The following is a 57,671-nucleotide window of genomic DNA, read 5'->3' as shown; positions in this document are numbered from 1 at the left end:
GGGTCGTGAACGTGAGCTGCGTGCCGTCGGGCGAGAGGGTGCCCACGATGCCCGTCGCGTCGCCGATCGTGATCGTCGACCCGGGGGTGAAGCCGGTGCCCGTGAGCGTCACCGAGGTGCCGCCCGCGGCCGGTCCGGCGTCGGGCGCGATGGCCGTCAGCACGGGCGAGCCGACAGGAGGCGCCAGGTACGTGAACGTGAGCGGCGCGCTCGTGCCCGCCAGGTTGGTCACGGTCACCGGAGCGTCGCCCGCGGCGCCCGGAGGCGTCGTGAAGGTGAGCGTCGTGCCGCCGACCCCGATCGCGTCGGGGACGATGCCGGTGGTGCCGCCGACCGAGACCGTCGATCCGGGCAGGAAGCCCGAGCCGGTGATCGTGACCGGGGTGCCGCCGCCGGCCGGGCCGGTCTCGGGCGTCAGCGACGTCAGGACAGGTGCTCCCGCCGGGGCCGCCTCGTAGGTGAACGTCAGCGGCGCGGAGGTGCCGCCGTCGGTCGTCACCGTGACCGGCACGTCGCCGGCAGCGCCGGGCGGGGTCGTGAAGGTCAGCTCGGTGCCGTCGTCGGAGACGTCGTCCGGCACGATGCCGGCCGTGCCGCCGATCGAGACGGTGGCGCCGGGCGTGAAGCCGGTGCCGGTGATCGTCACCGGGGTGCCGCCGCCGACCGGGCCCGAGTCCGGCGTCAGCGTCGTCAGCACGGGTGCGGTGACGGGCGCGGCGACGTAGGTGAAGCCGAGCGGCGCGCTGGTGCCCGCGTCGTTCGTCACCGTGACCGTCACGGGACCGGCGACGTTCGCCGGGGTCGTGAAGGTCAGCGACGTGCCGTCGTCGGCGATGTCGTCGGGCACGATGCCCGCGGACGCACCGATCGACACGGTCGACCCGGCCGCGAAGCCGGTGCCGGTGATCGTCACCGGGGTGCCGCCTCCGACCGGTCCCTCCACGGGGTCGATCGTCGCGAGCACGGGGGCGCCGGCGGGGGCCGCCACGTAGGTGAAGCCGAGCGGCGCGCTGGTGCCCGCGTCGTTCGTCACCGTGACCGTCACCGGCCCCTCGGCGTTGGCCGGGGTCGTGAAGGTCAACGAGGTGCCGTCGGCGGCGATGTCGTCGGGCACGAGGCCCGTCGTGTCGCCGATCGTGACGGTGGAGCCGGCCGTGAAGCCGGTGCCGGTGATCGTCACCGGCGTGCCGCCGCCGACCGGGCCCTGGTCAGGGTCGATCGTCGTGAGCACGGGGGCGTCGGCCGGGGCCGGCAGGTACGTGAACGGCAGCGCGGCGCTCGTGCCGGCGGCGTTCGTGACGGTGATGCTCACGGGGCCCGCGGCGTTCGCCGGGGTCGTGAAGACCAGCTCGGTGCCGTCCGTCGAGATCGAGTCGGGCACGAGGCCGACCGTGTCGCCGATCGAGACCGTCGAGCCGGGCGTGAAGGCCGAGCCGGCGACGGTGACGACCGTGCCGCCTCCGACCGGTCCCTCGGCCGGGGTGGCCGAGATGAGCACCGGCGCGTCGGCCGGGGCAGGCAGGTAGGTGAAGCCGAGCGGCGCGCTCGTCCCCGCCAGGTTCGTCACCGTGACGGTCACGGGCCCCGCGGCGTTCGCCGGGGTCGTGAAGGTCAGGGTCGTGCCGGTCAGGTCGATCGAGTCGGGCACGAGGCCCGTCGTGTCGCCGATGCTGACCGTCGAACCGGGCAGGAAGCCCGAGCCGGTGAGCGTCACGACGGTGCGGCCGGCGACCGGCCCCTCGACAGGGTCGATCGTCGCGAGCACCGGAGCACCCGCAGGAGGCGCGGTGTACGTGAACGGCAGCGGTGCGGACGTGCCCCCCTCGGTCGTCACCGTGACGGTGACCTCGCCCGCGGCGTTGGCCGGGGTCGTGAAGGTCAGCTCCGTGCCGTCGTCGGAGACGGCGTCGGGCACGAGGCCCGTCGTGTCGCCGATGGTCACGGTCGAGCCGGGGGTGAAGCCGGTGCCGGTCACGGTGACGGGCGTGCCGCCCCCGGCCGGTCCCTGGGCAGGGTCGATCGTCGCGAGCACGGGCGCCGTCGGAGGTGCGGGCAGGTAGGTGAACTCGAGCGGGGCGGAGGTGCCGCCCGCGTTCGTCACCGTGACGGGCACGGTGCCGGCGACGTGCGCCGGGGCCGTGTACGTGAGCGAGGTGCCGTCGGCAGCGATCACCGTGGGCGTGATCGGTGCCGAGCCGTCGACCGAGACCGTCGAGCCGACCTCGAAGCCGGTGCCGGTGATCGTGACGGCGGTGCCGCCTCCTGCCGGCCCCTCGTCGGGGTCGATCGTGGCGAGCACGGGAGCGGCGAGGGGGGCGGGCTCGTAGGTGAAGTCGAGCGGGGCGGAGGTGCCGCCGTCGTTCGTCACCGTGACGGGCACCGTGCCGGCGACGTGCGCCGGCGAGGTGTACGTCAGCGACGTGCCGTCGGTCGCGATCGTGTCGGGCGTGATCGGGGCGGAGCCGTCGACCGAGACCGTCGAGCCGGCGGTGAAGCCGGTGCCGGTGATCGTGACGGGGGTGCCGCCTCCTGCCGGACCGACCTCGGGCTCGATGTCGATCAGCACCGGCGCGGTGGCCGGGGCGGGCGTGTAGGTGAAGTCCAGGGGCGAGGACGTGCCGCCGGCGTTCGTCACCGTGACGGCGATGGTGCCCTCGACGTGCGCGGGCGTCGTGAACGTCAACGACGTGCCGTCGTCGGCGAGCGCGTCGGGCGTGATCGGGGCCGAGCCGTCGACCGAGACCGTGGAGCCGGCGGTGAAGCCGGTGCCGGTGATGGTGACGGAGGTGCCGCCTCCCACCGGGCCCTCGTCAGGCGTGATCGTGTCCAGGACGGGAGCGGCGAGCGGAGGCGCGAGGTACGTGAACGTCTGGGGCGCCGAGGTGCCCGTGCCGTTCGTGACCGTCACCGGCACCGGGCCGGGGGCGTGCGCGGGCGTCGTGAACGTCAGCGAGGTGCCGTCCGTCGCGATCGTGTCGGGCGTGATCGGCTCGGACCCGTCGACGGAGACCGTCGAGCCGGCGGAGAAGCCGGTGCCGGTGATCGTGACGGGGGTGCCGCCTCCTGCCAGGCCCTCGTCCGGCGTGATGCCGGCCAGGACGGGCGCGCCCGCGGGCGCGGGCAGGTAGGTGAACGTCTGCGGGGCGCTGGTGCCCCCGCGCGTCGTCACCGTGACGGGCACGTCGCCGAGGGCGTGCGCCGGCGTCGTGAACGTCAGCGAGGTGCCGTCCGCGGCGATGCTGTCGGGCGTGATCGGCGCGGAGCCGTCGACCGAGACGGTCGAGTCGGCGAGGAACCCGGAACCGGCGACGGTCACCGTGGTGCCGCCTCCGACGGGGCCCTGCGCGGGGGTGAGGCCCGTGATCGCGGGCACCGGGATGTAGGTGAAGGTCTGCGGGCCGGAGGTGCCGACCGCGGTGGTGACGGTGACGGGCACCGGTCCTGCCGCGTGGGCGGGCGTGGCGAAGGTGAGCGAGGTGCCGTCGTCCGAGACCGCCGTGGGCGTGATCGGCGCGCCGCCGTCGACGCTCACGCGCGAGTCCGCGGTGAAGGCCGAGCCGGTGAGCGTGACGGCGGTGCCGCCCGCGACCGGGCCCTCGACGGGCGTGATGCCGGTGAGCGTCGGGGCCGCGAGCGGGCCGGCGTTCGGGCCGACCGAGGCGGAGGCGAGCTCCACTGCGGTGCCTGCCTGGAGGACGCCGAGCAGGCCGACGCGGAGGGCGCTCTGCGTGAAGGTGCCGCCGGCGGTCGTCTTGTTGTTCGCCCGCAGCGACACGACGCCGGTGAGGGCGCTCGCGAGCGGGGTGACCACGGTGCCGCCGAGGCCCGAGATGACGGTGTTCACCGGCGCCACGACGGTGCCGATCACCGTGTTGAGGACCGGCGAGAGCACGGCGAGCGAGACGGGCACCCGCGCGCCGAGCACGTTGACGGTCGCCGTGACGCCGTTGAGGCCGCTGGTGATCTGCGTCACCAGGGACTGCAGCGCGACCGTGACGGCCGGGAGCAGCTGCGTCGTGAGCGCGGTCGTGATGTAGGGCGTCAGTTCGGTGCCGGCCGGCAGCGTGTTGATGTTCACGCCCTGCGTCGCGAGGACGGTCGGGACGTCGATCGTGATCGCGCCCGTCTGCAGGTTCGCGGTGATCGACCCGTCGGCGCTCGTCACGGTCGTGAGCGAGTTGCCGAGGGTGGTCAGGTTCGGCAGGCCCGTGACCTGGACGGTCGGCCCGAGGAGGCCGGTCAGGGTGCCGGGGATCGCGTCGACGGTGGGCTGCAGGCCCGTGAGGGTCGAGCGGAGGCCGTTGATCGTCGTCGCGAGGACCGGGCTGGTGAGGCTGAGGTCGAGGTCGGCGATCTGGTACGCGCCGGTCTGGGCCCCGTTCGGCCCGGCGGTCTGAGCCGCGGTGGCCGAGAGCGCGCCCGTCGTGACGCGGAGGTTGGCGAGGGCCTGCGTGTTCACCAGACGGCTGAGGTTGAAGCTGGCGTTCGCCTGCGGCACCCCGGCCTGGCCGCCGACGCCGATCGCGCCTCCGTTGGTCACGGCACCGGAGGCGGCGGTCGAGCTGCCGTTCGCGTTCGCCTGCGCGTACTGGTTGACGGCGCCGACGGTGAGGAGGCCGTTCGGGCCGAGCAGCTGGATGCCGCTGCCGAGGTCGGCGCGGGCCGCGTTCAGCACCGTCACGTCGAGGGGCGTCGACTGCGTCACCGGGGCCGGCTGGCCCGTGTTCGTCGCCGCGGCGGGCTGCAGCAGCAGAACGTTCGCGAGGTCGAGCCCGAGGGCGGTGCCGTCGAGGAACCTGCCCTCCGCGATCGAGGCCGCCGGTGCGGCCGTGGCCGGGGCCGCGGCGAGCACGCTGCCGCCGATGCCGAGCAGGGCGGCCGTGAGCACGGCCACGCCCTGCTTCGCCCTGGAGTGGTGACGGTGCGCGGTCGGTCGCCCTTTTTCGGCGCGCGCGAGTGCTTCAGTCCTCATGGACTCGCTCCTGATCCTCATGGCAGCGGTGGTTGGCGCCTGCGCCGTCGGTTGGTGAGACCGAGGCAGCAGACTCGCTACCCGCCCGACGATAGGGCACGTCGGCGAGGATCGCTCGACCTATTTCGCCGCATGTCCCCCGATCCGACCTGGCGACCCCCGGAATGGGGGTCCGCGAAAGGGCGCGCGGGCGGCTCGGGTGACCGGCCGTGGGCGCTGCGCGACGGGCCTCCCCGGTCACCGCCGTAGCGTGGTCCCGTGCACCCCCTCGACGACCTGCGGCACGCGACGGTCACCGTCGTGGGGGCAGGCCAGGCCGGGCTGTCCGCGGCGCACCACCTGCGCCTCCGGGGGTTCGTCGCGGCCGAGGGCAGTGCAGTCTCCGGCTCCGGCTCCGGCTCCCGCTCTGGCTCTGGCTCTGGCCCTGGCCCTGGCCCTGGCTCTGCGGACACTGCGCCGACGTTCGTCGTCGTCGACGCCGGCGAGGCACCGGGAGGCGCGTGGCAGCACCGCTGGGAGTCGCTGCGGATGGCCACCGTCAACGGCATCTTCGACCTGCCGGGCATGGCGCTGCCGCCCGTCGACGAGTCCGAGCCGAGCCGGGTCGCCGTGCCGCGCTACTTCACCGCCTACGAGGAGGCGGAGCAGCTGCGGGTGCACCGTCCCGTGCAGGTGACGAGGGTCGACGCCGTCGACGACGACCCCGCGGGCCTGCTGCGGGTCGAGAGCGACGCCGGGACGTGGACGACGTCCGCGCTGGTGAACGCGACGGGCACCTGGGACGAGCCGGTGCTGCCGGACGTGCCCGGCGCCTCCTCGTTCACAGGTCGTCAGCTGCACACACGCGAGTACGTCTCGGCGGCCGAGTTCGCGGGGAGGCGCGTCGCCGTCGTCGGCGGCGGCATCTCGGCGGTGCAGCTGCTCGACGAGATCAGCCGGGTCGCGACGACGCTCTGGTACACGCGGCGTGAGCCGGTGTTCCTCGACCACGACTTCACCTCGGGGTCGGACGGCGTCGACGTCGAGCGCCGGGTCGCCGAGGACGCTGCGGCCGGCCGCCTCCCGGGCAGCATCGTGTCGTACACCGGGCTGATCTGGACCGGCTACGCCCGCGAGGCCGCGCGGCGCGGCGTGCTCGAGAGGCGTCCGATGTTCACCGCGATGGGGCCGCGGCACGTGGTCGAGGCCGACGGCTCGACGACGAGCGTCGACGCCGTGCTGTGGGCGACGGGGTTCCGGCCGAGCGTCGGGCACCTCGACGGGCTCGACCTGCGCGGGCCGCTCGGCGGCGTCCCGCTCGTCGGCACCCGGGCCGCCCGCGACCGGCGGGTGCACCTGATCGGCTTCGGGCCCTCGCAGTCGACCGTGGGCGCGAACCGCGCCGGCCGCGCCGCGGTCCGCGAGCTCGCGCGCGACCTGCTCGGCCGCGACGGCTGACGCCGCCCGCCGCCCGCCGCCCGCCGCGCCCGCCGCGCCCGCCGCGCGCGAAGGCGGTCGGGACGACCTCCTCCTGAGGTCCGTCGGGAGAGGGAGGACTCGACGCGAGCACCTGCCTAGCCTGGAGCGATGGACGAGGAGCGACCCGAGACAGAGGCCGGCGCGAAGGCCGCGGCGGAGGAGAAGAAGCGCAGCGACAACATCGGGATCGGGGTGGTGTTCGGCCTGCTCGGCCTCACGCTGTTCCTCGCGCTCGACACGCCGTGGGCGGGACTGCCGATGCTCGTCGTCGGCATCGTGTTCGTCGCTCAGGGACTCAGGGGCGGCAGGCGACGCCCCACGAACGACTGACGAAGCACGAGCGACTCGAGGCCTGAGACGCGAGACCTGAGCGACGCGGGGCCTGAGCGACGCGAGGCCAGGACCCCGGGCCGCGACGGGGGTCAGCCCTGCCGCAACCGGAACCGCTCGGGCGCGGGAGTCCCCGTCGCGACGCCCGCGAGCAGCGCGCCGAAGACGGCGCCGAACTTGAAGCCGTGCCCCGAGAAGCCCGTCGCGACGGTGACGGAGCCGATGCGGTCGAGCACCGGGTCCTCCGTCGGCGTCGTGTCGTAGAGGCAGCTGATCGGCGCGAGCGTGTCGACGTCGACGCCGGGCACCCACGCGGCGACGTAGTCGCGCAGCACGGCCTGCCCCTCCGCGCCGGGCGAGGTCAGACGGGCGTCAGGGTGCACCTCGCGGCCGGTGCCGTGGGTCCCTACCTTGACGCCTTCGCCCGGGGTGAGCAGCCCGTAGATCGTGCTGACCCGGGCCCGCAGCGCCGGGTCGGTCGGGTGGTGGACGAAGCTCGGCCAGGCGTCGTCGGGCAGCTCCGTCGCGAAGTGGGCGGGCTCCTCCTGCGTGACCCTGACCTCGGGCAGCGATGCTCCCGCGCGCCTCACGAGGTCCGCGGCCAGGTAGCGCGCCCAGGAGCCGACCGCGAGCACGACGCTGGTCGAGACGACCGTCGAGGAGGCGCCTCCTGCGCCCTCGAGTCGGAGCACGACGTCGTCCCCCATCGTCTCGATCGCGGCCACGGCGGTGTCGAAGCGGAGCTCGGCGCCCGCGGCTGAGGCGCTGTCGAGCAGCGCCTCGACGGCGTCGGCCGAGCGGACCCGGCCCGCCTGCGGGTGGAACAACACGCTCGTGTCGAAGCGGAGCCCCGGCCAGCGTGCGCCGGCCTCGTCGGGCGTGAGCCGCTCGTGGACGACGCCGCCGCGCTCGAGCGCCGCCTGGATCTCGTCGAGCGCGACCGGGTCGCCGTGGTCGAGCGCCCCCGTGAAGTCGAGCAGGGTGCGACCCGTCTCGGCCTCGAGCGCCTGCCAGGCGGTGATCGCGTCGCCCGTCAGCGCGACCCAGTCGTCGGCGGTGTAGCCGCGACGGAAGATCCGGCTCGCGCCGTGCGACGACCCGTGGTCGTGGCCCCGGCCGAACTGCTCGACGAGCAGGACGCTCGCGCCGCCGCCGTCGCCTGCCCGTGCCAGCGCCCGCGCGGTCGCCGCCCCCATCACGCCCCCGCCGACGACGACGTGGTCGAAGCGCTCGGGGGCAGGTGCGGCCGGCTCGGCGAGTCTGGCAGCCTCGGCATGCTCGGCGGAGTCGGCTTCGGAGGCTGCGGCGGCGGGCTCAGTGCCGTCAGTCGTGGTCACGGGGCTCCTCGTGGTCGGATGGGCGAGATCGACGATGCCGGGCTCGGCACGTGCGGCGACCGGGTCGCGGTCGAACAGGACGTGCGTCACGATCACGGCTGCCGCGCTGAGCCCGCCCGTCCAGAGGGCGACCGACAGGTCCGACGGGACCGCCGCCTCCGGGTCCCGGAAGAGCTGCAGCTGTGCCGAGCAGACGACGAACGCGCTGAAGGCCAGGACGCCGGCGGGCAGCGCCGCCCTCAGGCCCGACCCGGGCAGGCCGTTCCGGAACGCCGCGTCGAGCAGCCACAGGATGCCGAACGCGGGCACCCCGGCCACCGCCGCACCACCGAGCGGACCCGTCAGGAGGGAGACGAGCACCGGCACGACGAGCGCCCACGGAGTCGCGACCGCGACGGCGGCGCCGACGACCAGCGCGTGGACCGCCGCCATGGCGACCGGCTTCGTGCTCCCCACGGCGACCTCCCCTGCCGACCCCCAGCGTAGCGACGCGCTCCAGGCCCGCGGCCCGCGCTCCGGCCGAGCTACACCCCTGATCCAGCGCTACACCCCTGGAACAGAGGGTGCAGCGCTGGTCCGGGGGTGTAGCTCGCGAGGCGACCCCCCGCGCACCCGCACCGGCACGACGAGCGGCGCCCCGGTCGACGGGTCGGGCACGATCGTGACCGGGTGCCCGTACACCTGCGACACCCGCTCGGCCGTGAGCACCTCGGTCGGGGTGCCCGCCGCGACGACGCGGCCCCGCTCGAGCAGCACGAGACGGTCGGCCCAGGCCGCCGCGAGGCTGAGGTCGTGCAGCACCACGACGACGGAGGCGCCCGCCGAGGCGAGGTCGCGGAGGGTGCCGAGCAGCTGCTCCTGGTGGCCGAGGTCGAGGGCGGCGGTGGGCTCGTCGAGCAGCAGCACCGGCGTCCGCTGCGCCAGCAGCCGGGCGAACGAGGCCCGGGCGCGCTCGCCGCCCGAGAGCGACGGGAACCGGCGGTCGCTCAGCGCCGTCGTGTCCGTCGCGGCGAGCGCCTCGTCGACGACGGCGTCGTCGCGGTCCGCCTCCGGGCTGCGCGACCACGGGGCACGGCCGAGCGCGACGACCTCCGCGACCGTGAACGGGAACGCGACGTGCGCCTCCTGCGTCATGACCCCGCGACGACGTGCCCGCTCACCGGAGTTGAAGGAGCCGAGGAGGCGCTCGTCCAGCTCCACGGTGCCGCGAGCGGCCGCGACGTCGCCGGCCACACAGCCGAGCAGGGTCGACTTGCCCGCGCCGTTCGGGCCGAGCAGGGCCACGACCTCGCCGGGACGGACGTCGAGGTCGACGCCGTCGAGGATCGTCGTGCCCTCGAGCTCGACCCCGAGGCCGCGGACGCGGAGGGCGGCGGCGGGGATCTCGCGCTCGCCCTCCGCACCACGGACGGTCGCACCACGGCCGGTCGCGCCTCGACGGCCGGTCGCACCACGGCCGGTCGCGGTACGGCCGGTCGTGCCTCCGCCGGTCGCGCCTCCGCCGATCGCGCCTCCATCCGTCGCGCCTCCGCCGGTCGCACCTCCGCGGCTCATGCCCAGCCCCCAGCCCGACGCCGCGTGCGCCGCAGCAGCCAGAAGAAGAACGGCCCGCCGACCAGCGAGGTGAGCAGCCCGAGCGGCAGGTCGGCGTTCGGCACGACGACGCGCGCGGCGGTGTCGGCGACGAGCACGAGCAGCGCTCCGGCGACCGTGCTCGTGGCGAGCAGCCCGCCGTGCGACGGGCCGACGACCATCCGCAGCAGGTGCGGCACCACGAGCCCGACGAACGCGATGATGCCCGTGAACGCCACGCCGGCCCCGACGAGCAGGGCGACGAGCACGATGGCGACGATCCGGAGACGCTCGACGTCGACGCCCAGGTGCGACGCGCTCCGCTCGCCGAGGGCCAGCAGGTCGAGCTCGCGAACGAGCAGGGCGGCACCGCCGACACCCACCACGACGATCGGGAGGGCGACCGCGACGTCGGTCCAGAGCGCCCCGTTGATGCTGCCCATCTGCCAGAAGACGATCTGCTCCCGCGCCTGCGTGTCGGCGAGGAACGTCAGCAGCGCGATGCCCGCCCCCGCGACCGCGTTGACGGCGATGCCGGTGAGCACGAGCGTGACGACCTCGGTCTTCCCTCCCGAGCGCGAGAGGCCGTAGACGAGCAGCGTCGTCACGAGACCGCAGGCGAAGGCCGCCGTCGGCGTCACCCAGAGACCGGCCGACACCCAGCCGAGCACGACCGTCGAGGAGGCGCCGAGCGCGGCCCCGGAGCTGACCCCGATCACCGCGGGCTCGGCCAGCGGGTTGGCGAAGACGGCCTGCATCAGCGTGCCGGCGGCGGCGAGCGCGGCGCCCACCACGAGAGCGAGGGCCACCCGCGGCAGCCGGATGCCGGTGACCACCTGGTCGACGAAGCGGGCGTCGGGGTCGCTGGGGGCGCCTCCTGCGCCCCAGGCCCTCAGCACCGCGCCGACGACGTCGCGCGGCGCGACCGGGTACTGGCCGATGCCCGCCGAGAGCACGGCCACGACGAGCACGAGCGCGAGCAGCACGACGAGGGTGAGGGCGACCAGGCGGCGGTGCCGGGTGCGGTGGCCGGTGCGGTGGGCCGTGCGCGGGTCGGCGCGGGGGTCTGCGCGCGGGTCTGCGTGGTGGTCGATGCGGAGGGACACGCGGTAAGGATAGCCTTACCTACATGCTGCCCCTCGACTTCCCGTGCTCGCCGCTGTCGCCGGCCCCCACCTCGGCGCCCACGGCGCCCCGCAGCTCGAGGCACGCTGGGCGGAGGCGGGCGGGCGTCGCGACCGCACTCGCCCTCGGCATCGCCCTCGTCACGACCGGCTGCACGTCGGGCGACGCAGCGAGCGGTGACGGGATCACCGGCGTCGGCACCGGCACCGGCACAGCAGCCACCCCGCTCGACGAGCTCGACGTGCCCGCCGACCTGCGCACGCTCGAGGGCCCGTCGACCGCGGTGCTCGCCTCGGACGAGGTCGTGCCGCTCGTCGACCCCGGCACCGCGAGCCTCCCCGCCCAGGTGACGTCTCGCGACCTGACCGGCGACACGCCCCAGGTCGTCACCGACACGTCGCGACTGCTCGCCCTCGACATCTCGGGCGCGCTCGCGGCCACGGTCACGGGACTGGGGCTCGGCGACCTGCTCGTCGGACGCGACGTCTCGACGACCTTCGACAGCGCCGCCGACCTGCCCGTCGTCACGAAGGAGGGCCACTCGATCAACGCCGAGGCCGTGCTGGCGCTCGAGCCGACACTGGTGATCACCGACGGCAGCATCGGGCCGACGGACGTCGTGCAGCAGCTCCGCCAGTCGGGGGTGACCGTCGTCTACGTCGAGAACGAGCCGTCGCCGGCCGGGGCGGGCGACCTGGCACGCTCGGTCGGGGCCGCCCTCGGGGTGCCCGCGGCCGGCGAGGCGCTGGCCGACGAAGTGGACGCCCGCACGAAGGAGGTGCAGGCCCAGATCGCCGGGCTCGCCCCCGCCGCCGAGGCGGACCGGCTGCGCATCGCGTTCCTCTACCTGCGCGGCAGTGCGGGCATCTACTACCTGCTCGGCGAGGGGACGGGCGCCGACGCGCTGGTCGACGGGCTCGGCGGGGTCGACGTCGCGGCCGAGATCGGGTGGGTCGGCGCCAGGCCGATGACCGACGAGGCGCTCGTCGCGGCCGACCCCGACGTGTTCCTCGTGATGACGGGCGGACTCGAGAGCGCCGGCGGCGTCGACGGGCTGCTCGCGGCGAAGCCCGCCGTCGCGCTGACGGCGGCCGGCGAGCACCGGCGGTTCGTCGACATGGCCGACGGGCAGGTGCTCAGCTTCGGCCCCCGCACGCCGGAGGTGCTCGCGGCGCTGGCCCGCGCGGTCTACGCGCCCGGCCAGTGAGCCGCGCCCGGGCAGTCGGACGGGACCGAACGTCACGGTCCGGTAACGACGGAGGGCAATAGTTAGGTAAGCCTTGCCTTAATGAGGCTCACCTAAATACGGTGCAGGAGTCCCCGGCGGTCGAGTCCGACCTGCCCCTCCGACATCTCTGGAGCCCCTCTGTGACACCACTCCCGCGCGCCTCGGCGCGCCGCCACCTGTCCCTCCTCGTCGCCGCGTCGCTCGTGGCCGGCGCCGGCCTCGCCGGCCTCGCGGCCCCGGTCGAGCCCGCGGCCGCAGCACCGGTCGACGCGACCGCCGGCTCCCTCAGCTGGGGGATCGACGCCGACTACCGGATGGCCTTCGCGAACTACCGCACGGCCACGGCCCCCGCCTCGTTCGTCGACGACCTCGCGACCTTCCCGCTCTCGGGCGGCACGTGGGACGACGCGTCCCAGCAGGGCGAGCTCGCCTTCTCGGGCACCGCGCGCATCGGCTACGTGCTCGGCAGCGACGCCCAGGTCGGCACGGCCCAGGGCAACTACGTGCACCTCGGCTCCCCCACGGTCTCGATCTCCGGGGGCGTCGCCACGATCTCCGGCACCACCGCCGGCTCGTCGCACGACCTGAACCCGGCCCTGCCGACGGCGGCGAAGGCGACGCGCACGTTCGCGACGGTCGATCTCTCGGCCGTCCAGGCCGTCAGCACGCCGACCTCGGTTACCTGGACCGCCGCCCCCGCCGCGATCACCGCCCAGGGCGCCCAGGTGCTCGCGCTGCTCGAGGGCTCCGACGCCTCGCAGACGCCGCAGGTGCGTGCGACCGGCTCGTCGCTCGACCCCGTCACGATCACGGTCGACCGCACGCTCGCCGCCGAGCCGGAGCCCGAGCCCACCCCCGAGCCCGAGCCGACCCCCGACCCCGAGCCGACGCCTGACCCGACCGCGGACCCCGACCCCGTCACGACGCTCGACACGACCACGAAGGTCGCGGCGACGACCCCGGCCCCGGTCGTCGCGCCTGCCCCCTCGACCTTCACCGCGACGGTCGCCTCCGACGGCACGTCGACGCCCACCGGCGCCGTCGCCTTCAGCGCGACCCCGGCCGGTTCCACGACACCGGTCGACCTCGGCACCGCGCCCCTCGTCGACGGCGTCGCCACCCTGACGACGCCCCTCGCCCCCGGCGGCCACGCGATCTCGGCCGCCTACGCGGGCGGCACCTCCGGCAGCACCGCGTTCCGCGCCTCCTCGGCTCCGCTGATGGGCACCGGCCAGGGCGCGACCGCTGCGGCCAACTGGTCCGTCGTCGACGCGGCGCAGCCCACGGCCTGCACGCCGGGCAGCACGGCCGTCGCCACCTCCGACGATGTCACCGCCCGCTGGGGCTGGTCGGCCTACAGCTCCGGCTGGACCAAAACCGCAGGAGGCGGCATCTCGCTCGCCGAGGACGGCCAGACCTTCGCGCTCACCGGCGGCACCGCCACGGGCGACGCGGACTGCGTCGTCGTCGAGTTCACCGGCACGATGAGGGTCGCGGCCTACGCGAGCTTCTTCCCGCCCGCCGGCCAGTGGGTCGAGCTCGTCGACCCGTCGCTCGCGATCGCGTCCGACGGCACCGGCACCTGGAGCGCCGGCGTCCGCACCGGCGTCGGCACGGAGAGCGCCTCCGCACCGACCGAGACCGTCGTCGCGGCCGTGGCAGGGGCCTCGTTCCCCGACCTCGCCGCCGACGGAGAGCTCACCGCTCCCCTGGCCTATGAGGGTACGACCGCGCAGGGCACCTGGAGCCGCGACTTCGACGACGCCTGGTCGAACGCCTTCGTGCTGCAGGTCCCGAGCGCCGTGCGCGCCTTCTACTACACGTCCGGCACCACGGCCGCGAACGCGACCAAGCCGCCGTCGCCCGTCTCGCTCGCCTGGGGCGCCGCACCCGTGACGACGCCCGAGCCCGGGACGCCCGACCCCGAGGTCCTCGGCCCCGGCACCGAGCCCGAGGCCGGGCAGGGCAACCTCGCCTGGGGCTTCAAGGACTCCTGGCGCGGCTACCTCGCGAACATCGCGGCCGGCACGACGGCGGTCTCCGGAGGCGCCACCGTCGCCCCCGACGGACGCTTCGTCTTCGACCAGGTCGACGGCGGCGACTTCGACCCCGCCACGGGGCTCGGCACGATCCGCTACACGGGCGCCGTGCTCTTCACGAGCGCCTCGCACGGCTTCAGCATCGGCTTCGCCGACCCCTGGGTGACGACGACCGCCGACGGCGGCTCGGTGCTCACCGCCCGCACCTCGACGAGCGACACGGCCGGCCTCGGCTCGACCGAGCGGATCGAGCTCGTCCGCCTGGCACAGAGCACGGCGGTCCCGAGCGCGGCGAACCAGAGCACCGCGACCGGCGCTCCCGCCGTGAGCCTGCTCGCCGCGCTCGACGCCGCCGCGGCGCCGACCGCCCGCTGGGACTCGGTCGCCGGCACCTTCAGCGACACCCTGTCGCCCGCGGGCTGGGCGCAATACCGCGGCCAGGCCGCCGACCCCGTCTCGTTCGGCTTCCGCACCGCGGTCGCCGAGCCCGGCGGCGACACGCCGATCGTCGCCCCGCTGCCCGGAGGAGGCGCGGGCACGGGCTCCGGGAACGGCGTCGTCCCGACCGGCACCGGCACGCCGACCGGCGCGGCCGCCGAGCAGGACCGCTGCGTCGCCCGCGCGGTCAGCGGCGCGACCCTCAGCTGGGGCGTCAAGGAGAGCTACCGCTCGTACATCACGGGACCGATCGCGAAGGGCGCGGTGTCCCTCGACGGCGTGACCACCGCCTCCGGCGGGGCCTATGCCTGGTCGGGCGGCTCGGGCTCGGTCAACACCGAGGCCGGCCGCGGCTCGGTGAGCTGGGACGGCGGAGTCCACTTCACCGGCCACGGAGGCTCGCTCGACATGACGATCTCCGCACCGCGCGTGCAGCTCGTCTCGGGCAGCCAGGCGACCCTCGTCGTCGACATGACGAGCAAGCCGCTCGCCGGCGGGGCCGCCGTCACGACGAGGGGCCTCGCCCTGGCGACCCTCGCCCTCGGCCAGGGCTCGCGCACGGCCACGGTCAGCGCCCTCGGCTGGTCGGGCGTGCCCGCCACCCTCACCGCGGCTGGCGCGGTCGCGTTCGGCGACTTCTACCAGGCGGGCGAGGCGCTCGACCCGGTGTCGTTCTCGCTGCCGCTCGGCGCGACCGTCGCGTGCGACGGCAGCACCGCCCCGGCCGGGTCCGCCCTCGCGTTCACGGGCGGGGACCAGGGCCTCGGCGGCCTGCTGCTCGGCTCGCTGCTGCTGCTCACCGGGCTCGGGGCGGTGGCCGTGCGCCGTCGTCGCACCGGTGCGCTCGGTGCGCTCGAGGTCGCCCGTGCCTGAGGCTCGTGCCACAGGCGCCGCTCGGGCAGCGGGCGCCGCTCGGCGCCGCACCGCCGCGGTGGTCGTCGGGGCTCTCGCCCTGGCGGCCGCCGCGGCGGTGCTGCCGGCCCCCTCGGGGGCCGTGGCCGGTGCCGCCGCCGCGACCGGCGCCTCCTCGTGCACCGTCTCGGGGGCGACCCTGAGCTGGGGCGTGAAGGAGTCGTTCCGCTCGTACATCAGCGGCTCGATCGCCAAGGGCGCCTGGACGCCCGAAGGAGGCGCGACCTACGCGACACCGTCGTTCGGCTGGGCCTCCGGGGCCGGCCAGCTCGGCGACGGCCCGGCGGGCGACGTCACGACCGGTGACGTCGCCTTCGTCGGCAGCGTCCGCTTCACCGGCCACCAGGGCGTGCTCGACACGACGATCGCCGACCCGGTGCTGCGCTTCACGTCGCCCACCTCGGCCCAGCTGCTGCTCGACGTGGCCGGAACGACGCAGGAGGGGGTGGCCGTCAGCTCGCCGGACGTCCCGTTCGCCGACGTCGACCTCACCGCCTCCCCCGTCGACCCCGCCACGGGAGCGCTCTCGTTCGCGGGGGCGCCGACGACGCTGACCGCCGAGGGAGCCGCCGCGTTCGGCAGCTACGAGCCGGGCACCGCGCTCGACCCGCTGACCGCGGACGTGCCAGTGGCCTGCACCGCGCCGGTCGACGCCGAGGAGGCGGCGGTCACCTCGGCCGACGAGGCCGACGCCACGCAGACGGCCACGTCCGCCCCCGCGGCGGCGGCGTCCGCGTCGGGGGACGCCAGCACCGATGCGGGCCCGACGCCCGCCGCCCTCGCCTGGTCCGCTGTCGCCGCGGCGGCGCTCCTCGGGGCGCTCGCGTGGCTCCTCGTGCGTCGTCGCCGGCTGGCCGCCAGCAGCTCCGCGGCCTCGGACGACGGCACCGGCGGCTCCAGCCCGGCCAGCTCCACCACCGCGCACGACGAGAAGGAGACACCGTGACCAGCACCGCCGTCACCACCGGGCCCGCGATCGACGCCACCACGACCGCACCGGCCCTCGAGCCCGACCTCGCCGTGCCCCCGTCGCCCGTCCCGTTCTCGGAGCTGCTGCGCACCCGCACACGCAGCGGGCACGGCACGAGCAGCCGGGCGGGCTTCATGTCCGACCTGATGCGCGGGACCTGCAGCCGGGACGACCTCGTCCGCCTCCTCGTCCAGTACTGGCACGTGTACGGAGCGCTCGAACAGGCGGCTGTCGGCGCGGCAGCGCACCCGGTCGCGGGCGCGTTCGTGACCGACCGGCTGACGCGGCTGCCGTCGCTCGAGGCCGACCTGGGGCACCTCGCCGGTCCCGCCTGGCGCGACCACCTCGACGCCGTGCCCGCCACGATCGAGTACGTCGGCCGCCTCCGGGGCGCTGCCTCGTCGTCGCCGACGGCCTTCGTCGCCCACCACTACACGCGCTACCTCGGCGACCTGTCGGGCGGGCAGCACATCGGCCGTGCCCTGCGGCAGCGCTACGGGCTGCCCGACGAGGCGACGTCGTTCTTCACCTTCGACGGCGTCCCCGACCCGACCGCCTTCAAGGACGAGTACCGCGCCCGGCTGGACTCCCTCCCCTGGGGCGAGGCCGACGAGGAGGCGGTGGTCACGGAGGTGCTGCACGCCTACGACCTGAACGCTCGCCTCCTGGACGAGCTCGACGCCGAGCGGGGGCTCGGGGCCGAGCGGGGGCTCGGGGCCGAGCGCGGGCTCGACGCCGGGCCGGCCTCGGGCGCCCCTGTGGGAGCCGTCTCGTGAGCCGCCCGGAGGACGCCGGCGCCCGGCGGCTGCCCTTCGGCGACGACGTCGTCGAGGCGGTGCTGGCGCACATGCGCGACGACCACGCCTCCGACGGGGTCGTGATCGTGCGGCGGCACGGGGCGCCGGGGGCGACGGCCGCGCTGATGCTCGGCTTCGACGCGCTCGAGACGACCTGGTCCGTCACGGACGCCGACGGCGTCGAGGGCGTGCTCACCGTGCCGTGGCCCGCGCCGATCACCGACCGCGCCTCGGTGCGGCGGCAGGTCGTCGAGCTGTTCGACGGCCGCTGACGGCGCCGGCGGCAAAGCCAGCCGGGTGTTCCGACGCGAAAGGGACGAAGCGACGCGCGGCCCCGCGTCGCTTCGTCCCTTTCGCGTCGGGACCCGGGCCCGACCCGGGTGGCTGCCGCGGCGTGGCTACGCCGCGGCCGCCAGCGCGCCCCCGAGGAACGCGGCGAGCGCCGCCGTCGCCGACACCGACGACTCCCGCTCGACGTCCGGGTTGTAGTTCGTGTTCGTGTTGACGTCGTAGGGCACGACCCGGCCGTCGACCGTCTCGATGAACTCGACGCCGGCGACCTCGATGCCCTGCGCGGCGAGGAACGCTTCGAGCCGGACCACGAGCGGGTGCTCCGCCGTCACCGAGGGGCGCACCGCGAACGACGCCCAGGTCGCCGGGTCGGCACCCGCCGGGACGACGCACGCGTCCGCCGGGCACAGCTCGAAGCTGCCGGCGGACGTGTCGACCCTGACCGCGTAGACGAAGCGCCCGCCCACGAACTCGGCGCGGGTGACGAACGGCTCCTCGGCCTGCAGGTACTCCTGCAGCAGCGTGACGCCGTCGGCGGGCTGCTCGAAGTCGGGGCCGTCGACGTACGCGTCGAACGACTCGTGGTCGTCGAACCGGCGGACCCCGATGCCCTTGCCGCCCTGGTTGTGCTTCGTGATGAACGGCGTCGGCAGCTCGCGCGCTCGCTCCTTGAGGTCGGCGGCGCCGAACACCGCGACGGTCCGCGGCACGTCGAAGCCGTGTGCCGACAGGGCCAGGTACTGGGCGACCTTGCTCACCTCGAGCTCGACCACGCCGCTGCCGTTGACGACCCGGCGCCCGTGCCGCTCGGCCCAGCGCAGGGTCGCGCGCGCCACCTCCTTCGCCGTCGACCTGCCGCGAGTCGCAGCCGACGCGCTCAGGCGCGACCAGAACACCCCCGCAGGAGGCGCGGTCGACAGGTCGAAGGAGCTCCCGTCGAGCAGGTGCTCGGCGTGCGGCACCCCCGCGGCGTCGAGGGCGGCGAGCAGCGGCGGCAGCCACTCCTCGTTGTCGTGCAGCACGTGGACGACGGGTGCCTGGTCGGCGGTGTCCGGGTCGGGGGAACTCATCCCCCCACCCTGCCCGCCGCCGCCGACACCCGCAGGCCGGTGACGGTGCGTGACGGCGGACCGAGGGCACCCAGTCCGCAGTCGAGAACGACGAATAGCCTGGCGTCGACCCCCGGCCGGGAAGGAACCACGATGACCGCGACGTCGATCGCCTCGTGTGCACGCTCGTCATCGTCGCGCCGCAACTCGGACATGCCCGCCCGTGGCTAGGAACCGAGGCCGCGCCCGCGAGGCCAAGGTCGCCGTGCCGCCGCCGCCGAACCCTCGCAGCCTGGCCGTCCTCGGACTGATCCTCGCCTGCGTCTCCGGCCCTGTCGGCGTCGTCGTCAGCGTGGTCGCGCTCCTCCGCGCACGTCGAGCGGGCGAGAAGGACACCGCCGCCGTCGTCGGGATCGTCGTCGGCCTCGCGACGACCGCGGCGTTCATCGCCGGGGTCGTCTACTTCCAGGCCGTGTTCGCCGGCCAGACCGGTGTCTGCGCCGACCTCGGCCCGGGCGTCCACGAGGGCGCCTTCGGCTCCTTCTCCTGCCCCGCCGACTAGCTCACGTCGGGCGTGCTCTCCCGCCGATGGTCGTGAGACCCGCATCGATCGTGCGGGCGTACCTCGCACCGTCGCTCGTGGGAACGTGGCCGGCCTTGGTGCTAATGCCTATTATCAGCACCTGTCAGACTAGACCCATGAGCCAGCACCCGCCGAGGCCGTCGTGACGAACCCGCGCGCGGGCCGCATGACGCAGCGGCGCATCGCAGAGCTCGCGGGAGTCAGCCAGGCCGTCGTGTCGCTCGTCCTGAACGGCAAGGCCGACGAGGCCAGCCGCATCCCGGCCGAGACCAGCGCCCGGGTCATGAAGGTCATCCGGGACACGCAGTACACGGTCGATCCCGCGGCCCGGCGACTGGCGGGTGCCGGCAACGAGATCATCGGCGTCTTCACCTACGAGCCCGCCTTCCCGACCGAGGCACAGGACTTCTACACTCCCCTGCTGGCCGGCATCGAAGCCGAGGCCGAGGCCCTCGGATGCGACCTGCTCATGTTCACGAGCGCGCCCGTCCACGACGGCCGACGCGTCCTGCTCCACCAGAACAACCGCCTCCGGCTCTCGGACGGCTGCCTGCTGCTCGGCCTCGCCATGGAGGCCGGCGAGCTCGAGCGACTGGTCGACGACGGGTTCCCGTTCGTCGCCGTCGGTCGACGCGACGTGCCGGGCGTGCCCTACGTCGGACTGGACTACGTCACGCCCACGGCCGCCCTCGTCCGCCAGGCGGCCGAGGCGGGGCACCACCGCCTGACCTACCTGCACCTCGACTCGGCCGGCGAGTCCGTTCTCGACCGACAGCGCGGCGTTCGCGAGGGCGCCGACACCGCGGATGTCGAGGTCGCACTGCGGACCGTGACCTCGGCCGACCTGACCGCCGACCTCGTGGACGAGCTCCTCCGGGGTGGCACGACTGCTGTCGTCGTCGAGTCGGCCGAGCACGCGGAGACCCTCTGGCAGGTGGCGACGAATCTCGGGCTCGAGGTGCCGCGCGACCTCTCGATGGTCGTGCTGTCCGAGCATGCGCGCCCCAGGCCCGAGTCACCGGAGTTCACCCGCCTCCGCCCCCTGCGCTCGCTGCTCGGCGCTCGGTCCCTGCAGCTGTTGTCGCGCCTCCTGCACGACCCTGGTCTTCCCGAGGACGAGCGCCGCGTGCTGATCGACTGCGAGACGGTCGCTGGCGACACTCTCAGGCCGCCGAAGGCCTCAGGCCGCACCCGCGACGCCCCCCGAGCCGCACGCGACCAGAGGCCATGAGCCCCGCGGCCCGATTCAGAGGTACATCAGCGCCGACACGACGATGCCGCCGATGGCGACGGGCCAGACGTAGGGCAGCGTCCGCACCATGACCTGCTGCGGCTTCACCCCGGAGTACTGCGCCGCCCAGACGGTCTGCGTGCTCGTCGGATCCGAGATGCCGAAGACCTGGTTGTAAGAGGCCATGAGTCCCAGCACCGCGAGCGGCGAGTAGAAGCCGATCGCGGTCAGGGCCCCGGCGATGCCGGCGCCGAGACCGTAGATGTTCAGTGGTCCGCGGTAGAGGCAGAGCGGCACGAGCACCGAGAAGACGATCACGTAGAGCCAGATGTTCGTCGGCGCGAGCGCCTCGACGATGGGGCTGAGCGCCCCGACCGCACCGGGCAGCGAGACCGCGGCGAGCAACATGCCGATCGCGATGAACAACGTGATGGGAGGCGCGGCGACGGTGAACCCGTCGTACAGCGAGCGCAGGAGGCGCGTGCTCATGTCGCGCGGACGGGTCGTCGTCACGAGGGCGTAGAGGATGCCGGCCAGCAGCGACGGGATGATCGGCACCTCGAGGACGAGCGCCAGCACGATCGGCACCAGCGGCGTCACGAGTGACCACCACGGGGCGTCGCCGAGCCGGGCACGCCGCGAGGGACGGCGGGGCAGCCGGCCCGGCTTCCTGGTGGGCTCGTCTTCGTGTCGCTGCGACATCGAGGCCAGCGACCAGGCGTGCACGGTGCCCCGGCGACGGGTCTCGATCAGCACGAAGGCGACGGCAGCGACGAGGGCGAAGGGGAAGAGCACGATCATGAAGGACCGCACCTCGGGGATCGTGAGTCCGAGCGCCGTCGAGAAGAACTGCCAGACGGGCAGCTCGAACGGCACGCCCACCCCGATGCCCATCAGGATCGTGCCGGCAGCGGTGACCTTCGGCACGCCGACGGCGATCATGGCGGGGATGCCGATGACGCCGGCGAGCAGCGCCGCCGGGGCGGACCCGGTGACCGAGCCGACCAGGGCCGAGATGACGAGCACGCCGAGCGCGACGACGACGGGGCGGTCTCCGGCGAACTCGACCGTCTTGCGCACGAGGGTGTCGGCGATCGCGGTCTCGCGCATGAGCGAACCGAGCCACGATCCGAGCAGGATCGCGATCATGGTGGCCGCGAGCCGTACTGCCCCCTCTTGGATCACGGTCTGGAGGACGCTGCCCTCGGCACCGGATGCAGGAGCCCCGGGCGCGCCCATGAGCGGTGCGCTCGAGACGAGGGCTATGGCGACGGCGAGCAGGACGAGCGCGAAGGCCGTCGGCAGCTTGCCGCTGAGGATGAGGGCGACGCCGGCCGCCATGATGAGGATGATCGCGATGCCCATGTCAGGACTCCTTGACGGGTCGGCGCACCTGGTCGAAGGCCGAAGCGGCCGCCGCGGTGACGAGGAGGGGGGATCGACCGAGGCCGAGGGATGTCCGGGCGAACGCGTGGGCAGCGAGTTCGTCCGCGCCCGCGATGTGTGCCCAGCGGCGCCATCGGCCGACCGAGAGCGCAGCCTCGCCGACAGCTGTCCGCAGCTCACGGGCGTGAGCGTGGGTGATGAGGTCGTGCGCCCGCTCGTGCTCGATCGCTGCCTCACGGACCGAGCCCGGCGGGAACCAGTCCTGCCAGCCCAACCGGTCCACGAGGTCCTCGCAGAACTCCACGGTGTCGACGTACAGGTCGATCGTGCGGGTGCGGTGCGAGAACCTTGCGACGGCGGGGTCGCCCGAGACGAGTCCGTCGCGGTGCTCCACGACGGTCATGCCGCGAGCGGCGTAGGGAGCGGCAGGGTCGCCGTCGGCGTCGCAGGCCGGTCCGGAGGCGCGGGTGCGGCCGGCGAGGTCGCGTCCGAAGTCCTGCGCCCGGGCGCTGATGCGGCGGAGAGCCTCGGGAGTCCGTGCTTGGTTGGTCGGCGTCCCGCGCAGCAGGATGACACCGAGGTCGACGTCCGGCGTGCCGGCGAGCGCCAGGAGTGGCTCGAGCTCGAGCGCCCCGACGGCCGGGCGCCTCACGAGCGGGCCTCGAGGACGGCGACGAGGTCCTGATCCGAGGGTCTGCCCTGCATCTCGGTGCGGGCCAGGGAGACCAGGGCGCTCTCGTCGAGCACACCCGAGAGGTCGGAGAGCGTCGGACCGATCAGCAGCTGCACCGCAGGAGCACGGGAGCCGCCGTCGCCGTAGCTCGTGAGCTGCGAGATCATCCGTGGCACGAGCTCACCCCCGGTCGCGACGGTGCCCTGCTCGACGTGCGCGTCCGGCGAGGCGAAGCGCACGACACCGTCACGGTCGACGACCCGCACGGCGCGTCGCGGTCGCCGCAGGAACGACCGGGTCGGCGGCGCCCCGTAGACCAGGTGGCTCGGCGTCTCGGCCAGCACGTCGAGGTGCCCGACGTCGATCCGCAGGCTCTCGGCGGCGAGGCGGTCGAGGTCGGCGCGCTCGAGGGTGTGGGCTCGGTCCTGGGTCCGGAGCTCGGTGGCGCCGGTGGCGATCGCGCGGACCGTGTTCGACTGCGGGTCGACCGTGACGTCGACCGTGACCCCTGCAGGCGCAGCGCCCTGGGCGATCACCGCCTCCTCGGCTTCTCGGCGGACACCGAGGATCTGCTCATCGGTCGCCCCGGGGATGACACGTTCGACCTGCTCGCGGACGAGCGCGAGGGCCACGCCGATCGGGCTGATGACCTCGCTGTGCCGCGCGATGCTCCAGTCGTGTCCTGACTGCTCGCCGGCGAACGGGGTGACCGACGCCGCGCCTCCCCCGCCGCCGACGAGACGGATGCCCGTCTCGGCGAGGCGGTAGTCCGCGACGAGCTCGGCGACGACCGCGAGCACGGGCTCGGTGCCCTTGCGCAGCACCTGACGCGCAGCGTCGTCGACGCTCGCGCCGAGGGCCGCGGCGAGGGGCTCCATCGCGAGGCGAGCGGTCTCGCGCGGGGCGTGCGCGTACTCCCTCTCGGGCACGAGGCCGAGGGCGTTGGCGGCGCAGGTCATCGTCAGTGCGAAGCGCCCGGCAGCCGACTCGATCGCGACGTAGTCGGCGGGGTCGCCCTCGAGCGGGGAGAGGGAGACCAGGTAGGCACCCGTCAGGTCGTCGACCCCGGCGAAGCACGCATAGGGCAGGCCCGCGATGTGCGCGCTGCGCGGCCCCACGGCCGTGACGCGGGCGTTGGAGCCCGACGTCCTCAGCCGCAGCATCGAGCCGCCGCCGACGCCGACGGTGCGGACGTCGAGGGCGGTCAAGAAGGTGGAGCTGCCTCCGAAGCGCGTGTGCTGCACGGCGACCTTGCCGCGCCGGATGACGGAGACATCGGTCGAGGTGCCGCCGGTCTCGAGGAAGACGCCGTCGCTGACGTGCTCCTGCATGAGCGCCCCGGCCACGCCGGCGGCGGGGCCGGAGAGGACGGTCAGGAGGGGGCGCCGGCGCATCTCGTCGAGCGACATCACACCGCCGTCGCAGCGCATCACCATCAGGGGCGCTGTGATGCCGGCAGCATCGATGCTCGACTGCACGAGATCGGCCGTCGCGAACATCTTGGGCAGGATGACGGCGTTGAGCACGGCGGTCCTGGTGCGCTTGCTGAGCCCGTAGAGCGACGAGATGTCGTGGGTGGCGGTGACGAAGAAGCCACGGGCCCGCGCCCGCTCGGCGACGTGCGCCTCACCCGACTCGTCGTCGACGCTGAAGGGCTCCGAGACGACGACCGACCGGATGTCGAGCTCGTCGAGCTCATCGAGGATGCGGTCGACGGCGCCGTCGTCGTCGGCCCGGCGGAGGTGGCGGAACTCGAGCGGCAACGTGATGCCGTCGGCGAGCTCGATCTTGCGGAGGGAGGCGAGCCGCTTGACGAAGAACGCGGAGGCGCCGGATCCGATCCCGATCAGCCCCACCGGAGCAACGTCTCCCTCGAGCAGGGCGTTGGTGGCCTGCGTCGTGCCGTGGGCCAGGAAGACGACGTCGTCAGGTGATCGCCCGATGTCGCCCAGGAGCCGGTGCAGGCCCTCGATGATGCCCGCGGCGACGCCGTCCGGGTGATCGTGGCTCGTCGGCGTCTTGGTCTGTCCGATGAGGTCGAGGGTCGTCGCGTCCACGGCGACGGCATCGGTGAACGTGCCCCCGACGTCGATGCCGATGCGGACGGGCGCGGAGGTCGGGGACTCAGGTCGCGGGGTCTCGGGTCGTTCGTTCACGTCGTCGTGATCTCTCTTGTCGGTCAGGGTGGGAGGTGCTGGGTCTGGTGCTCAGTAGGCCTGGACGGCAGGCCACCGTCGCTCGACGCCCTCGGCGTCGAGTCGGCGGGCGAAGGCGGCGAAGCGGTCGGGATCGGCCTGGACCTCGCGAGGCAGGACACCGGTGGCGAGCGCCTCGACGACGAGGGCGCCGGCGACCTCGCCGACGTTCCACTCGACCGGGTGCAGGCGGAAGCAGCCGTTGCTGACGTGGGTCGTGCCCAGGTTCTTGCCGGCGGGCAACAGATTCGTCACGCGCACCGGGATGAGGGCGCCGAGCGGGATCTCGAAGGGCACGCTGGGCACGTCGACGTAGTTGTCGCCCCCGGTGGAGGGATGCAGGTCGAGCCGATAGCTGCCGACGCCGACGGAGTCGCGACGGTGGACGCGGCCGGTCTCGCCGAGCACCTCGGCCGAGACGTCGTGCTCGGTCACCGTGGTGACGGCCTTGATGCGCCGTGACTCGCGGACGTAGGGCGCGAGGGCCAGGCCGTCGTCCGACCCCGTGACGTCGCCCCGCAGCCGTAGGCCAGGGAAACCCTGCCCGCCGTCCTCCCTGGGCGCCTCGGTCTGCAGCCAGTACAGCAGCGAGAGGGACAGCTGTCGGGCCTCGTGCAGGGCCCGCTCGGCCAGTTCGGGGCCGGCACCGACGTAGGGCTGGAGCCAGTAGTCGTTGAGCGGCCAGTTGACGAGGCAGATGTCGGAGTCGAAGGCACCGTCGGTGAAGAGCTTGCGGGCCAGGATGCGCCGGAAGCCCCACAGCTCCTTGTCGCCGGCGTCGGCGCTCTGGTCGGCGCTGACGGCGAGGGGGTCGGTGTCGGGGTTCGGGACGAAGGTGCGTGGGTGGGCCTCGAGCGACCGCGGGTCGGGCGCCAGGAAGGCGAGCAGCGGGCCCGGCCAGAAGTCGGGCCGGTACGAACGCCAGAAGTCGTACATCTCGGGCCGCTCGATGGTGTGCACCTCGCCCTCGTGGTGCGAGACGGCGAAGCAGAACGTGATGCCCTGCTGGTTCAGAGGGTCTCCCTCGGCTGGGGCGTGCGGCTCACCGTGCTCGGAGGACGACTCGGCCCCGGTCACGTGCTCGACGCCGGCGAGCTCGAGCAGCTCACCGGTCTCGGTCGCGTCGAGGACGAAGGAGGCCCGGATCTCGACCTCGCGTCCGTCGCGCCCCACTGTGGTGACCGTCTCGCAGCGGTCTCCTTCGGTGCTGGCCGCCACCGGTCGGTGCTCGGTCAGCACGGTCAGCAGGCCGGCGCTGCGGTACGGCGCGAGCATCTCGTCGATGACGGCGACCGCGACGCGGGGCTCGTGGCAGAGCTTGCTGACACGGCCGGCACCCGGGTTGAGCTCCCGCCAGGCGGCAGCCTCCGGGCGAAGTGGGTAGACACGGCGGTAGTGGTCGCGGATGCCGTCGCGGAGCGCACGATAGGCCGCCGTCACGCCGAACTGCTCGACCCACGGGTGCTCGTCGGGCGGGACTGCCTGTGACGTCAGCTGACCGCCGAGCCAGATGGTCTCCTCGGTGAGGACGGCGCGTCGACCTGATCGGCAGACGGCGAGGGCGGCGGCGACGCCCCCCAGACCTCCTCCGACGATCAAGACGTCGGTGTCGAGTACGACTCGTGCGCTCGTGGTCACGCCAGGCTCCCTCAGCTTGCTGTCCGTATTCGCTAATGCGTATTAGCGTCACATGATCATGCACCCGAGAAGGGCGCTTCGCAAGCTGGATGCCGACGTCGAGCCCATCCGGCCAGTCGATGAAGGCGGCCGACACGCCGAGCAGGTCAGCTTCAGAGCACGCTGAACACGGTGACGAAGGCCGTCGCCGCGACGGCTGTCAGCCCGACGACGAGCAACTACGAGGTCGGGTCGATTCCTCGTCAGCTACGCGCCTCACGCCCGCGGGCGCGGCTGCAGGCGCTCGAGCTGGGTCACGTGCCTCGGCTCGAGCTCCTCGAGCGAGTGCGCTCCGAGCAGCTTCATCGTCCGCACGACCTGGTCCGAGAGGATCTCGATCGTGCGGTCGACGCCCTGCCGCCCGCCGGCCATGAGCCCGTAGAGGTACGCCCGCCCGATCAGGGTCGTCTTGGCCCCGAGCGCGACGGACGCGACGATGTCGGCGCCGTTCATGATGCCGGTGTCGACGAGGACGTCCGTGTCCGCGCCCACCTCGCGCACCACCTCCGGAAGGAGGTGGAAGGGGATCGGCGCCCGGTCGAGCTGCCGCCCGCCGTGGTTCGACAGCACGATCCCGTCGACTCCCGCGTCCACGAACTTCTTCGCGTCGTCGACGCTCTGCACGCCCTTCACCGCCAGCTTGCCCGGCCACATCTCGCGGATGATCCGCAGGTCGTCGAAGCTGATCGTGGGGTCCATCGCCAGGTCGAGCAGATCGCCGACCGTCCCGCCGGTGGCGCTCAACGACGCGAACTCCAGCTTGTTCGTCGTGAGGAAGTCGTACCACCACCACGGTCGGGGCAACGCGTCGAGCACCGTCCCCAGCGTCAGCTGCGGCGGGATCGAGAACCCGTTCCGCTTGTCCCGGAGGCGCGCCCCCGCGACCGGGGTGTCCACCGTGAAGAAGAGGGTCTCGTACCCGGCGGCCGCCGCCCGCTCCACGAGGCCGTACGAGATGTCGCGCTGCCGCATGACGTAGAGCTGGAACCAGTTGCGCCCGTGCGGGTTGGCTGCCTTCACGTCCTCGATCGACGTCGTCCCCAGCGTCGACAGGGTGAACGGGATGCCTGCGGCCGCCGCAGCCGAGGCGCCGGCCGTCTCTCCTTCGGTCTGCATGAGACGGGTGAACCCGGTCGGCGCGATCGCGAACGGCATCGCCGACGGCGCCCCGAACACCGTCGCCGTCGTGTCGATGTCGGCCACGTCCCGCAGCACCTCCGGATGGAACTCGACGTCCTCGAACGCCTGCCGGGCCCGCGTGATCGAGATCTCCGCCTCCGCGCTGCCGTCCGTGTAGTCGAACGCGGCCTTCGGCGTGCGGCGCTTCGCGATCGTCCGCAGGTCCTCGATCGTCAGGGCGGCCTCGAGGCGGCGCTTGCGCCCGTCGAGCTCGGGCTTCTTGAAGCTCAGGTACTCGAGCAGCTCGACGGGCTTGGGGAACTGACGCTGGACCATGGTCTCAGCCTCTCTGCGAGGTGGGGGCCGCGGTGGTCCGCGGCTCGTAGCGGACGGGTGAGGAGCTGCGACGCACCAGGGCACGCAAGGACTCGAGGCTCCCGTGCACGAGCCCTGCGGCCCGCGCCTGGACGAGCACGTTGCCGAGCGCCGTCGCCTCGACCGGCCCGGCCAGCACGGTGCAGCCCGTGCAGTCGGCGGTCAACTGGCAGAGCAGCTCGTTCTGCGAGCCGCCCCCGACGACGTGCACGGTGCGAATCGTGCGGCCCGAGAGCCGCTCGGCATCCCGCAGCGTCTCGGCGTACGCGGCCGCGAGCGACTCGAGGATGCTGCGCACGGTCTCGGGGCGGCCCCGCGGCGGCTCCACGTCGTGCTCGACGCACCACGCCTCGATGCGCGCGGGCATGTCGCCCGGCGGGGTGAAGCGCACGTCGGTGGCGTCGAAGACGGCGACGGGCCGGGTCACGGCCGCCGCCTCGGCGAGCAGGGCCGCGAGGTCGCTGCTGCGCTCGGCGGCCGAGGTGCCCGAGCGGCTCCACGCACGCATCGACTCGCTCAGCAGCCACAGGCCCGACACGTTCTTGAGGAACCGCACCCGCCCGTCGACGCCGCCCTCGTTCGTGAAGCCGGCCGCACGGACGTCCTCGCCGAGCAGCGGTGACGGCAGCTCGAGGCCGACGAGCGACCACGTGCCGCTCGACACGTAGGCGGCGTCTTCGCCCGTGAGCGGCACGGCGACCACGGCCGAGGCGGTGTCGTGCGACCCGACCGCCGTGACCCCGAGCGACGCCGGGGCGCCGATCGCCGCGGCGACCGAGGGCAGCAGCGGACCGAGGGAAGCGCCCGGGTCGACGAGCGGCGCGAACAAGTCGGGCGTCAGCCCGAGCCGGCCCATCAGCTCGACGTCCCACTCCCCCGTCGCCGGCGACAGCAGACCCGTCGTCGAGGCGTTGGTGCGCTCGGTCGCGGCCGTGCCGGTGAGCCACCACGAGACGAGGTCGGGCACGAGCAGGGCACGATCGGCCGGGGCGAGGACGCCCGACGCCTGGTCGGCGGCGAGCTGGAAGACGGTGTTGAACGGCAGGTGCTGCAGGCCGGTGCGCGCGAAGAGCTCACCGGGCGGCACGACGGCGTGCACCGTCTCGACCCCCGCTGCCGAGCGCTCGTCGCGGTAGTGGTACGGAGAGCCGAGGAGGCGGCCCTCGCGCAGCAGCCCGTAGTCGACGGCCCAGGAGTCCACGCCGATCGAGGCCACGCCCGGCTCGTCACGGAGGGCCAGCGTCAGCCCCGCCGAGACCGACCGCCAGAGCCCCAGGACGTCCCAGTGCAGGCCGACCCGGCCCGCGCCTCCTGCGCCCTGCCCCTCGGGCAGCGTGACCGGGTCGTTCGCGAACCGGGCGACGTGCTGCAGCCGGACGCCGTCACGGTCGACGTGCCCGAGCACGACGCGCCCGCTCGTCGCCCCGAGGTCGACCGCGGCGACGACGCCTCCCGCGGGGCTCGAGCCGCCCTGGCTCATCGCAGGAAGGCCGCGGCGACCCCCGCGTCGACCGGCACGTGCAGCCCGGTCGTGTGCGAGAAGTCGCTCGTGCAGATGGCGTAGACGGCGGCGGCGACGTTCTCGGGCACGACCTCGCGCTTGAGGATGGTGCGCTGCGCGTAGAAGGCGCCGAGGTCCTTCTCGTCGACGCCGTAGGTCGCGGCGCGGTTGGCGCCCCAACCGCTGGCGAAGATGCCCGAGCCGCGCACGACGCCGTCGGGGTTGATGCCGTTGACGCGGATGCCGTGCTCGCCGAGCTCCGCCGCGAGCAGCCTGACCTGGTGGGCCTGGTCGGCCTTCGTCGCGCTGTAGGCGATGTTGTTCGGGCCGGCGAAGACCGAGTTCTTCGACGAGATGTAGACGATGTCGCCGCCGAGGCCCTGGTCGACGAGTACGCGGGCCGCGTTCTTCGCGACGAGGAACGAGCCCTTGGCCATCACGTCGTGCTGCAGGTCCCAGTCGGCCTCGGTGGTGTCGAAGAGCGACTTCGACAGGCTGAGCCCGGCGTTGTTGACGACGAGGTCGAGCCCGCCGAACGCCAGCAGCACCTCGGCGATCGACGCCTTCACCGCGGCCTCGTCGCTGACGTCGGCGGCGACGCCGCGGGCCACGTCCGGCCCGCCGATCTCGGACGCCGCGGCCTGCGCCTTGGCGAGGTCGAGGTCGGCGATCACGACGCAGGCCCCCTCGGCGGCGAGCCGGGTGGCGATGGCCTTGCCGATGCCCGACGCGGCACCGGTCACGAGCGCGACGCGGGTGGCGAGCGGCTTCGGCGCGGGCCGTCGCTGCAGCTTCGCCTCCTCGAGGGCCCAGTACTCGATCCGGAACTTCTCGGCCTCGTCGATCGGCGCGTAGCTCGAGACGCCCTCGGCGCCGCGCATCACGGCGATCGCGTTGACGTAGAACTCGCCGGCGACGCGCGCCGTCTGGGCGTCGCCGCCGTACGAGAACATGCCGACGCCGGGCACGAGCACGATCAGCGGGTCGGCGCCGCGGATCGCGGGGCTGTCGGTCGTCGCGTGCCGGTCGTAGTACGCCTGGTAGTCGAGGCGGTACTGCTCGTGCAGTTCACGGAGGCGCGCGATCGACTCCTCGACGGTCGCGTCGGCCGGCAGGTCGAGCACCAGCGGCCGCACCTTCGTGCGGAGGAAGTGGTCGGGGCAGCTCGTGCCGAGCGCCGCGAGCCGGGGGTGCTCGGTGCTGGCGAGGAAGTCGAGCACGACGTCGCTGTCGGTGAACGAGCCGACCTGCGGCCGGTCGTGCGACGCGATGCCGCGGACGACGGGTGCGAGCGCCGCGGCCTTGGCGCGGCGCTCGTCGACGGGCAGGGCCGCGTAGCCGGCGAGGGCCGGGCCGAAGGGCTCGGGCCGCGAGTGCTCGTCGAGCCAGGCCTGCGCGGTCTCGATGATCCAGCGCGAGGCCGCCTCCGCCTCCTCGCTGGTGTCGCCCCACGCGGTGATGCCGTGCCCGCCCAGGATCGTGCCGCGCGCCTCCGGGTGCTCGGCCTTGATCGCGGCGATGTCGAGGCCGAGCTGCCAGCCCGGTCGGCGCCACGGGACCCAGACGACCGCGCCGCCGAAGATCTCGGCCGTCAGCCGCTCGCCATCGGCCGCCGTCGCGATCGCGATGCCCGCGTCGGGGTGCAGGTGGTCGACGTGAGCGGCGTCGACGAGGCCGTGCATGGCGGTGTCGATCGACGGTGCCGCGCCTCCCTTGCCGTGCAGGGCGTAGTCGAAGGCGGCGACCATCTCGTCCTCGTGCTCGACCCCGCGGTAGACGTTCGCGAGCCCCCGCAGCCGGTCGAGGCGCAGCACGGCGAGGCCGTCTTCGGTGAGGGTGCCGAGGTCTCCCCCGCTGCCCTTGACCCAGAGCAGCTCGACCGGCTCGCCCGTCGCCGGGTCGGTCGCGGTGCCCTTGGCCGAGGTGTTGCCGCCGGCGTAGTTCGTGTTCGCCGGGTCGGCGCCGAGGCGGTTGCTGCGCGCGACGAGGTCGGCGGCGGTGCTGGTCGTGGTGCTGGTCACGAGGGAGGTCCGTTCGAGGTCAGGAGGAGCAGGTCGAGGAGGCGCGGGTCGGGTCGCCGCGTGCGGGTGGGAAGGGTGAGCCGCCGGCCAGGAGGCGCGGGTCAGGTCCAGCTGAGCTGCTTGCCGCCCGCGCGCTCGGCGGCCAGGCGCTCGGGCGTGCCGCTCGTGAGGTACGCCGCCATCGGGTCGCGCGGCAGGCCGCGGCCCTCGCGCCAGTCGGCCAGCGCCGGGCGGACGTCGGTGTAGAAGGCGTCCATCAGCACGGCGTTCGCGCCGAGCACGTCGTGGGAGGCGCGGGCCGCGTCGAGCGCCGGACGGTCGACGAGCAGGGCGCGCGCCGTCATCTCCTGCACGTTCAGCACGCTGCGGATCTGGCCGGGGATCTTGTCCTCGACGTTGTGGCACTGGTCGAGCATGAACTGCACGGGCGAGCCGACCTCGAGGCCGCCGCCGTCGACGACCTCGAACAGGATGCGGAACAGCTGGAACGGGTCGGCCGCTCCGACGATCAGGTCGTCGTCGGCGTAGAAGCGCGAGTTGAAGTCGAACGAGCCGAGCTTGCCGAGCCGCAGCAGCTGCATGACGATGAACTCGATGTTGGTGCCGGGGGCGTGGTGGCCGGTGTCGAGGCAGGTCAGCGCGCGGTCGCCGAGGGCGCTCACCTGCGCGTAGCTGGTGCCCCAGTCGGGGACGTCGGTGTGGTAGAACGCCGGCTCGAAGAACTTGTACTCGAGCACGAGGCGCTGCTCGGCGCCGAGGCCGGCGTAGATCTCGGCGAGCGACTCGGCCAGGTGGTCCTGGCGCTGGCGGAGCGAGTCCTGCCCGGGGTAGTTGGTGCCGTCCGCGAGCCAGATCTTGAGGTCGCGCGAGCCGGTCTCGTGCATGATCTCGAGGCAGCGGAGGTGGTGGTCGACCGCCTTGCGCCGCACGGCCGCGTCGCTGTGGGCCAGGCTGCCGAACTTGTACGCGTCGTCCTGGAACGTGTTCGAGTTCACGGTGCCGAGGGCGACGCCGAGCCCCTCGGCGTACGAGCGGAGGGCGCCGAAGTCGTCGACCTCGTCCCACGGGATGTGCAGGGCCACGCTCGGCGCCAGGCCCGTGTGCTCGTGGACGCGCGCCGCGTCGGCGATCTTCTCCTCGGGCGTGCGGGGAGTGCCCGGCGTGCCGAAGACCTTGAAGCGGGTCCCCGAGTTGCCGAACGCCCAGCTGGGCAGCTCGATCGCCTGGCGCTCGAGCGTCGGCGCGATGTCGTCGAAGGTGGTCATGATGCCTCTCCCGTGGTCGTGGTGCCGGTCGTCGTCGATGACGCCGGGGTCGTGGGGGCTGCGGCAGCCGGGGTCGTGGGGGCCGCCGCCGTGGGGCCCGTGCGGTCGGGCTGGCGGCCGCCGCCCGGGAGGCCGAGCTGCGCCTCCAGGTTGAAGACCTGCGTGAGCAGCTCGAAGCCCTCGTCAGGCGGCGTGCCGTCGAGCGAGGTGAAGAACTCGGCCATCGAGGCCTGCCAGCGGGCGTTGACCTCGGTCCGGGCCATCGCCGCCTGGGCGGCCTCGAGCGACACGGCCTCGACGTAGCCGACGAGCAGGCCGTCGGGAGCAGCGAAGAGGGAGTAGCCGTGCCAGCCGCTGTCGTGGAGCGCCTGCAGCATCTCGGGCCAGACCTCGGCGTGACGACCGGCGTACTCGTCCAGGCGGTCGGGCGCGACCTGCAGCCGGAACGCGTATCGCTCGTGGTCGTGGGCGGTCATCAGGTGGTCTCCGGTTCGTCGTTGAATCGTTTCAATAGATCGAGCGTAGCGTGCGTCCGGGCGCTCGGCAAGACGACCCGGCGACCGGCCGCTCGCCTGCTCACGACGTCGCGCGGCCCAGGCTGCGCTCGAAGCCGTCGGCGTCGTCGAACGGCGCCGCGACGTGGCGGTGCTCGATGCCGAGCAGCGACGCCGCGGCGGCGACGTCGCGCGCGACGTGGCCGACGCAGAGCCCCCAGTGGTGCCCGATGCCGCTGCGCGACCACTCGTCGACCCACTCGCCGGGGTCGCCGCCGAAGTCGACGCGCGAGGTCGTGTTGCCGATGGCGAGCAGCGGTCCCGGCACCACGGTGCCCTCGCTCGTGACGAACGACAACGCGCCGTCGCGGTCCTGGCCGAGGCCGAAGGTCGTGACCGGGCCCGGCTGCACGTCGAACTCGACGCTGACGCCGTGCCCTCGCTTGCCGTGGAACACGCCGAGCCCCCGCAGCACGGGACGCGACGACGAGATCGCGAGGTGCGCCGGCCCGTCGTGGCCCATCTCGACCACGTCGTCGTCGAAGTTGATCGCCTGGATCTCGGTGAACGACCCGCCGACCCCGAGCGCCTGCGCCGCGAGCATCGCGACGGAGGTGCGCAGCTCGTACTCGCCCACGGCCGGCACGCCGCGGGCGTTCAGCAACGACGCCCCGAGGATGAGGCCCGCGCCGAGCCGCTCGTGCTGCTCACCCGCGAGGCCGCGGTGGTAGTAGGCGAGCGAGTCGAGGTCGAAGTCGTCGACGAGGCGGTCGAGGCCGACCGACACGCGCGCGGCCCAGTCGAGGTCGTCGTCGGCGACGGAGGGGTCGACGTCGAACACCTGGCGGGCGAGGGCGACCCTCTCCCCGACCGCGGCGTCGGAGACCTCGTCGACGCGCACGCGGAGGTCGTCGAGCTCGAGCACCTCGACGTGCGACCCGAAGTGGGTCGAGAGCAGCGTGAGGTCGGTCGAGACGTCGAGCATGCCCGGGTAGAGGTGGCCCATCAGCCCGTGGCGGGCCTCGCGCAGCCGTGCGCGGACGCCGGCGGCGTGCACCCAGCGCTCGATGCGCCTCCAGGCCCGCTCGCTGCGGAGGTGGCCCGTGACCGATCGGAACTCGATGCCCGCGCGGGCGAAGACGTTCGCGACCTCGGGCACCGGGCACTGTCCGCAGTAGGCGAGCCACAGGCCGGTGTCGAAGCGGTCGTGGTCCATCGACGGGGTGGGCTGCAGGTCGATGACGAGCACGGGCACGCCGGCCCGCTGCGCGATCGGCAGGACCATCGACGAGGTCAGGTACGTGGTGAGGAAGACGACGATCAGGTCGCAGTCGGCCGTGCGCAGCGTGTCGGCCGCGACCCGCGCCTCCTGCGCGTCCGAGATGAAGCCGGTGTCGATCGTCTCGGCGTCGAGGGCGCCGAAGCGCTCGACGACGTAGCGGGTGGACTCCTGCAGCTGGGGCAGCAGTCCGGGGAACTGGGGCCAGTAGGTGCCGAGCCCGCCGGCCACGAGGCCGACGCGGGTGCGACGACGGCGGAACGGGGGCAGCAGGTCGCCGACCGACGAGGAGGTGGTGCTCATGGAGATCGCTCCGGTGCAGGGGCCGAGGGAAGAGAGGGAGGAAGGGCGAGGTCGTGCCGGGAGGCGGCGGTGCCGGTCGTGCGCACCGCCGCGCCCCGCGACGGACGACGACTACGGGGAGTGCCTAGAAGTCGTAGTCGTCGATGTTGTCGGCGTCGAACTCGGTCGGCGGGCCGACGATGACGATGCCGTCGGCCCCGACTGTGCGCTCACCGAGGTCGCCGGCCGTGAAGGTGTCGCCCTCCTCGCCGGTGATCGTGCCGTCGACCAGCGCCTGGCCGGCGTAGGCCGCGACCTCGCCGAGCTGTGCCGGGTCCCAGAGGGCGAACGCGGTGACGGTCCCGTCCTTGACGAACTCGCGCATCTCGTTCGGCAGGCCGAGCCCGGTCAGCGCGACCTTGCCCTTGTACTCCGAGGTCGAGAGGTAGCGGGCCGTCGCGGCGATGCCGACCGTGGTCGGCGAGATGATGCCCTTGAGGTCCGGGTTGGCCTGCAGCAGGCCCTGCGCCTCCTGGAACGACTTGGCGTCGTCGTCGTCGCCGTAGACGGTCGAGACGATGGTGATGCCGGCGTAGTCCGGGTTCGTGTCGACCTCCTCCTGGATGTACTTGATCCACTCGTTCTGGTTCGTGGCGTTCGCGGTCGCGGAGAGGATCGCGATGTCGCCCTGGCCGCCGATCTGCTCGCTCATCTGGCGGATCTGGATCAGCGCGACGTCCTTGGCCTCGACCTGGCTGACGAACACGTCGCGGTAGTCGGGGTTGGTGTCCGAGTCGAAGGCGACGATCTTCGCTCCGCCGTCGCGCGCCTCCTTCAGGGCCGGCCCGACCGCGTCGGGGTCGTTCGCGGCGATGACGATGACGTTCGTGCCCTGCTGCGTGAGGGTGTTGAGGAACGTGACCTGTGAGGAGGCGCTCGCCTCGAGCGGGCCCACGACGCTGTAGTCGTAGCCGATCGCCTTCGACGCGGACTCGCCGCCGCCGAGCACGACGTCGGTGTAGGGGTTGTTCAGCTGCTTCGGCACGAAGGCGATCGACTCGGTGCCGCCCGAGCCGGAGCCCGAGCTGGCGTCGTCGCTGGCCGCCGTGAGGGCGCAGCCGGAGGCGACGAGGGTGACGGTCGCGAGGGCGGCGACAGCAGCGGCGGCACGCCGGAGGGTACGGCCTCGGGTGTAGGTGGGGAACTCCATCGTTCTGTCCTTTGCTGTGGGTGGGGCGGTGCGGGTGAGGTGTGGTGGTGCGGGTGGGTTCAGGGGGCCGAGCGAGCGTTCGCGGCTCAGGCGTGCCCGGCGGAGCGGGCCAGCACGGCCCTCGCCGCCCGTCTGGCACGGGTCTTGTCGCGGACGACCGAGATCAGGCTCGGCGTCACCACGCTCCCGACGAGCAGCAGACCGGTGACGACGTTGAGCACGACGTCGCTGATGCCGCCGAGCCGCAGCGCGTAGCTGATGCTCGAGATGATCAGCACGCCGGCGACGACGCCGGGGATGGAGCCACGGCCGCCGAAGATCGAGACGCCGCCGAGCAGCACCGCGGCGATCACGGCCAGCTCGATGCCGGTCGCGTTGTCGCTGCGGGCGCTCGAGTAACGGAGGGTCCAGTAGATGCCGACCAGCGCCGAGACGACGCCGGTCGAGACGAACATCCAGAACTTGGCGCGGCCGACGTGGACGCCGACGAAGCTCGCGGCCTCCTTGCTGAAGCCGATCGCGGGCAGTGCCCGGCCGAACGAGCTGAAGTGCAGCAGCACCCCGAAGAAGAGGATCACGACGACGACTCCGATCATCACCGTCGGGATGCCCGTTCCGCCGATCTTCGACGTGAAGAACGAGGTGAGCCCGGGCGGGAAGTTCGCGACGGCGTTGTCGCCGATCACGACGAGGGCCAGCCCGCGGTAGAGCGCGAGGGTGCCGATGGTGACCGCGAGGCTCGGCAGCCCGATCGTCGTCACGAGCGCGCCGTTCAGGGCGCCGCAGACGACGCCGATCAGCACGCACACGACGAAGATCTCGGGGATGCCCCAGCCGGCGGCCCACAGCACGCCCATCGTGGCGCTCGTCAGGCCCGCAGTGCTGGCGACCGAGAGGTCGATCTCGCCGGTGATGACGACCAGGGCCATCGGCATGGCGATCATGAGGATCGGGATGGCGTCGAGCAGCAGGAACCCGGTGGTCTGCACACTGGCGAACCGGGGCACCGTCAGGGCACAGACGAGCAGGGTCGCGAGCAGGGCCCAGACCATGATCGCCCCGCGGCCGCTGAGGAGGCGGCGGCGGCGCAGCGCCCGCTCGGCGCGCGCTCCGGGGTCGCGTGCGCCCGTCCGGGGGGACGACGTGGAGGCCTCGGGGGCGCGGGTGACGGTCTGGTCAGGCATTGGTGGCCTCGCTCGTGCGGAGTCGTCGGGCCTTGCGGATCGAGGCGATCCGCTCGACGAGGATGGCGGTCAGGATGAGGACGCCGACGATGGCCTGCTGCCAGAACTTGTCGACGCCGAGGGCGGTGAGGCTGCTCGTGATGGTGGTCAGCAGCACGGCGCCGATCGCCGCGCCGACGACGCTGCCCGAGCCGCCGAAGATCGCGATGCCGCCGACGACGGCCGCGGCGACGATGTCCAGCTCGAGCCCGGTGCCGGTCGTCGCACCGACCGAGTTGAAGCGGCTGGCGTAGAGCACGCCCGCCAGGCCGGTCAGCGTGCCGTTGAGGACGAAGGCCGTCACGACCCGCCTGCTCACCGCGATCCCGAACAGGCGTGCCGCCTCCTCGTCCGAGCCGATGGCGTACAGGTCGCGGCCGGGCCGCGTGCGGGCCAGGAACACGGCGACGAGCACGACGACGACCACGGCGATGATCGTGATGATCGGGACGCCGAGCACCGTGTCGACCGACAGGCGCCCGAAGGCGGCGGGGCGGTCGCCCGCGAAGTACTGCTGGCCACCGGCCCAGGCGTTGTTGAGCCCGCGGTAGATGTAGAGCATCCCGAGGGTGATGACGAGCGACGGCACCCTGGCCACGGTCACCAGGAACCCGTTCACGGCCCCGAGCACCGCCCCGATCGCGAGCCCGATCAGGAACACGAACACGATCGGGATGTCGGGCGCGGCGGCGAACACCGTGCCGGTCGCGAAGGCGACGAGCCCGAGGATCGACCCGACCGAGAGGTCGATGTTGTTCGTGATGATGACGGTGCCGAGGCCGACGGCCATGATCACCGTGATCGTCGCGTTCAGCATGAGGTCCTTCACGCCCTGGGCCGAGACGAAGAGCGGGTTGGCGATCGTCGTGACGATCACCAGCACGACGAGGGCGGACGCGACGGGCACCTCGCGCTGCCGGAGCAGGGAGGCGACCGGGTTCCGTCCCGACGTGGGGGCAGCCGCGAGGGCGTGGGAGGTGGTCATCGGGTGGCCTCTGCGGTCGCTGTCGGGGGTGTGGTCGGGTTGGTCGGGCTGGCTGCGGGTGCGGCCTGCGTGGCCTCGGTCAGGTCCGCCGCGTCCGACCCGGTCGCCGCGTGCATGACGCGCTCGGCCGTGGCGTCGGCGCGGTCGAGGGTCGCGGTGAGCCGCCCCTCGTGCATGACGAGCACGCGGTCGGCCATGCCGAGCACCTCCGGCAGCTCGGACGAGATCATCAGCACGGCGATGCCGCGGCCGGCGAGGTCGCTGATCAGCCGGTGCACCTCGCTCTTCGTGCCGACGTCGATGCCGCGGGTCGGCTCGTCCACGATCAGGAAGGTCGGGTCGGTCGCCAGCCACTTCGCCAGCACGACCTTCTGCTGGTTGCCGCCCGACAGGGTCGCGACGGCGAGCTCCTGGCTGCCGGTCTTGACCTGGAGTCGCTGCGACCAGTCGGCCGCCGCCTCCCGCTCGCGTCGGGCGCTGACCAGGCCGAAGCGGCTCAGCGTCCTGCGGAGGGTCAGCGTGGTGTTGCGGCTGACCGACATGTCCATCACGAGACCCTGCTTGCGCCTGTCCTCGGGCACGAAGCCGATGCCCGCGGTGATGGCGGCCATCGGGTCGCGGCGGGCGAGCGGCTTGCCGTTCACCGTGACGCTGCCGGCGTCGTAGCGGTCGATGCCGAAGAGCGCCCTGGCGACCTCGGTGCGGCCCGCGCCGACGAGGCCGGCCAGGCCGACGATCTCGCCGGCCCGCACCTCGAACGACACGTCGTGGAAGACGCCCTGCCGCGTCAGGCCCTCGACGGTGACGACGGGCTCGCCGATCCGCGCCTCCTGCTTGGGGAACAGCTGGTCGACGTCGCGGCCGACCATGGCGCGGACGATCTCGGCCGTCGTCACGTCGCCGGTCGCGTGCTCGGAGATGAAGGCGCCGTCGCGCATCACCGTGATGCGGTCGCTGAGGCCGAAGACCTCGTCGAAGCGGTGCGAGATGAACATGATCGCGCTGCCGCGGTCACGGAGCGCCCGCGCGACGCCGAACAGACGCTCGACCTCGACGCCGCTGAGGGCTGCCGTCGGCTCGTCCATGATCAGGACCTTGGCGTCGAGGGAGATGGCCTTGGCGATCTCGATGATCTGCTGGTCGGCGATCGACAGGCCCTCGGCGACGCGGTCGGGGTCGATGGGCACGCCGAGCCGCGCGAACAGGGCGCGCGCGTCGGCACGCATCTTCGCGCGGTCGATGAAGCCGAGGCGCGAGGTGGGCTGTCGGCCGACGAAGATGTTCTCGGCGACGGTGAGGTCGGGGAACAGCGTGGGCTCCTGGTAGATGACGCTCACGCCGGCGGCCTTGCTCTCGGCCGGGGTGCGGAAGACGATCGGGTGCCCGTCGAAGAGGAACTCGCCGCTGTCGGGCTGGTGCACCCCGGCGAGGATCTTGACCATCGTCGACTTGCCGGCGCCGTTCTCGCCGACGAGGGCGTTGATCTCGCCGGCGCGCAGCTGCACGCTGCCGCTGGCCAGCGCGACCACGGCGCCGAACGTCTTGCGGGCCCCCCTCAGCTCGAACACGGGGGCCGTCGGCGAGAGGCCGCCGGGCGTGGGGTCGATCGACATCGATCGTTCTCCTCATCGAGAAATGAATCGTTTCAAAAGGTCTTGGGGACGACAGTAGGGGCGGGCCGGGACGGCGTCAAGCACCAGTTGCGTCTCGGCCGCCCGCGGCTCGCGGCTCGCGGCCCGCCGGTCGTCGCCCCCGGCGAGGCCCGGCCTAGACTCGGCCCCGTCGTCAGGGAGCACGACCCAGGGCAGGAGGCGCGGGTGGAGTCGGTGAGCATCCGCGACGTCGCGACCACGGCGGGCGTCTCGGTCGGCACGGTCTCGAACGTGCTGAACCGGCCGGACAAGGTCAGCCCCGCCACGGTCGAGCGCGTGCACGCGGCGATCGACGAGCTGGGGTTCGTCCGCAACGACGCCGCACGACAGCTCCGAGCCGGGGCGAGCCGGGCCATCGGCCTCGTGATCCTCGACGGGGGCAACCCGTTCTTCTCCGACGTCGCACGCGGCGCGGAGACGGCCGCCGAGAAGGCGGGCCGCGTCGTCCTGCTCGGCAACAGCGACCAGCAGGTCGAGCGCGAGGCGCACTACCTCGACCTCTTCGAGGAGAACCGCGTGCTCGGCATCCTCATCTCCCCGGTCGGCGACGTGACCGCCCGGCTGGCGCGGCTGCGCCGACGCGGGACCCCCGCGGTGCTCGTCGACCGGCAGGCCGAGCTCACGGACTTCTCGTCGGTCTCCGTCGACGACGTGCGCGGCGGCCAGCTCGCTGCCGAGCACCTCCTGTCGGTCGGTCGCCGCCGTCTCGCGTTCGTCGGCGGGCCGCTCGACCTGCAGCAGGTGGCCGACCGCCTCCGGGGCGCGCAGGAGGCGGTGCGCGCCGCGAACGCGGCGGCCCCGACCGAGAGCGCCGCCTCCCGTCCTGCCGCGACGCTCGAGGTCGTGGAGGTTCCCGCGCTGACGGTGGAGCACGGTCGCGCCGCCGCCGCCGAGCTCATGTCGCGCCCGGCGGGCGAGCGACCCGACGCGGTCTTCGCCGCGAACGACCTCGTGGCGATGGGCGTGCTGCAGTCGCTCGTGATGCTCGGCGACCTGCGCGTGCCCGACGACGTGGCCCTGATCGGCTACGACGACATCGACTTCGCCCGGGCGGCCGTGGTGCCGCTCAGCTCGATCCGTCAGCCCAGCGCCCTGATCGGGCAGACCGCGATGGACATCCTCCAGGACGAGATCGACGACCCCGCCCGCTCGCCGCGCCGAGTGGTCTTCGCGCCCGAGCTCGTGGTGCGCGCGAGCACCGTGCCCGACGCCTGACCGACCGGCGCTCCCGCCTGATCAGCCCGCGCCGACGCTCGCTCTCCTCAAATGCCGACCGGCAGCCTCGAAGGGGCGCTGCAACACTCGGGAATCCCGTCATCACGGGCCACGCGGTCGGCACTTGCGGCACGGTGCGCCTACGGCGGCGCGGATGCTGATCAGCCCGCGGCGGCACCGACGCCCGCGGTCGCGGCCGCTGAGCAGGTGAACTCGTGGCGACCGTGTGACACCTCGACGGTCGTGCCGTCGGGCAGGGAGACCTCGCCCGTCGTGCCGACGGGCAGCACGACCGTGAGCGCGAACACCTCGCCCTCGACCCGCCACGCTGACGACACCTCGCCGTAGGGCGACAAGTGTCGACCCGACGCGTGCGTCAGCCCGCCGCCGGGGCGCGGGGCGAAGCGGATCCTGCGCCAGCCAGGTGCCGCGGGCGCCAGCCCCGCGACGGTGGCGTGCATCCAGTCCGCCACGGCGCCGAGCGCGTAGTGGTTGAAGCTCGTCATCTCGCCGGGGTTGACCGTGCCGTCCGGGAGCATGCTGTCCCAGCGCTCCCAGATGGTCGTCCCGCCCATGTCGACGGTGTACAGCCACGACGGGCACGAACGCTCGAGGACCAGGTCGTAGGCCCGGTCGACGTGTCCCGTCCGGGTGAGGGCAGGGGCGACGACGGGGGTCCCGGCGAAGCCGGTCGCGATGCGGTTGCCGGCCTCGGCGACGAGCTCGGCGAGCCGGTCGCCCGCGGCCTGCGCGTTCTCTCCCTCGACCAACCCGAACTCGAGGGCGAGCCCGTAGGCGGTCTGAGCGTCGCTCGTCGTGTGCCCGCGGCCGTCGGTCCAGCGCCCCACGAAGGCCTCGCGCACCTCCTCGGCGATCGAGTCGTAGCGCGCGGCCTCGGCGCCCTTGCCGAGGACGGCGGCGGTGGCCGCCAGGTGGCGGGTCGACCAGTACAGGTACGCCGACGCGACGAGGTACCGGTCGGTGAGCGCGTCGGCCGGGTCGTCCGGCGGCGCGGCCGGGTCGAGCCAGTCGCCGAGCTGGAAGCCCTCGTCCCAGATCCGGTCGTCCCCGGCCCGGGCGAGGATCAGGTCGACCCAGGCCTTGGCCGAGTCCCACTGGCGGGCCAGCACGCCCGCGTCGCCGAAGCGCTCCCAGAGCGTCCAGGGCGTGAGCACCGCGGCGTCGCCCCAGACCGCGCCCGGCTCGATCGGCTCCCACGACGGGCCGCCGGGGATCCGCGGCACGAACCACGGCACCGTGCCGTCCGGCAGCTGGTCGACGGCGAGGTCCTGCAGCCACGAGCCGAGCATGCCCGAGCAGTCGTACAGGTAGGAGGCGGTGGGCGCGAACACCTGGATGTCGCCCGTCCAGCCCAGGCGCTCGTCGCGCTGCGGGCAGTCGGTCGGGATGTCGACGAAGTTGCCGCGGGTGCTCCACAGCACGTTCTCGTGCAGGCGCTCGAGGCCGGGGTCCGAGCACGCGAACCAGCCCGTGCGCTCCATGTCGGTGTGCAGGACCCGAGCGACGACCGCCGCGGGGTCGAACTCCCCCGGCCACCCCTCGACCTCGGCGTAGCGGAAGCCGTGGATGGTGAAGCGGGGCTCCCAGGTGACGGGCCCGCGGCCGCTGAGCGTCACGACGTCCTCCGCTGCAGCCAGGCGGAGGGTGCGCCGGTAGAGCAGCCCGTCCTGCAGCACCTCGGCGTGGCGCAGCGTCACCTCGTGCCCGGCCTCGCCGTCGACCGTGACACGGAGGCGACCGACCAGGTTCTGTCCGAAGTCGAGCACGACGGTGCCGCCCGGTGTGGTCCAGTGCGCCACCGGGGCGATCTCGTCGGTGCAGCGCACGGGCGGCTGCTCGGGTGCGACGAGGGTCCTCGGGTCGCGCTCCCCCGTGGCCACGGAACTCCATCCGTCCCGGTCGGCACCGGCACTCGACCAGCCGTCGCCGTCGAGCCGCAGGTCGTGGCGCTCCCCGTCGTAGAGCCCGCTGAACGAGATCGGGCTGGGCGCCGCCTCCCACGTCTCGTCGGTGGCCACGACGACGCGCGTCCCGTCGACGAGCTCGACCTCGAGCTGGGCCAGGAACGACAGATCCGTCCCGTAGAGGTCGTGGTAGCCGCCGTTGAAGCCGAGGCGCCCGCGGTACCAGCCGTCGCCGAGCCAGGCGCCGACCACGTTCTCGCCGGCCGAGAGGAGGTGGGTGACGTCGTAGGTGCGGTAGCGCAGGCGGGCGTCGTACGAGGTCCAGCCCGGGGAGAGCTCCTCGTCGCCGACACGGACGCCGTTGAGCTCGGCCTCGAAGACGCCGTGTGCGGTCGCGTAGAGGCGAGCGGAGGCGACGGCTGCGTCGAGGCGGAAGGCGCGCCGGACACGGGAGGGGCGTCGGTCCGTGCCGGGCTCCTCGGGCCAGGACCCGCCGACCGGGCGCGCGAGCCAGTCCGACGGTGCGAGGAGGCCCGCCTCGACGGGGATCGGGGCGCTCCACGTCGACGTCTCGCCGTCGGCGCCCGTGACGCGGACGCGGACCTCGACCCGCTGCCGCGAGGCGAGGTCGGCGAACGGCCAGGGCACGAGGACCTGCTCGGCGGTGCCGACGACCGCCGTCGCCACCTGCCGCCCGTCCGCCTCGAGGGCGATCTCGACGGACTCCTGCCGCCAGCCGGACGGGCCGTCGAGCTGCCAGCTCAGGCGGGGACGAGGGGTGCCGAGGCCCAGGGCGTCACGGCCGTGCTCGACCCGCAGGTCGGTGATAGTCGCGCTCATGGTCACCCCTTGACCGCACCGGCGGTCAGGCCCTTCTGCACTTGCTTGTTGAGGAACAGGTAGATCACGAGGATCGCCACGACGTTCAGGCAGATCGCGGCGAAGAGCGGCCCGTACTGCACCGAGCCGAACTGGCCGGTGAAGTTCAGCAGGCCCACCTGCAACGTGCGGAGCGACCCGGAGTTCGTGAAGGTCAGGGCGATGAGGAGGTCGTTCCAGAGCATGAAGAACTGGACCAGCCCGACGGTGAAGAGCGCGTTGCGGACCATGGGCAGGCCGACGAGGAAGAACGACCTGACGATCCCGGCCCCGTCGAGCATCGCCGCCTCGAAGATCTCGCGCGGGACGGCCCGGAAGAAGGTGGCCATCAGGAACACCGCGAGAGGCAGGCTCGTCGCCGTGTACGTGATGAGCAGCGGCCAGAGGGTGCCGGTCAGCCCGAGGCGGAAGTACGCGGCGAAGAGCGGCAGCAGGATCATCTGCGTCGGGACCATGATGCCGGCCAGGAACGTGATCAGGATCGCGCCGCGGCCCTTCCAGACCAGGACCTCGAGGGCGAAGCCCGCCATGGAGCCGAAGAGCAGCACGAGGAGGAGCGACGGGAACACGGTCAGGACGGAGTTCGACGCGTACTGCGCGAAGTTGCCCTCTGTCCACGCGAAGACGTAGTTGTCGAAGTTCCACTGCGCGGGCAGCGCCCAGACGGGCTGCTCGAGGAACTCCGTCTGCGTCTTGAAGGAGCCGAGGAGCATCCAGACGAGCGGCCCCACGACGATCACGAGGAGGAGCGCGACGAGCGCGCCGCTGACGACCTGCCCGAGGCGCCGTCGGGGAGCCGTGCGGCGCCTCGCGGTCGGACGGCGGAGGGGCGCAGACGTCGCGGGGACGGCGGTGTCGACGGAGGTCATCGGTCAGTCCTTCGTGAGGTCGCGGCGGTTGGCGCGGAAGATGAAGACGGTCACGAGCAGCGACACGACCGTGAGCAGGAACGCGACGGTGCTGCCGTAGCCGTACTGCCCGAAGCGGAACGACGTGTCGAACATGTAGATCGTGAGGGGGCTGGTGGACGTGCCCGGCCCACCGTTGGTGAGCGCGAGGATGCTGTCGAAGACCTTGAGGGTCCCGTTGACGGAGAAGATCAACGACGAGACCAGCACGGGCAGCGAGAGCGGCAGGACGATGCGTCGGACGAGCCCGAAGCCGGAGGCACCGTCGATGCGGGCCGACTCGAACACCTCCTCGGGGATGTCGAGCAGACCGGCGTAGAGAAGCACCCCGTAGAAGCCCATGGACCGCCAGACGTCCATCACGATGATCACGAGGAACGCCGTGCCGCCGTCGCCGAACCAGTCGACCGACGACAGCCCGACGGCCTCCAGCGCCGTGTTGACGAGTCCGTTCTGCGGGGCGATCGCGAACATCTGCTGGAACAGCAGCGCGACCGCGACCGTCGGCAGGACGACGGGGAAGAACACCAGGGTGCGGACGGCGCTCGACCACTTCCGCAGCACGAAGACGTACATCAGCGACAGGAGGTAGCCGAAGCCGACCTGCAGGATCGTCATGAGGACGGCGTAGCGGACCGTGAGCAGCAGCGCGTCCCCGACCCGGGTGTCGGTGAGGAGGCGCTGGTAGTTCTCGAGTCCCGAGAACGTGAAGCCGGTGATCGCGTTGCCGCTCGTGAGCGTGTAGCCGAAGGACACGACGATCGGGACGAGCATCACGACGGAGTAGATGAGCAACGCGGGCCCGATGAGGATGAGGGTCGCGCGCCGGTCGCCGAGCAGGGGGTTCATGGAGTGCCTTCGGTACGAGCGGGAAGTCGTGCAGGGTCCGTCGAGGGCGGGACGCGCGCGGCGGCGCGTGCCCGCCCTCGACGAGGAGGCGTCAGCCCAGGTCGCCCTGGACGAGCGTCATGAACTCCTCGGCAGTGATCGCGCCGGTGACGAGCTGCGCCGCGTTCTGCTGCGAGGTCGTCGTGGCCTGCGTGCTGAAGTACGCCTCGAACCAGGGGATGGTGGTGTCGGTGGCCGCGATGCGGTCGCGCACCTCCGTCGTCAGCGCGGTGCCGGCGGCGTCGCCCGACACCGTGAAGCCGGAGATGCGGCTGCTGTCCTCCAGGGCGACCTGGCCGTAGTTCTCGGCGATGCACTTGACCCAGGCCTTGCTGTCGTCGTTGAGCACGCTCGGGTTGATCGTGAAGGGCAGGCCGACGTTGGCCACGAGCTGGCTGCTGTCGCCCTCGCCGCCCTCGACGGCGGGGAAGGGAAGGTAGCCGATGGCGTCCTCGCCGATCTGGTTCGCCGTGTCGTCCGCGAAGTTGCTCAGGACCCAGCTGCCCATGTAGAGCATCGGCGAGCTGCCGTTGAGGAACTGGTTGATCGACGTGTCGTAGTCGATCGAGCCGACCCCCTCGCCGAAGTAGCCGGCCGCGCCGAGGTCGGCGACCTGCTGGGCCGCGGCCACGTACTCGGGGTCGGTCAGCTCGGCGTCGCCGTCGGCGACGGCCTGGAGGGCGTCGGGGCCGAGCTCGCGCTCGATCAGGTTCCCGACGAGGCGCGTCAGGGGCCAGCCCTGCTCACCGCTCGCGGCGAACGGGGTGAGGCCGGCGTCCTGGAACGTGCCGGCCGCAGCGACCACGTCGTCCCAGCTCTCGGGCACGTCGACGCCGTTGTCGGCGAAGAGCGTCTTGTTGTACCAGATGCCCTCGATGTTGTACTCGGTCGGCAGCACCAGGAACTCGCCGTCGTAGAGCGACTCGACGGTCGACCGCGCGGCGGGCTCGATCGAGTCGGCCGCGCCGATCTCGTCGAGCAGCTCGTCGAAGTGCGCGACGAAGCCGGCGTCGTCGAGCTGCTGCACGAGCTCGTTCGTGTCGACGGCGTACATGACGGGGAGGCCGCCCTGACCGGCGAGCAGCTGCACCTGCTGGTTGAGGTTCGTCTGCGGGACGGTCTCGACCTTGAGGGGCATGGCGTCGTTCTCGGTCGAGCAGGCGCCGTCGGCCAGGGTCTGAAGCGTTGCAGGGACGACCTCGTTCTCGACGTTGCCCAGGACGGCGAACTCGGTCGCTGCCTGGCCCGCTCCGCCACCCGAGCACGCGGTGAGGCCAGCGATGGTCAGGCCGGCGACGGTGAAGGCAGCGACACGACGTGCGGTGCGGGACATCATTCCTCCTTGAATGGTGGGCGCCTCATGAAAGTTGAAGCGCTTCATAATTGACCGGACACCATGGGCTTGTCAACACCCGATCTCGATCGATCGCGAGCTAGGCTCGGCTCCACGATGAGCGTCTCGATCCCTCCCTCCCCGCACCGCCCGCCGGTGATGGCCGACGTCGCGAGGCTGGCCGGGGTCTCGCTGGGCACGGTGTCGAACGTGGTGAACACGCCCGACCGGGTCCGACCGGCGACGCGCCTGAAGGTCGAGTCGGCCATCGCCTCCCTCGGCTTCGTGCCGAACACCTCCGCGCGCACCCTCGCAGCGGGCCGGGGCACCCTCGTCGGCTTCGTCGCCGTCGACCTCAGCAACTCGTACTTCCTCGACATCGCCCGCGGCGTCGAGCGCGAGGCGGACCTCGCTCAGCAGTCGGTGCTGCTCGGCAACTCCGACGTCGACCTCGACAAGCAGACGGGGTACCTCAACCTGTTCGAGCAGGCCCAGGCGGCGGGCATCGTCCTCGCCCCGTTCGACGGCCCGATGGACGAGGCGCGTCGGCTGCGGCGTCGCGGGCTGCGAGTCGTCTACGTCAACTGGCCGGGCGACGGCGACGAGAGCTGCGGCGTCGTCGTCGACGAGGAGCTCGGCGGACGCCTGGCGGCCGAGCACCTCCTCGAGCAGGGCCGCCGGGAGCTCGTCTTCGTCGGCGGCCCCCTCGACCTCACCGCCGTGCGGCACCGGTTCGAGGGCGCCTCGGCCGCGGCCCGAGACGCCGGCGTCTCGCTCCGCCTGATGACCACCTCGGCACTGACGGTGCGCGCCGGTCTCACCGTGGGCAGCGAACTCCTCGCCCAGGAGGCGGCAGGCAGGCCGGACGGGATCGTCGCCGCCTCCGACGCACTCGCGTCGGGCATCGTGCAGTCGTTGCTGCTCGGCGGGGTGGACATCCCCCGCGATCTGTCGATCACCGGCTACGACGACAACCACTTCGCCCAGGGCACGACCCTCCCGCTCACGACCGTGGGGCAGCCCGGCGTCGAGATGGGAGGCCAGGCCATGCGCCTCCTCCGGGACGAGCTCGACCACCCGTCGACCCACCGGCACGAGACGGTCGTGCTGCCGCCACGCCTGATCGTGCGCAGCAGCAGCGTCAGAGCAGGCTGAGGTCAGAGCACGCTGAACAGGGCGACGAAGGCCGCGGCCCCGACGGTCGTGAGCCCGACAGCGAGCGCGCGCTCCCGCCACCCGTCGAGGCGACGGACCACGACCCAGCCGAGCGCCGCGACGCCCAGCGCGATGCTGATCAGCCACCAAGTCGTCCCCGTCGTCTCCGCGACGCGGACGAGCCCGGAGACGCCGTCGCCGATCATCACGGCGGCGAGGACCGCGATCCCCGCCGCACGGAGGACGGGGCGCCGCGACCACCACCACAGCCCGGCGAGCCCGATGACGGGCCCGGCCAGGGTCGCCGCCGTGAACCAGAAGTCGCCCGGACCGTACGAGTCGGGGAAGCCCCGCAGGGTGGACACGACCACGTACCCCTGGACCGCGGCGTGGAAGACGACGAGACCGAGACCGGCTGCCGTCCACCACCTGCGAGCGCTCGGCCTCCGCGTGACCACGACGACGGTCGCGAAGGTGAGGACCGTCCAGCCGCCGCTCGAGTTCGCGAACGAGCTCAGCCCGCCAGGCAGGTACTGCTGGCCGTAGGAGGTGGCACCGCCGAGCACGAGGCCGGCCGCGGCGCCCAGCAGCCACCGCGCGAGGGTCACCGTGGACGAACGCTTCATCCCGCGAGCATCACAGGCCCGCGGCCTCGTGCCGACCGTCTCGCGGACGATGCTCGCCATCCTGGAGGAGGACCCCGCTCGCGGCCCGGCCCTTGAGCCGGCGAGGGGGCTCGACGTACGGTGGAGAGGTCGACGACGACGAGGGGACCACGACGATGGACGACGAGACGAACCGCGACCAGGGCCGGCTCCGCCTGCAGAAGCCGACGTTCCGCGGCTCCTCCGTGGGCTGGGGCATCGCCGCGGTCGTGTGGCTGACCTCCGCCGTGAGCGTCGTCGTCGCGATGGCGACTGACAGCCGAGGTGTGGCCGTGGGGCACGTCCTCTTCCTCGTCGCACTGCTCCTCGCGACCGCCGTCTGCGTCACGGGCACCGTCGCGACCATCCGCCACCCGCGCCCCGCGCCTCCGGCCGTCGACGACTAGCTCGGGACCCGCCGCGGCCAGGCTCGCGTCCGCAGGACGCCGACCGCCGGCAGGCTCGCGTCCGCAGGAAGCCGACCGCCGGCAGGCTCGCGTCCGCAGGAAGCCGACCGCCGGCAGGCTCGCGTCCGCAGGACGCACGCCGCCGGCAGGCGGCCAGACGAGCACCAAAACGAAGAACGGCCCCTGCCTAGTAGGGCAGGGGCCGCGCTGAGTGTCGTGCGCCTGGAGGGACTCGAACCCCCAACCTTCTGATCCGTAGTCAGATGCTCTATCCGTTGAGCTACAGGCGCGTTTTCTCGGCCGAATGGCCGGGGGAAACACTACACGACCGACGGCGTCCTCGCGAATCGAGGGCGCCTCCTCGTCTCAGCCCGGCTCTCTGGCGAACGAGGTGACGCGACGAGGGCATCTGCGGCGAGCAGACCCCTCACAAGCGTCACATCGATCGCGAGCTACGGCGCGCGCGGGCCCTCGTGGTCGTCGTCGCGGTCCTCGCGGCGGCCGAGAAGGTCGTCGACGTCGGAGGCGTCGACCGATCCCGTGCGGTCGAGCACGTCGCCGGTGGCCTCGCGACCTGTGACGTGGTCGGGCTCGTCGTCGGTGCCGGGAGCGACGGGCTGCTCCACGTCGCCGTGGTTCTCGGTGCTGCCCGCGACGGGGACCTGCGAGCGGTCGCCGAACTCGGCCGTCTCGTCGGTGACCCCGCCCTGCTGCGGCTCGTTGCTGTTCGTGGTGCTCATCGAGCGCCTCCTCGTGTCGAGCCGACCGTGTCGGCTGATGTGCGTCGATCATGCTCCGGCGAGCCGCCGCGCCTCCCAGGAGGAGGGGGACGCCCCAGGAGGCGGGCCGCAGCAGACGGAACCGGCCCGCTCCGTCAGGTGCCGCCTCCTGTGAGTCGCGCCCTTCTCGACGCATCACCAGGCAGGTGTGAGGCGGCGTCCAGGAGGGGTGCTGTTCTATGGGGAAGTGACTGCAGCCCGCGTTCTCCCGACCTCGAGCGCCGTCCGGCGACACGGGTCGGCCCGGTGGATCGTGGCGGCGGGCGCCTCCGTCGTCGCGTTCGGCGGCGTGTACGTCATGGCCGTGCTCACCGAGACGGGCCAGTCCGTCGAGGACAGCATCCTCAGCTCGGTCGACGACGACCGCCTCCTCGGTTCCGGCTCCGCGCTCGACGCGATCTCGCCCGCAGCGCTCATGCTGCTCGTCGGACTGACGATGCTGGTCGCGTTCCTCCGACGCCGGCCCGGGGCCGCCCTGCAGTCGGGCGTGCTCATCATCGGCGCGACGGTGACGACCCAGGTGCTCAAGCAGCTCGTGCCGCGCCCCGACCTCACCGGCGAGCTGTACGGCAACAGCTTCCCGAGCGGCCACACGACGATCGCCGTCGCCGCCCTCTTCGCCGTGATGACGGCGTTCGGCCGCCACGTGCGCCCGCTCGTGTTCCTCATCGGCACGGCCTTCGCCGCGATCGTCGCCGAGCAGACCGTCGCCTACGGCTGGCACCGCTCGAGCGACATCGTCGGCGCCTGCGCCGTCGCCCTCTTCTGGCTCGCCGCCGTCCGCTTCACGGCCTCGCGCCTCGCAGGGAGGGCCCGCGGCCGCCTCCGCAGCCCGGCCGCCGTCGACGCAGTCGGGCCCAAGGCCTTCGCGCTCACCTCCGGCCTGCTGGGGCTCGCGCTCGTCGCCTGCCTCACGATCTCGGGCCTCGTCTGGGGCATCGGGATCGGCAGCGACATGAGCGTGACGACCTCGACCGGCAGCGGCGTGCTGACGGGCGCCCGGCTCGCCGCGGCCGGGGTCGTGCTCGTCACCGCCTGGGTCGGCTGGAAGCTCGACCGCCGCTCGTGACCGACGCCGGGGCCGAGGCTGCCGGGGGCGGTGCTGCCGGGCAGCGCCACGACGAGCACGGTGCTGCCGAGCACCACTCCGACGAGCACGGTGCTGGCGAGCACCGCTCCGCCGATGCCCCGCGCTACCTCGGCGTCGACCTCGCCTGGCGCGACTCCACCCCGACGAAGCCCGCGAACGAGACGGGCCTGGCGGTGATCGCCGCCGACGGGACCGTGCTCGACGCCGGCTGGGCGCGGGGCATCGACGAGGTGGCCGAGTGGGTGCTGCACTGGGCCGCTCCGGGGTCGCACGTCGCGATCGACGCCCCCGTGCTGGTGCCGAACGCGACCGGCATGCGGCCGAGCGAACGGCTCGTGGGCCGGGCGTACGGTCGGTGGCACGTGTCGGCGAACGCCTCCAGCGCCTCCTTGCCGTGGCTCGGCGGACGCACCCTCGGCGAGCGCCTGGCCGCCTCCGGAGCCGTCTACGACGACGGGGTCGAGCCCGTGCCGGCCGACGCCGTCTCGTACTTCGAGTGCTACCCGTACACGACGCTCGTCGGGGCCGCGGAGCTCGGCTACGACGAGCGCCGGCCGCGCTACAAGCGTCCCGACACGACCGTCGCCAAGGAGGAGCGGCGCGGCGCACGCGCGGTCGCCTGCGACGACCTGATCTCGCGCCTGGCCGCCCTCGACTCGGTCGACCCGCCGCTGCGGCTGCTCTCGCACCCGGTGTCGCGACTCCTCGTCGACGAGCCGTCGCCGCTCGTCGACCGGCCGTACAAGCACCGCGAGGACCTGCTCGACGCCCTCGTCTGCGCGTGGACGGCGTCGATGCGGGCGCAGCGTCCCGAGCGGATGCAGGTGCTCGGGGCGGCCGCCGAGCCCGACGCGCTCGGCCGGCGCGCGACGCTGATCTCGCCCGCGCGCGAGGCGCAGCGGCTCGCCGCACCCGAGGGCACCGTGCCCGTCGGGCGCGCCCGGCGCTGAGCCGCGCGCGGCAGGCGGGCAGCGCGTGGCACGCTGGGCGCATGAGCCCGCGCGTCCCGAGCACCGTCACGATCCGCCGCACGACCGCCGACGACTGGCAGCAGGTGCGCGACCTGCGACTCGAGATGCTCGAGGACACCCCCCTGGCGTACGGCGAGACCCTCGCCACCGGGCTGACCCACGGCGAGGCCGAGTGGCGCTCGCGCGGCGCCCGCGGACAGGCGCCCCACAGCGTGCTGCTCGCCGCCGTCGACGACGAGACCGGCGAGTGGGTCGGCACCATGGGCGGCTACCTCGATGCGCCCGGCAGCCCGATGCTCGTCGGCGTCTACGTGCGGCCGAGCCGGCGAGGCAAGGAGGCGGGGGTCGCCGACGCCCTGCTCGACACGGTGGTCGAGTGGGCGCGCACCGAGGGCTCGGCGCTGACGCTGCACGTCCACGAGGACAACCCGCGCGCGGTCGCGTACTACCGCCGGCGGGGCTTCGAGCCGACGGGCGTCACCGTGCCGTACGTGCTCGACCCCGAGAGCCGCGAGCTGGAGCTCAGGCTGCCGCTCGCCTGATCCCGGCCCGGCGGACCCCTCACGGCCTGCCCCGGCCGACATCCGCCCCCGTGCCCCCTCCACAGGAGATGCCCAGGCGGATCCCGGGGTACAAATGAGGGATCTTCGTGGACATCTCCGGTCCACCAGCGTAGAAAAGGGGCACAGCGGGGGCCACCACCCCCGTCGGCCGGGCCCAACCACCCCGGCAGCAGCTCAGCGACCGAAGAAGGTGTGCCGTGGATCAGACGGCCGAGGGGACGATGCGGCGACCGGCCGCGCTCTCCTTCGTGCGCCTCCTCGTGGTCTCCGGCCTCGTCGCTCTCGCGGCAGTCGTGCTGAGCCTGTTCTTCTCGTCGACGTCCGCGTCGGCAGCACCGGCCGCTCCGCCGGCCGACTCGTCGCTGCTCGGCGGCGTCACGTCCGCGGTCGGGGGCGTCGTGCAGTCGCTCGACGCTCCCGTCGCCGCCGTCGGGACGACCGCAGGAGGCGCGGTGTCGACGGTCACGCAGGTCGCCACCCAGGCCGCCGCGGTCGCTCCCCCGGTGCAGCAGGTCGTCCAGGCCGTGGCGCCGGTGGTGCCGCAGGCCGTGCAGCAGGTGGCCGCCGCGGCTCCCGTCTCGAGCGTCGTGGCCCCGGTCGCACAGGTCGTCGACAAGGTCGTCGCCGCCACCCCCGTCGTCCCCGCCGTCGTCGGCCAGGCACCGGTCTCGGCCGTCACGGCCCCCGTCGCCGGTGTCGTCGACACCGCGCTCAGCAGCACGGGCGACGCGGCGGCAGCACCTGCTCCGGGCCTGCCCGGCGTGCCGGTCCCGCCCGTGACGACTCCCCTGCCCGACCTGCCCGGCACGCCCGGTGCGCACGTCGGCGGCTCGCTCCCCTCGACTCCTGCCAGCGGCATCGCAGCCGGCGACGACGCGGCCGCCGCCACCCTGGCCGACGAGGCGACGGTCGGCTCTGCCGACGTGGTCGCGGCCGACCCCGTCAGCATCCTTCGCGACCGCATCGCAGCGCAGGCGTCCGCCGCCGGTGCTGTCCTTCCCGCAGGCGCGGGCACCCCGGCTCCCGTCTCTCCCCTGCCCGGCGACGACCGCTCGCCCCTCGGCGACGACGGCCTCCCGGGCCTGCCCTCGGGCGGCACCGGGTCGACCGGCTCCGGCTCGGCCGGCGCGGGTGCCGGCTCGGCGGGAGCCGTCGTCGGCGACGCGGCCCGCCCCTCCTCGCTTCCCGGTCTCGCCGTCTCGGCGGGCTCCGCGGACGGCGACGACGATCTCCCGTCGACGCCCACGTACGACACCGACAGCTCCCCCGACTGAGGTCGGTCGCGTCGTCAGGGCCCTGCTGCACCCGCAGCCGGCCCGACAGCAGGCACCTGCCTGCCGACGACACACGCGACCACGCCGCGAGACCGCGGCACCACACCTCATCTCACTCTTGGAGTTCGTCATGAACAAGTACGTCTCGAGAGGGCTCACCGGAGCGCTCTTCGTCGGAGGCCTCTGGGCCCTCGGAACCACCGCCGCGAACGCGGCACCTGCCACCACCGGGGACGACGGGCTGCTCTCGGGCACCCAGGTCCAGGCCGTTGTCGACGCCCCCGTGTCGGCACTCGGCAACGCGATCTCGGTCGTCGGCGACAGCGCCGCGACGGCGCCGGCGGCCCCTGCTGCCCCTGCGCCTGCTGCCGCACCGGCACCGGCACCCGCGCCGGCTCCTGCTCCTGCTCCCGCCCCGGTCACGACGACCAGCGGTGACTCCGGTCTGCTCTCGGGCACGCAGGGAATCGTCTCGGTCGACGTGCCGGTCACGGTCACCGTCAACGCGATCTCGGTCGTCGGCGACACGGCCAGCACGGCTCCGGCCGCGCCCGCGGCGCCTGCCGCCGCGGCTCCGACCGCACCGGTCGAGGCTCCCGCGGCGACCACCTCCGGCAGCGACTCGATCGGCGGCGGCACCCAGGCACTCGTCGACGTCGCCCTCCCGGTGACGATCTCGGGCAACGGGCTGTCGCTCCTCGGCGACAGCTCCAGCACGGACGCGGGCGCACCGGCGACGACGACCCCGACCACGTCGACCCCGGCGACTCCCGGGGCGACGACGAGCGGTGTGGACTCCGTCCTCGGCGGCACGCAGATCGTCCCCGGCGTCTCGGTGCCGGTCACGATCGGCGGCAACGCGGTCAGCGTCCTCGGCGACAGCAGCTCGACCGGCACCACGCCGGCCGTCGGCACGACGCCCTCGACGGGCTCGGGCTCGTCCGGAGCAGGCTCGACGGGCACCACCTCGGGTGATGACGGCATCGCCGGCGGCACCCAGGTCGTGCCCGTGATCACGGCACCGGTCACCGCCGGCGGCAACGCCGTCAGCGTCATCGGCGACAGCAGCAGCACCGGCACCACCACCGGCACGGGCACCAGCACCACGCCCGGCACCGCCACCGGCACCGGCACCACCTCGGGCGACGACGGCATCGCCGGCGGCACCCAGATCGCACCCGTCGTGACGGCTCCCGTCATGGTCGGCGGCAACGCCGTCAGCATCATCGGCGACAGCAGCAGCACCGGCACCACCACCGGCACCGGCACCGGCACCGGCACCGGCACCGGCACCGGCACCGGCACCACGCCCGCCACCGGCACCAGCGGCACCACCTCGGGCGACGACGGCATCGCCGGCGGCACCCAGATCGTGCCCGTCATCACCGCACCGGTCACCGCCGGCGGCAACGCCGTCAGCATCATCGGCGACAGCAGCAGCACCACCACCACCGGCACGGGCACGGGCACCAGCACCACGCCCGCCACCGGCACCGGCACCGGCACCGGCAGCACGACCTCGGGTGACGACGGCATCGCCGGCGGCACCCAGATCATCCCCGTCATCACGATCCCGATCGACCTCGGCGGGAACGCCGTGACCGTCATCGGCGACAGCAGCACCGACCCGACGGGCACCACCGGCACCACGCCCGTCGACCCAGGCACCCCCGTCGACCCGGCGGACCCCGGCACCCCGGTGGTCCCCGTGACGCCCGCCTTCCCCTTCGACCCGTCGGACCCCACCACCCCGACGACCGAGGGTGACGGCGACGTCCCGCCGACGACCGGCGGCGGCGAGGTCGTCGTGACGACCGACCCCGGCACCGGCGTGGTGACCGCCTCCACGGTGGGACGCACCGTGTTCGTCTCGACCGCCTCCTCGGCTGGTCAGCCCGTCGCCGCGGCGGCCGACACCTCGGCCCTCGCGTTCACCGGCAGCGAGTCGACGGGCGGCCTCGCGGCCGGCCTGCTGGCCCTCCTCGCCGGGCTCGGACTGCTGCTCGCGGCTCGTCGCCGGGCACGCGCCTGAGCGACGACGCGATCGCACCCGCGACCGCGACGGCAACAGCGACAGCAACAGCAACAGCAACAGCGACAGCTCCGCACGGCGGCGCACCGCAGACCGGATCAGGGCCTGCGGTGCGTCGCCGTGCGCGGACGCGTCCGAGCACGGCGGGTGGCGCTAGGTTGTCGCTCGGAGCCCGCTCGGGCGACAGGGGAACCACACGGGGGACGCATGGCCGACAGCAGCTACGACTACTTCTTCACGGGACCGCACGACGACTCGCGCAGGCTCGTCGACCACGTGGCCCAGGCGCAGGGGTTCAGGCTCGAGCAGATGCCGAACGGCAGCACCAAGGCCGTGCGCGGCGACCTCACCAAGACGCTGTTCCTGGGGGTCTTCGCCGGCAAGGCGTTCCACGTCGTGCTCTGGCTCCAGTACTTCGTCGACGACTCCGACCGCCTCGTGGTGCGCCTCAGCCGCGACCTCGGCACCGGTCTCGTCAAGGGCGGGGCGCTCGGCGCGGCCCGGTCGCAGGAGGCGTTCGCCGAGCTCGCCCACGCCCTCGGCCGTGCGTCGACGGGCGGGCAGCTCGACCCCGGCGCTCACCCGCAGGGCACCCCGCAGCCCTAGCCCTGACCTCGCACCGCGTGCCCCGCGCGGGCTGTTCTGCAGAGTCGGCGGGTTCGCGTAGCTCCCGGCGGGTGAGCGCCCACCCGCCACCGACGACGGGAACCCGCCGCACGCCGAATCCACCCGCCGAGGGCGACGGGAACCCGCCGACTAGCTGGGCACGCCGTCGACGTACAGCCACCGGCGCGAACGGTCGCGCACGAACCGGCTGACCTCGCGCTGCACCTCGGCGTCCCCGTCGACCCGGCGGTGCGCCGCGAACTCGACCACGCCCTGGTCGTCGAGCGGCCCGCCACGCTCGGTCCGCAGCACGTCGAGCCGGAACCACCGCGCCGTCGGGTCGAGCTCCAGCTCGTCCGGACGGGTCGACGGGTGCCACGTCTCGAGCAGCCAGCCGACGTCGCCGACGGCGAACGCCGAGTACCGCGAGCGCATCAGCCGCTCGGCGGTGGGAGCCGGCACGACGTGCGCGTGCAGGGGCCCGCAGCACGCCCCCCAGGTCTCGCCGCTCAGGCAGGGGCAGCGTGCGGAGTCGTCCATCCCTCCATCATCGTCGACCGCGCACGCCAGCTCGGCACGCGACCGCCCGCAGGAGGTGCGGCACGGCTGCCCGGCCGCCCCGCACCTCCTCGGCTCCCTCGCCCTGGGTCGACCTCGGCGCCTCAGGCCGCCTCGCCGCCGATGTTCACCATCCAGTGGATGCCGAACCGGTCGTCGAGCTGGCCGAAGCTGTCGCCCCACGGCGCCTTCGCGAGCTGCTCGTGGACCGTGCCGCCCTCGGCGAGCGCGGCGAACCAGCCGGTCAGCCTGTCCTCGTCCTCGGCGGCGCCGAAGAGCGAGAGCGAGATCGCGTTCTCGCTCTCGAGCGGGACCGAGTCGGGCCGGTCGGCCGCCATGAGGAGGAGCCCGTGCGGCGTCGCGAGCTGCCCGTGCATGACCTTGTCGCCCTCGCCCTCGCCGCCCGTGCCGAACTCGGAGTAGCTGCTGTAGGTGGGGACGCCGCCGAAGACGGAGGCGTAGAAGTCGAGTGCCTCGCGGGCCTGGGTGCGGAACGCGAGATACGGCGTGAGCTGGACGGACATCGGTGCTCCCTCGGTCGTGTCGCCGGCACGTCGGGAGGGCGGCGCGGGCCGGCGACCACGCTGCCTCCCGGCATGATGGCAGCGTCGAGGAGGCGCCACCACCCCCGGCCGGGTCGGCCCCGAACTGGGCCTGACCGCGCACCGCCCGCCCTGCCACAGTGGGCACATGGCCACCCCTCCGCCCCCGGGCACCCACCCCGTGCTCGAGCCGGAGCTCGTGTTCGCGCACGTCCGGGCCCGCCTCGAGGCGA

46 protein-coding genes and 1 tRNA gene (2 of these 47 cut by a window edge) are annotated in these 57,671 nt (G+C 73.4%); 19 read left to right on the top strand and 28 right to left on the bottom strand.

The features are described 5' to 3' along the window. Positions 1-4,972 carry the 5' portion of an IPT/TIG domain-containing protein gene (locus tag EDF20_RS13435; RefSeq protein ID WP_166644830.1) on the bottom strand. The gene continues 1,928 nt to the left of window position 1, outside the view, so the window shows 4,972 of its 6,900 coding nt (coding positions 1-4,972); it begins with the start codon at positions 4,970-4,972; its stop codon lies beyond the left edge, outside the window. Between the two features lie 258 nt (positions 4,973-5,230). On the opposite strand from EDF20_RS13435, the gene EDF20_RS13430 reads away from it, so the two are divergent. Then, positions 5,231-6,409: an NAD(P)-binding domain-containing protein gene (locus tag EDF20_RS13430; RefSeq protein WP_208292656.1), complete on the top strand. Its 1,179-nt coding sequence runs from the start codon at positions 5,231-5,233 to the stop codon at positions 6,407-6,409. A 129-nt stretch (positions 6,410-6,538) separates the two neighbouring features. Further along, positions 6,539-6,760 (top strand): hypothetical protein, encoded by a 222-nt coding sequence (locus tag EDF20_RS13425; protein WP_133739007.1) that lies wholly within the window; start codon positions 6,539-6,541, stop codon positions 6,758-6,760. A gap of 92 nt (positions 6,761-6,852) precedes the next feature. Here EDF20_RS13425 and EDF20_RS13420 read toward each other — a convergent pair whose 3' ends face one another. The 3 genes from EDF20_RS13420 to EDF20_RS13410 form a co-directional block, all read right to left on the bottom strand. Then, on the bottom strand, positions 6,853-8,553 hold the full coding sequence (locus EDF20_RS13420; protein WP_243833494.1) for an FAD-dependent oxidoreductase: 1,701 nt from the start codon (positions 8,551-8,553) through the stop codon (positions 6,853-6,855). Between the two features lie 87 nt (positions 8,554-8,640). Then, positions 8,641-9,651: a heme ABC transporter ATP-binding protein gene (locus EDF20_RS13415; protein ID WP_133739006.1), complete on the bottom strand. Its 1,011-nt coding sequence runs from the start codon at positions 9,649-9,651 to the stop codon at positions 8,641-8,643. Beyond that, positions 9,648-10,775, bottom strand: coding sequence for an iron ABC transporter permease (locus tag EDF20_RS13410; RefSeq protein ID WP_347876501.1), 1,128 nt, complete (start codon positions 10,773-10,775; stop codon positions 9,648-9,650). Before EDF20_RS13410 ends, EDF20_RS13415 begins: the two co-directional genes overlap by 4 nt. Positions 10,776-10,798: 23 nt before the next feature. On the opposite strand from EDF20_RS13410, the gene EDF20_RS13405 reads away from it, so the two are divergent. From EDF20_RS13405 to EDF20_RS13385, 5 genes are all read left to right on the top strand, one after another. Then, a complete protein-coding gene (locus EDF20_RS13405) occupies positions 10,799-12,001 on the top strand; it encodes an ABC transporter substrate-binding protein (RefSeq protein ID WP_133739005.1) in 1,203 nt (400 codons plus the stop codon). A 161-nt stretch (positions 12,002-12,162) separates the two neighbouring features. Then, positions 12,163-15,372: an HtaA domain-containing protein gene (locus EDF20_RS16155; RefSeq protein ID WP_133739004.1), complete on the top strand. Its 3,210-nt coding sequence runs from the start codon at positions 12,163-12,165 to the stop codon at positions 15,370-15,372. Next, positions 15,365-16,357 (top strand): HtaA domain-containing protein, encoded by a 993-nt coding sequence (locus EDF20_RS13395; RefSeq protein ID WP_166644829.1) that lies wholly within the window; start codon positions 15,365-15,367, stop codon positions 16,355-16,357. Before EDF20_RS16155 ends, EDF20_RS13395 begins: the two co-directional genes overlap by 8 nt. After that, positions 16,354-17,157, top strand: a complete 804-nt coding sequence (locus EDF20_RS13390) for a biliverdin-producing heme oxygenase (RefSeq protein WP_243833493.1) — start codon at positions 16,354-16,356, stop codon at positions 17,155-17,157. The genes EDF20_RS13395 and EDF20_RS13390 overlap by 4 nt, the downstream gene beginning before the upstream one ends. Next, on the top strand, positions 17,154-17,450 hold the full coding sequence (locus tag EDF20_RS13385; RefSeq protein ID WP_208292655.1) for a DUF2470 domain-containing protein: 297 nt from the start codon (positions 17,154-17,156) through the stop codon (positions 17,448-17,450). Before EDF20_RS13390 ends, EDF20_RS13385 begins: the two co-directional genes overlap by 4 nt. Before the next feature lie 126 nt (positions 17,451-17,576). Here EDF20_RS13385 and EDF20_RS13380 read toward each other — a convergent pair whose 3' ends face one another. Further along, positions 17,577-18,539, bottom strand: a complete 963-nt coding sequence (locus EDF20_RS13380; protein WP_133739002.1) for an alpha-L-glutamate ligase — start codon at positions 18,537-18,539, stop codon at positions 17,577-17,579. A gap of 202 nt (positions 18,540-18,741) precedes the next feature. Between EDF20_RS13380 and EDF20_RS13375 the strand changes: the two genes are divergently transcribed. Both EDF20_RS13375 and EDF20_RS13370 read left to right on the top strand, forming a co-directional pair. Beyond that, positions 18,742-19,080 carry a hypothetical protein gene (locus tag EDF20_RS13375; RefSeq protein WP_133739001.1) on the top strand — a complete coding sequence of 113 codons (339 nt, stop codon included), beginning with the start codon at positions 18,742-18,744 and terminating at the stop codon, positions 19,078-19,080. Positions 19,081-19,243: 163 nt separating this feature from the next. Continuing rightward, on the top strand, positions 19,244-20,332 hold the full coding sequence (locus tag EDF20_RS13370; protein ID WP_208292654.1) for a LacI family DNA-binding transcriptional regulator: 1,089 nt from the start codon (positions 19,244-19,246) through the stop codon (positions 20,330-20,332). 15 nt (positions 20,333-20,347) lie between these two features. Here EDF20_RS13370 and EDF20_RS13365 read toward each other — a convergent pair whose 3' ends face one another. From EDF20_RS13365 to EDF20_RS13300, 14 genes are all read right to left on the bottom strand, one after another. Beyond that, positions 20,348-21,697 carry a transporter gene (locus EDF20_RS13365; protein ID WP_133739000.1) on the bottom strand — a complete coding sequence of 450 codons (1,350 nt, stop codon included), beginning with the start codon at positions 21,695-21,697 and terminating at the stop codon, positions 20,348-20,350. Position 21,698: 1 nt separating this feature from the next. Then, positions 21,699-22,370, bottom strand: a complete 672-nt coding sequence (locus EDF20_RS13360) for a hypothetical protein (protein WP_208292653.1) — start codon at positions 22,368-22,370, stop codon at positions 21,699-21,701. Then, complete coding sequence (locus EDF20_RS13355; protein WP_133738999.1) at positions 22,367-24,547, bottom strand: hydantoinase/oxoprolinase family protein; 2,181 nt, start codon at positions 24,545-24,547, stop codon at positions 22,367-22,369. Before EDF20_RS13355 ends, EDF20_RS13360 begins: the two co-directional genes overlap by 4 nt. Positions 24,548-24,598: 51 nt before the next feature. Then, complete coding sequence (locus EDF20_RS13350) at positions 24,599-26,224, bottom strand: FAD-dependent oxidoreductase (RefSeq protein WP_133738998.1); 1,626 nt, start codon at positions 26,222-26,224, stop codon at positions 24,599-24,601. Between the two features lie 255 nt (positions 26,225-26,479). Further along, positions 26,480-27,718 carry an alpha-hydroxy acid oxidase gene (locus EDF20_RS13345; RefSeq protein ID WP_133738997.1) on the bottom strand — a complete coding sequence of 413 codons (1,239 nt, stop codon included), beginning with the start codon at positions 27,716-27,718 and terminating at the stop codon, positions 26,480-26,482. Positions 27,719-27,722: 4 nt separating this feature from the next. Next, positions 27,723-29,237 carry a rhamnulokinase family protein gene (locus EDF20_RS13340; protein WP_133738996.1) on the bottom strand — a complete coding sequence of 505 codons (1,515 nt, stop codon included), beginning with the start codon at positions 29,235-29,237 and terminating at the stop codon, positions 27,723-27,725. After that, positions 29,234-31,279 carry a bifunctional aldolase/short-chain dehydrogenase gene (locus tag EDF20_RS13335; RefSeq protein ID WP_123547002.1) on the bottom strand — a complete coding sequence of 682 codons (2,046 nt, stop codon included), beginning with the start codon at positions 31,277-31,279 and terminating at the stop codon, positions 29,234-29,236. Before EDF20_RS13335 ends, EDF20_RS13340 begins: the two co-directional genes overlap by 4 nt. 101 nt (positions 31,280-31,380) lie before the next feature. Beyond that, positions 31,381-32,544, bottom strand: a complete 1,164-nt coding sequence (rhaI, locus tag EDF20_RS13330) for an L-rhamnose isomerase (RefSeq protein ID WP_123547003.1) — start codon at positions 32,542-32,544, stop codon at positions 31,381-31,383. Then, positions 32,541-33,020: an L-rhamnose mutarotase gene (locus tag EDF20_RS13325; RefSeq protein ID WP_133738995.1), complete on the bottom strand. Its 480-nt coding sequence runs from the start codon at positions 33,018-33,020 to the stop codon at positions 32,541-32,543. The genes rhaI and EDF20_RS13325 overlap by 4 nt, the downstream gene beginning before the upstream one ends. A gap of 100 nt (positions 33,021-33,120) precedes the next feature. After that, positions 33,121-34,620: an L-fucose/L-arabinose isomerase family protein gene (locus tag EDF20_RS13320; RefSeq protein ID WP_123547005.1), complete on the bottom strand. Its 1,500-nt coding sequence runs from the start codon at positions 34,618-34,620 to the stop codon at positions 33,121-33,123. A gap of 124 nt (positions 34,621-34,744) precedes the next feature. Continuing rightward, positions 34,745-35,809 (bottom strand): rhamnose ABC transporter substrate-binding protein, encoded by a 1,065-nt coding sequence (gene rhaS, locus EDF20_RS13315; RefSeq protein ID WP_123547006.1) that lies wholly within the window; start codon positions 35,807-35,809, stop codon positions 34,745-34,747. 86 nt (positions 35,810-35,895) lie between these two features. Continuing rightward, a complete protein-coding gene (locus EDF20_RS13310) occupies positions 35,896-36,993 on the bottom strand; it encodes an ABC transporter permease (RefSeq protein ID WP_133738994.1) in 1,098 nt (365 codons plus the stop codon). Continuing rightward, positions 36,986-38,017 carry an ABC transporter permease gene (locus tag EDF20_RS13305; protein ID WP_133738993.1) on the bottom strand — a complete coding sequence of 344 codons (1,032 nt, stop codon included), beginning with the start codon at positions 38,015-38,017 and terminating at the stop codon, positions 36,986-36,988. The genes EDF20_RS13310 and EDF20_RS13305 overlap by 8 nt, the downstream gene beginning before the upstream one ends. Then, a complete protein-coding gene (locus EDF20_RS13300) occupies positions 38,014-39,630 on the bottom strand; it encodes a sugar ABC transporter ATP-binding protein (RefSeq protein ID WP_133738992.1) in 1,617 nt (538 codons plus the stop codon). The genes EDF20_RS13305 and EDF20_RS13300 overlap by 4 nt, the downstream gene beginning before the upstream one ends. Before the next feature lie 204 nt (positions 39,631-39,834). Between EDF20_RS13300 and EDF20_RS13295 the strand changes: the two genes are divergently transcribed. After that, positions 39,835-40,884, top strand: coding sequence for a LacI family DNA-binding transcriptional regulator (locus EDF20_RS13295; protein WP_208292652.1), 1,050 nt, complete (start codon positions 39,835-39,837; stop codon positions 40,882-40,884). Positions 40,885-41,045: 161 nt separating this feature from the next. Here the strand turns inward: EDF20_RS13295 and EDF20_RS13290 are convergent, their stop codons facing one another. The 4 genes from EDF20_RS13290 to EDF20_RS13275 all read right to left on the bottom strand — a co-directional run bounded on the left by EDF20_RS13290 (position 41,046) and on the right by EDF20_RS13275 (position 46,817). Continuing rightward, complete coding sequence (locus EDF20_RS13290) at positions 41,046-43,649, bottom strand: glycoside hydrolase family 78 protein (protein ID WP_133738991.1); 2,604 nt, start codon at positions 43,647-43,649, stop codon at positions 41,046-41,048. Positions 43,650-43,651: 2 nt separating this feature from the next. After that, on the bottom strand, positions 43,652-44,557 hold the full coding sequence (locus EDF20_RS13285) for a carbohydrate ABC transporter permease (protein WP_123547011.1): 906 nt from the start codon (positions 44,555-44,557) through the stop codon (positions 43,652-43,654). Positions 44,558-44,560: 3 nt separating this feature from the next. Then, the gene (locus tag EDF20_RS13280; RefSeq protein ID WP_133738990.1) at positions 44,561-45,445 is read right to left on the bottom strand and encodes a sugar ABC transporter permease; all 885 of its coding nucleotides are present in this window, start codon (positions 45,443-45,445) and stop codon (positions 44,561-44,563) included. 91 nt (positions 45,446-45,536) lie between these two features. Further along, positions 45,537-46,817, bottom strand: a complete 1,281-nt coding sequence (locus EDF20_RS13275; protein ID WP_243833492.1) for an extracellular solute-binding protein — start codon at positions 46,815-46,817, stop codon at positions 45,537-45,539. Between the two features lie 117 nt (positions 46,818-46,934). Between EDF20_RS13275 and EDF20_RS13270 the strand changes: the two genes are divergently transcribed. Next, the gene (locus EDF20_RS13270) at positions 46,935-47,972 is read left to right on the top strand and encodes a LacI family DNA-binding transcriptional regulator (RefSeq protein WP_133738988.1); all 1,038 of its coding nucleotides are present in this window, start codon (positions 46,935-46,937) and stop codon (positions 47,970-47,972) included. A 2-nt stretch (positions 47,973-47,974) separates the two neighbouring features. Here EDF20_RS13270 and EDF20_RS13265 read toward each other — a convergent pair whose 3' ends face one another. Continuing rightward, a complete protein-coding gene (locus tag EDF20_RS13265) occupies positions 47,975-48,598 on the bottom strand; it encodes a DUF6518 family protein (protein ID WP_123547015.1) in 624 nt (207 codons plus the stop codon). Between the two features lie 155 nt (positions 48,599-48,753). Here EDF20_RS13265 and EDF20_RS13260 point away from each other — a divergent pair, with 155 nt between their 5' ends. Next, positions 48,754-49,023 (top strand): hypothetical protein, encoded by a 270-nt coding sequence (locus EDF20_RS13260; RefSeq protein WP_133738987.1) that lies wholly within the window; start codon positions 48,754-48,756, stop codon positions 49,021-49,023. Positions 49,024-49,240: 217 nt separating this feature from the next. Here EDF20_RS13260 and EDF20_RS13255 read toward each other — a convergent pair. Both EDF20_RS13255 and EDF20_RS13250 read right to left on the bottom strand, forming a co-directional pair. Further along, positions 49,241-49,313: transfer RNA gene (locus EDF20_RS13255), tRNA-Arg, on the bottom strand. A gap of 162 nt (positions 49,314-49,475) precedes the next feature. Then, entirely contained in the window at positions 49,476-49,763 is a 288-nt protein-coding gene (locus EDF20_RS13250) for a hypothetical protein (RefSeq protein WP_123547062.1), read from the bottom strand. Between the two features lie 226 nt (positions 49,764-49,989). Between EDF20_RS13250 and EDF20_RS13245 the strand changes: the two genes are divergently transcribed. The 6 genes from EDF20_RS13245 to EDF20_RS13220 all read left to right on the top strand — a co-directional run bounded on the left by EDF20_RS13245 (position 49,990) and on the right by EDF20_RS13220 (position 56,338). Beyond that, the gene (locus tag EDF20_RS13245) at positions 49,990-50,871 is read left to right on the top strand and encodes a phosphatase PAP2 family protein (RefSeq protein WP_133738986.1); all 882 of its coding nucleotides are present in this window, start codon (positions 49,990-49,992) and stop codon (positions 50,869-50,871) included. After that, positions 50,868-51,842, top strand: coding sequence for a DUF429 domain-containing protein (locus EDF20_RS13240; protein WP_208292651.1), 975 nt, complete (start codon positions 50,868-50,870; stop codon positions 51,840-51,842). The genes EDF20_RS13245 and EDF20_RS13240 overlap by 4 nt, the downstream gene beginning before the upstream one ends. Before the next feature lie 41 nt (positions 51,843-51,883). Beyond that, entirely contained in the window at positions 51,884-52,405 is a 522-nt protein-coding gene (locus tag EDF20_RS13235) for a GNAT family N-acetyltransferase (protein WP_133738985.1), read from the top strand. 218 nt (positions 52,406-52,623) lie between these two features. Beyond that, complete coding sequence (locus tag EDF20_RS13230; protein WP_133738984.1) at positions 52,624-53,700, top strand: hypothetical protein; 1,077 nt, start codon at positions 52,624-52,626, stop codon at positions 53,698-53,700. A 130-nt stretch (positions 53,701-53,830) separates the two neighbouring features. Continuing rightward, positions 53,831-55,732, top strand: coding sequence for a chaplin family protein (locus EDF20_RS13225; RefSeq protein ID WP_133738983.1), 1,902 nt, complete (start codon positions 53,831-53,833; stop codon positions 55,730-55,732). A gap of 207 nt (positions 55,733-55,939) precedes the next feature. Beyond that, on the top strand, positions 55,940-56,338 hold the full coding sequence (locus tag EDF20_RS13220; RefSeq protein WP_123547067.1) for a hypothetical protein: 399 nt from the start codon (positions 55,940-55,942) through the stop codon (positions 56,336-56,338). A 150-nt stretch (positions 56,339-56,488) separates the two neighbouring features. On the opposite strand, the gene EDF20_RS13215 is transcribed toward EDF20_RS13220, so the two are convergent. Together EDF20_RS13215 and EDF20_RS13210 are read right to left on the bottom strand one after the other, a co-directional pair. Beyond that, positions 56,489-56,878: a YchJ family metal-binding protein gene (locus EDF20_RS13215; RefSeq protein WP_123547068.1), complete on the bottom strand. Its 390-nt coding sequence runs from the start codon at positions 56,876-56,878 to the stop codon at positions 56,489-56,491. A 122-nt stretch (positions 56,879-57,000) separates the two neighbouring features. Further along, complete coding sequence (locus EDF20_RS13210) at positions 57,001-57,420, bottom strand: VOC family protein (protein WP_133738982.1); 420 nt, start codon at positions 57,418-57,420, stop codon at positions 57,001-57,003. A 166-nt stretch (positions 57,421-57,586) separates the two neighbouring features. Here EDF20_RS13210 and EDF20_RS13205 point away from each other — a divergent pair, with 166 nt between their 5' ends. Continuing rightward, positions 57,587-57,671, top strand: the beginning of a protein-coding gene (locus EDF20_RS13205) for a hypothetical protein (RefSeq protein ID WP_133738981.1). Its footprint extends 332 nt past the window's final position; the window shows 85 of its 417 coding nt (coding positions 1-85); its start codon is at positions 57,587-57,589; its stop codon lies off the right edge, out of view.

The organism is Frigoribacterium sp. PhB116, from assembly GCF_004364285.1.
Classification (GTDB): Bacteria; Actinomycetota; Actinomycetes; order Actinomycetales; family Microbacteriaceae; genus Frigoribacterium.
This window is presented reverse-complemented; position numbering and strand designations above follow the sequence as displayed.

What these genes read in the sequence shown, in the direction of transcription:
- EDF20_RS13275 (WP_243833492.1), bottom strand. Translation starts at nt 46,817, where the DNA reads ATGTCCCGCACCGCACGTCGTGTCGCTGCCTTCACCGTCGCCGGCCTG.
- rhaI (WP_123547003.1), bottom strand. Translation starts at nt 32,544, where the DNA reads ATGACCACCTTCGACGACATCGCGCCGACGCTCGAGCGCCAGGCGATC.
- EDF20_RS13280 (WP_133738990.1), bottom strand. Translation starts at nt 45,445, where the DNA reads ATGAACCCCCTGCTCGGCGACCGGCGCGCGACCCTCATCCTCATCGGG.
- EDF20_RS13380 (WP_133739002.1), bottom strand. Translation starts at nt 18,539, where the DNA reads ATGAGTTCCCCCGACCCGGACACCGCCGACCAGGCACCCGTCGTCCAC.
- rhaS (WP_123547006.1), bottom strand. Translation starts at nt 35,809, where the DNA reads ATGGAGTTCCCCACCTACACCCGAGGCCGTACCCTCCGGCGTGCCGCC.
- EDF20_RS13405 (WP_133739005.1), top strand. Translation starts at nt 10,799, where the DNA reads ATGCTGCCCCTCGACTTCCCGTGCTCGCCGCTGTCGCCGGCCCCCACC.
- EDF20_RS13210 (WP_133738982.1), bottom strand. Translation starts at nt 57,420, where the DNA reads ATGTCCGTCCAGCTCACGCCGTATCTCGCGTTCCGCACCCAGGCCCGC.
- EDF20_RS13225 (WP_133738983.1), top strand. Translation starts at nt 53,831, where the DNA reads ATGAACAAGTACGTCTCGAGAGGGCTCACCGGAGCGCTCTTCGTCGGA.
- EDF20_RS13265 (WP_123547015.1), bottom strand. Translation starts at nt 48,598, where the DNA reads ATGAAGCGTTCGTCCACGGTGACCCTCGCGCGGTGGCTGCTGGGCGCC.
- EDF20_RS13305 (WP_133738993.1), bottom strand. Translation starts at nt 38,017, where the DNA reads ATGACCACCTCCCACGCCCTCGCGGCTGCCCCCACGTCGGGACGGAAC.
- EDF20_RS13300 (WP_133738992.1), bottom strand. Translation starts at nt 39,630, where the DNA reads ATGTCGATCGACCCCACGCCCGGCGGCCTCTCGCCGACGGCCCCCGTG.
- EDF20_RS13425 (WP_133739007.1), top strand. Translation starts at nt 6,539, where the DNA reads ATGGACGAGGAGCGACCCGAGACAGAGGCCGGCGCGAAGGCCGCGGCG.
- EDF20_RS13365 (WP_133739000.1), bottom strand. Translation starts at nt 21,697, where the DNA reads ATGGGCATCGCGATCATCCTCATCATGGCGGCCGGCGTCGCCCTCATC.
- EDF20_RS13215 (WP_123547068.1), bottom strand. Translation starts at nt 56,878, where the DNA reads ATGGACGACTCCGCACGCTGCCCCTGCCTGAGCGGCGAGACCTGGGGG.
- EDF20_RS13325 (WP_133738995.1), bottom strand. Translation starts at nt 33,020, where the DNA reads ATGACCGCCCACGACCACGAGCGATACGCGTTCCGGCTGCAGGTCGCG.
- EDF20_RS13260 (WP_133738987.1), top strand. Translation starts at nt 48,754, where the DNA reads ATGGACGACGAGACGAACCGCGACCAGGGCCGGCTCCGCCTGCAGAAG.
- EDF20_RS13345 (WP_133738997.1), bottom strand. Translation starts at nt 27,718, where the DNA reads ATGGTCCAGCGTCAGTTCCCCAAGCCCGTCGAGCTGCTCGAGTACCTG.
- EDF20_RS13290 (WP_133738991.1), bottom strand. Translation starts at nt 43,649, where the DNA reads ATGAGCGCGACTATCACCGACCTGCGGGTCGAGCACGGCCGTGACGCC.
- EDF20_RS13415 (WP_133739006.1), bottom strand. Translation starts at nt 9,651, where the DNA reads ATGAGCCGCGGAGGTGCGACCGGCGGAGGCGCGACGGATGGAGGCGCG.
- EDF20_RS13270 (WP_133738988.1), top strand. Translation starts at nt 46,935, where the DNA reads ATGAGCGTCTCGATCCCTCCCTCCCCGCACCGCCCGCCGGTGATGGCC.
- EDF20_RS13250 (WP_123547062.1), bottom strand. Translation starts at nt 49,763, where the DNA reads ATGAGCACCACGAACAGCAACGAGCCGCAGCAGGGCGGGGTCACCGAC.
- EDF20_RS13310 (WP_133738994.1), bottom strand. Translation starts at nt 36,993, where the DNA reads ATGCCTGACCAGACCGTCACCCGCGCCCCCGAGGCCTCCACGTCGTCC.
- EDF20_RS13220 (WP_123547067.1), top strand. Translation starts at nt 55,940, where the DNA reads ATGGCCGACAGCAGCTACGACTACTTCTTCACGGGACCGCACGACGAC.
- EDF20_RS13320 (WP_123547005.1), bottom strand. Translation starts at nt 34,620, where the DNA reads ATGAGCACCACCTCCTCGTCGGTCGGCGACCTGCTGCCCCCGTTCCGC.
- EDF20_RS13340 (WP_133738996.1), bottom strand. Translation starts at nt 29,237, where the DNA reads ATGAGCCAGGGCGGCTCGAGCCCCGCGGGAGGCGTCGTCGCCGCGGTC.
- EDF20_RS13235 (WP_133738985.1), top strand. Translation starts at nt 51,884, where the DNA reads ATGAGCCCGCGCGTCCCGAGCACCGTCACGATCCGCCGCACGACCGCC.
- EDF20_RS13285 (WP_123547011.1), bottom strand. Translation starts at nt 44,557, where the DNA reads ATGACCTCCGTCGACACCGCCGTCCCCGCGACGTCTGCGCCCCTCCGC.